Origin of the sequence: Streptomyces sp. NPDC007025 (genome assembly GCF_042869455.1) — a bacterium.
Lineage (GTDB): Bacteria > Actinomycetota > Actinomycetes > Streptomycetales > Streptomycetaceae > Streptomyces.
In genome coordinates, this window is record NZ_JBIAFT010000018.1 from 1 (window position 1) to 55,613 (window position 55,613).

Sequence of the window (55,613 nt, forward strand, 5' to 3'; positions counted from 1 at the left end):
ACCTACGACCCGGACTCGTCCCTCCCGCCGGACCGGTCCTGCCGCCCCCACCCCCACCCCGAAACCGGCATACCGGACATACGAGGGTGGTTCGTGCGTGACGCGGACCCTATGGGCGGCCTCACACCACCCACCCCCGCCGGCCCCCCGCCCCCGCACCCCAGTGAGCACCCCCACGCACACCGCCACCGGCCGGGAAGCCGGGACGGCTGGCGTCACTCGCGGCGGACGGTCCGCACCCGTCAGCAGAACGGGCGGTCGCGACGGCGGTCGGCCGGGAGGACGCCGGTCGCCGCCCGGGTGTCGCGTACCGAGACAGCGATACGGGCGAACCGGGTCTGTCCCCGCGTCTCGACGACCACGACCGGCTTCCACGGGTGGACCGCGACGAAATCCTGCCCGTCCGGATGCCGCCAGATCCCGAGATGCCCGAGCCCGGGCAGATGGCTGGTCCGCTTCGCCCGGCCCCGCAGCGGCCGCCACCAAGCCGAGGCACCGCCGACCCGCGCCACCGCGGACAGCGGCACCCGTATCTCCCGGTGTCCTGTGGCGACCCTCTGCCACCAGGTCGGCCGGACGACCAGGTCGTCCCTGTCGATCAGCAGCCGTGCCATGGCCTCGGCTCCGTCCGTCCGCTCCCATCGACCTGCCGGTCGGCTCGAGAGCCCACCCGCCTGTCGACCGCTGCCGGTGCGCGGGACCGGCCCGGCCGTTGTGGCGGCCGGCCGGCTGCGCGTCCTTTCCGCTTCCTCCAGGCTGGGCTCCGCGCTCCGCTTCCGCACGGCAGGGAGGCCCGCGGACCGATCCGGTGCTCTCCGGCGCTGCGCGGGCGCCGCTTCCGGTTGCGGCGTTGCACCCGCCTCGCCACCGAAGCCGACCGCGGGGAAGCGGGGAGAACTGCCGGAATCGAAGCTGTGATCGGTCTACCCGCCGGTAGTGGTGCGGCATACGCTGTCCGGCCATGGTGGACACACGGATGCGGCACGGCAGGGCCGCGCTCGCCTTCAGCTTCTTCGCACAGGGCGTCGCGTTCGCACTGCTGGTGACGCGCATCCCCGCTGTGCAGGACCGATACGGCATATCGAACGCGCTGCTCCCGGCGTTCCTCGCGGCTGTACCCGTGCTCGCCGGAGCGGGGAGCGTGGGTGCGGAGCAACTCGTCAAGCGCGTACGGCCCGGTCTGGTGCTCCGGTGGTCGCAGCCGGTGGTGCTGCTGGCGCTGCTGGGCGTCGCGGCCGGCGATGCCGTGCTGCACCTGGCGGTGGCGCTCGCGGTCTTCGGGATCGGGGTCGGGGCGCTGGACGCCTCGATGAACATGCTCGGGGTGAGTCTCCAGCACCGCTACGGTCGCAGCATCATGCTGGGCTTCCACGCCGCGTACAGCCTGGGCGGGATCGTGGGTGCGACGCTGGCCTGGGTGGGTGCGCACGGGCAGTTGCCGCTCCTCGGCTCGTATCTGCCGGTGGCCGCCGTGCTGCTGCCCGCCGCCCTGCTGGGCAGCCGGTGGTACCCGGACGCCGGTCGCGGTCCGGAGCCGGAGGAGGGTCCCGGCGCTGCCGGGCCGGGGCAGCAGGTGGCCGCCTTCCGGCTGCTGCTGCCGCTGTGCCTGGTCATGACCTTCGCCTACATAGGGGACTCCACCGTCTCCAACTGGAGCGCGAAGTACCTCCAGGATGTGCTGGGCAGCTCGGAGCAACTCGCCACCGTCCCCTACAACGTCTACATGGCGACGACGCTCATCGGCCGCTCTCTCGGTGATCTGGGCGTACGGCGATTCGGCGCCGCGGCCGTCGTCCGCGCGGGAGCGCTGCTTGCGGCGCTCGGGTTCGGCACGGTGGCGGCGGCCCCGGGTCCGGGAACGGGCATGCTCGGCTTCACCCTGCTCGGGCTCGGGCTGTGTGTGCTCGTGCCGCAGACCTTCGCGGCTGCGGGACGGCTCTTCCCGGGGGCATCGGACTCCGCCGTCGCCCGCCTCAACATCTTCAACTACGTCGGATTCCTCATCGGTTCGCCTCTGGTGGGGGCGCTCGGCGACGTCTGGAGCTACCGCGCGGCCATGCTGGTGCCGATGGCGCTGGTACTGGTCACCGTCGCATATGCCGCCTCCTTCACCCCGCGGCGGACCGCCACCGCCTGAGCGCCGGCCCGGTACGGCGTGCGTGGTGCGGACTGTGCGGGGTGTCCCGTGTGCGCGCGGCCTCGCGGAGTGAGTCGTGCCGCGTCTTCCGCATGTCTCAGAGATTCGATCTGATTCGATCAGAAACAGGGCTCAAATGGCCCTCGTACTGCGGAAATTTGGTCAACTTCCGGGCGGTCTTGGCATGTTCCCCGGGAAAATGCCGGAACACGCGCTGCTCTGCCGTGCACATGCGTAGTGTGAGCCTCACTGTCCGTGGCCGGGCGGTTTCGGTAGTGATGCGGTGTGCCGGGGAGGGGAGTGCAGCGTGCCCGGAATCGACGAGTGCCTTCTGGAGGCGATGCGATTGCCCGGCGCCCGCTGCGCCGCCGTGGTGGACTGGATCAGCGGACTGGCGCTCGGTGTCGCGGGGGAGCCGCCCGGCGGTGACCACGAGGCCGCCGCCTGCGAGACGGCCGAACTGGCCAGGATGGTGGCCGAGTACCGCTCCCTCGGCCCGCTCTCCGCGCTCGGCACCCCGGGCGACCCCGCGACGGCGCCCCCCGGTGCTGCTCCGCAGGCTCCTCAGACCGGCCCTCCCGGCGGTGGCACCGGCCCGGGACCCGGCGGCCCGGACGCCCCCTCCGGACATCCGTCCCCTCCCGGCACCCCGGACGTCTCCGATTCGGCGCCGCACCCAGGCGGAACGGCCCCGGCCGTCGAGGACATCATCGCGACGAACAGCGACAGTTACCATCTGCTGCGGTTCGTGACCGGCGCCCTGGACGGCACGCTCTTCCTCCACCTGTGGCTCGCCCGGGACGAGGGCAATCTCGCGCTGGCCCGGATACGGCTGGCGGAGATCGCAGGCCGGATGGTGCTCTGATGGGAGCGGTCCCCACGCCGGAGTCCCGGTCGCGCTCCGGTCCCGAACCGGCCGGCAGCGCGGGGGAGTGCCGGGAGCATCCGCCGGAGGACCTGCCGCGCCCGTTACCGGCCCCTGCGGCGCCGCGCGACCCGGCCGGGCGCCCGCCCGCGACGCGTGGCGCCCCGGTACCGCACGGCACCGCGTGTCCGGGTGCCGCGTACGCGGGCACCGTGCCGGTCCGCAACGCCTCGACACTCACCCCCTCCACCCTGCACCGGCTCGCAGCCGAGCGCGCCACCGGTGCCTTCACCCGCGCAGGGGGCACCCTCTTCCTCGTCGACGGCCACATCGTGCACGCGGAGAGCTCGGCGGCCACGGGGCTGGAGATCCTGCTGAACCGGGGCTGCGCTCTCTCCCGGGCGTGCTGGGAGGCCGCGATGACCCGGGCGGGGCAGGACGGCGGCGGGACGCGGCACCTGGTCGCCTCCGGCAGCGTCACCGCCGGGGTACTGGAACTGTGCCGGGGCGTCGCGCTGTACGACGCGGCCTTCTTCGTGCTCGCGCCCGGTGGCGGGCCCGGCAGATTCCGGCACGGCGTCCAGCACTGGCTCGGAGCCCGCGGGGGCGTCGTGCCGCTGGTGGTGGAGCGCGAGACGGTGCGTCGGCTGGCCTTCCTGGACCGCATCTGGCCCGACCCGCGCCTGGATGTCCTGCCGCCCGTGCCGACCGGCGCCGCCGCCCCGTCTGGGCACCCGGCCGATCCGGTGGTGCGGACCGGTGCGGCGTCGCAGGGCGCCCAACCGCACCCCACCGGGCGGCAGGAGCGGTCCGCTGCGGCGCCCGGACAGCGCAGCCGGCTGCGGGCCGTACCGGACCGGCAGCTTCGGATCCTGGAACTGGCCGACGGCAACCGCACGCCGACGGACATCGCCCGCGCACTCGGGCGGCCCGCCTTCCACACCCTCGTGGAACTGCGCCGGTTGGCCGCGGCCGGCCTGGTGACCCCGGGGCCGCAGGACCGCCCGGCGGCGGGTGTGCCGGACCGGTGTCCGCATCCCGGAGGCGGACACCCGGGCGCGGACCCCGGGGCCGCCGCAGGTGGGGCGCCTCCTGCCGGACCGCCAGGGCCGGTGTTCGCGGAGCCGGACATCGCTCTGCTGCGCCGGCTCCGGGACGCGCTGGAGGCATTGTGATCAAGGGATTCCGGCAGCGGGCCGAGAGGAGAGTGCTCATGGCGGCGGAACAGGGCGTGGGCGAGGAACTGCGCGGGCTGCGGGCCAGGGTTCCGCAGGTCGCCGGTGTGTTGGCGGCGACCGTGGACGGCTTCGTCCTGGCCGAGGACATGGCGCCGGCCCGGACGGGGGAGCGCCCGGAGGCCGAGCCGCTCGCCGCGCTCACCGCCGCCGCGCTCGGCCTGGCCTTCCGGATGAACGAGGCCACGGCACGCGGCGCCTTCCGCGAGCTGCTGATCCACGGGGAACTCGGATATGTCGCCACGTACGCGGCCGGGTCGTCCGCGGTGCTGACGCTGCTCGCGGACGACCGGATCAATGTCGGCCGACTGCATCTGGAGGGGCGCCGTACGGCCGCTCGGATCGGCGAACTCGTGACCGCCGTGCAGAGCCCGGCGGCTCCGCATCCGGTCGGCGACCGACCGCCGCCCGAGCACCGGCCTCCACTGGAACGCCGTCGTCTGCCGCTGGAGCGCCGCCGCCGGAACGCACCGGCTCCGGAGTGACGCCCACCGCACGCCACACACCGCACCGTCCCACCGGACCGCCCGCATGCCACGCACCGGACGACCCACCGGACATCCGCACGGCGCACACCGTACGAAGCACACCGGGTCGATCAACGTACCGACGAAAGGACAGCAGGACACCATGTCGAACACCGATGCTTCCCTCAAGGAAGCGATGAGCAGCATCGACGGCACGATCGGGGTGGCCCTGGTCGACTACACCAGCGGTATGGCCCTGGGCACCATCGGCGGGGGCAAGGAGTTCGACCTCGAGGTCGCCGCCGCCGGGAACACGGATGTCGTGCGGTCCAAACTGCGCACGATGGAGCACCTGGGCATCAAGGACGAGATCGAGGACATCCTGATCACCCTCAGCAAGCAGTACCACCTGATCCGGCTGCTGCGGGCCAAGAGCGGCAACGGCCTCTTCCTGTACATCGCACTGGACTCCGGCAAGGCCAACCTCGCCATGGCACGGCACCAGTTGCGGCGGATCGAGGCGAATCTGGAGGTCTGACCCGCCCGGCTCGGGTGTCCGGGCCTGGGCGCGCCCGTTGATCCGCCGGACTGCCCGGGACGCCCCGGTCCGGACGATGCGCAGCGGAGCCGGCAGACGGTGTGCCCGCCTGCCGGCTCCCGCACCCGGGGGCCCGGGTATACCGGGCGCGCCCGCTGCCCCGCTGTCCCTGACGCGCCCGGAGTCCGGGCCCGTGCTCAGCCGTTGGGGTCGAAGGGGATGCCGTCCGGCTTGGCCTCGGCCAGGTGGCCGGCGAAAGTGTCGTCCCGGATGCCGAGTGTGGCGCTGCCGAAGTCGGCTGCGGTCAAGGCCTCCCGCAGCCCCTCGGGATAGCCGTCCCAGCCGACCAGGGTGGGGTACTGCCAGGCTCCCCCGTGGTTCTCGGGTGGCTCGTCGCCACCGTCGTCCTTGGCCGCGCGGAAGCAGTGGGTGCTGATGCCGTCCTTGTGGTAGACGACCTTGGGGTGACTGCCCTCGAAGGGCAGCGCGTCCCGGTCGTGGACGGTGAATCCGCCGTGGTTGGAGGTCGAGACATACTCGGCCCGGTCGTCGTGCACCCAGACCACGACGTGTTCCCAGTCGTGCCGGTGCCCGGCACTGCCGCCGCCCAGAGCTGTCTGGTCCTTCTCGAAGTAGGACGCGTAGACCACCGCGCACCAGCCGTTGTTGCACTTGGACCTGGAGTATCCGTTGGTGTTCTCCAGGTCCGACGCGTCACGGCAGTTCCCGTTCACGTCGCCGCCTATCCTCAGGCCGGGCGCAAGGGTGCCGTCCGGGCCGATCGCGGGAGTCGCGTAGCAGCCGTCGGTGTCGTAGTCGTAAGCGGGCTGGAACGTCTTCTCCAGCGCGGTCGCGTTCAGCGGCAGCGCCTGCGGCGGATCGGCCAGCGCCGTACCCGGCAGCCCGACGACCAGCGCGAAAGCCCCGGTCACGACGCCCGCGGCGCTGCGCTTTGCTCCCAGGGCCCGGCGTTGCCGGGCGGCGGGGACGGGGGGAGCTCCGTTCGTCGTCTTCATGCGCGCACTCCGAAGTGGGGGGTGAGTCGGCGGGGTTCACGCTGCCGTGCGGCGCCGCGCCTGCCAAGAGGGCAGGCGTGCACTCCCCGGGTCCGCACTCCGGGCCGAACCGCCGCGGCACGGGGCGCGCAGCGCAACCCGCCGCGGTCGGTTCCCGGCCCGCGCCGGATCTGCCGAAAGTGCAGGCCCGGCACCGGCTTTCCGCGGTGCCGGGCATGGTGGGCGGGTTCCTACGCTCTCGAACATGATCCGTACACACCGCGCGGCGGCCGCGCTGCTGGCAGCCGCTCTGCTCGCCCCCGCGACCACCGCCTGCGCCTCCGCCGTGGGAGCCCCGGCGAGTGGCCCGTACCCCGGCCGGACATCCGCCGCCGCGGCCTCGAATCACGCCGGCCGGCTCTCCGTCCCGCACCCCACGGGCCGTTGGGCGGTCGGACGCGACACGCTCCAGCTCACCGACGAGAAGCGCCGCGACCCCTGGGTGCCGTCCGCGGGCTCCCGCCGGCTGATGGCCTCGGTCTTCTATCCGGCCCGGCGCGGCGGACGCGGTGACACTGCTCGCTACCTGTCGGTGGCGGAGGCGGAGCTACTGCTGAAAGGGCTGAGGCTCGATGCGTCCTTCCCCGCGGCCGGGCTCGCCTCGGTGCGCACGAACGCCCGCACCGGGGCCCGACCGGCCCCGGGGAAGCATCCACTGGTCGTGCTCTCGCCGGGGTTCTCGCTGCACCGCGCGACGCTCACCACGCTCGCGGAGGAACTCGCCTCCCACGGCTATGTCGTCGCCCTTCTCGACCACGCCTACGAATCCTTCGGCACGGTCTTCACCGGCCCGGCCGGCCGGCGCACGCTCACCTGTGTCGCCTGCGGGATCGTCGAGGACGCGCCGACCGACGCGGGCGAGAAGAAGCGGCTGGCCCGGGCCGCCCGCGACCGGGCAGCCGACATCTCGTCCACCGTCGACAGGCTGACCGGCGCCGGAAAGGGCGCGAAGAGCGGTACGGGGCACGGTTCCGCCCGCTGGGCGGCGCTGATCGACCCCCGCCGCATCGGCGCCGCCGGTCACTCGCTGGGCGGCAACGCGGCAGCGGTGGCAGCGGGCACCGACCGCCGGATCCGGGCCGCCGCGAACCTGGACGGCACCTTCTTCGCCCCCGTGCCGCGGACCGGACTGGGCCGGCCGACGCTGATGCTCGGTACCTGCAAGGACCACACCCCGCACGCGGCCGACACGACATGGCCGCGGACCTGGCAGCGCCTGCACGGCTGGAAACGCTGGCTGACGGTGACCGGTTCGGGGCACTTCACCTTCATCGACCTGCCGATTCTCGGCGGGCAGGCCGGGGTCACCGACCCCGAGGCGCCGCTGTCCGGAAGGCGCTCCGGGGAGATCACCACCCGCTATGTGACGGCCTTCTTCGACCGTCAGCTGCGGGGGTTTGCGCGGCCCCTGCTGGACGGTCCCTCGCGGGAGAACCCGGAGGTGGCCTTCCACACGCCGTAGCCCGGTGGACGACCGCCGGCGGTCGCGTGCGACCCGGCCGGTTCTACGGGAGGGCCGCCCGGCTCAGGCGGCTTCCCGGCCGCCCGCGCCCGCTCCTCCGGTCCGGTGCGCGGCCGGTCCGGCCGGGAGCGCCGCCGGCTGTGCGAACCTGCGGCGCAGACCGCGGGTGGGGCGTACCCGGTCCACCCGCAGTGTCAGCGGATCGCAGGCCACCGGTTTGGCGTACCGGGGCATGAGGCTCCGGCGCCAGCGTGCCGCGCCGGCCGGCAGGACAGGCTGCCGCAGCGGCCGGGTGTGCCGCCAGTTGGCCGCGGCTATCCGCAGCGCCGCCGCCCACCGCCCCGAGGACAGCACGTCCAGGGGCAGTTCCACCGAGAACCGGCCGTCCTCCTCGATCACCAGGGGGAAGTCGGCGGCGCCGCTGCGGGAGGCCAGCTGCACGAGGACGCTGCCCGCCGGAGGGGCGACGAGGTTGGTGGTGCCGTGCAGGCGCAGGACCGGACCGCACCAGACCGGTGCCTCCACATCGAGGCGCAGTTCCCTGCCCAGCCGTGCCGCCGGGACGTGCTCCAGGCGCAGGGTGAGGTTGCCGTGGGCGGTGGCGTACAGCCGGGCGGTCCGGATGCCGCCCGCTCCGTCGTCGGCCAGGTATGTGAACGGGCAGCGTCCGGCGTCCTGATCGCGGCGGCTGCCCAGCCGGACAGTCCGGACCAGCCCGTTCACGGTCAGGCTCAGATACAGGTCCCAGCAGCCGTCGGCCGGCGGCACGTCGTCCTCCGGCCCGCCGAGGAGATCCAGGTCGGCCTCGAAGAACTCGCCCGCCAGACGGGTCCGCGCGTAGCGTCGCCACGGCTCGTCCCGGTGCTGCAGGAAGACCTCGACCGCCTGCCGGCCGGCGGGCCCGGCCTGCTCCAGGCGTGCGCGTCCGGTCAGCCGCAACCGGGTGCCGGTGCAGGAGAAGTGGGAGATGTGGTGGCTGAGCGTGAGGCGGTCCGTCACGTCGAAGCTCGCGGTCGGGCCTCCGGCGCGGTGTTCCCCGCGCGGCGGGTAGTGGGCCAGCGCCGTCCCCCGGGAGATGTGGACGCTGAACGGCATGTGCGCGTCGGCGGAGAGGGTGTGGGTGAGCAGTTCCCCGAGTTGCCCGTGCCGGGCCAGATGGCAGCGCAGGCGCTGGACGGGAGCCAGCCGGTGCCAGAAGGAGTCGTCCTCGTGCCGGGCGAGAAGCTGCTGCACACGGGCGAACTCGCGCTGCCGGACGGCCGGATCCGCCTCCCGGCCGAGGAAGCGGAAGACGTCGCGGAGTTCGACGGCGAAGTGCCGCTCCAGCAGGGCGTCGCGCCGTTGCCCGGGCGGAAGTTCGGCGCGCAGCAGTTCGCAGACGTGGTGCAGCGCATCGAGGACCGGCTCGGTGCTGCCCGTCGCGGTCAGATGCCGGCCGTCCGGGCGTCGGACCAGGTAGTAGCAGTCGTAGTCGGCGACCACCGAGATACGGCGGGCCCGCAAGTAGGCGAGCGCGGTGAAGGGTTGGTCCTCGCCGATCCGCAGGCCGGTGTCGAAGCGCAACTGCAGCCGGTCGAGCAGTTCTTTGCGGAAGAGTTTCTGCGCGGAAAGCGACCAGTAGACACGGGAGGTGAACAGGTCGGCATCGGCCTGGTTCGCGCGGAACATGGAGCGCGGCACCCGGCGTCCTTCCGATGCCATTCGGCCGAGTACGACATCGGATGCGTTCACCTCGGCCGCTGCCGTAAGCCGTCGGAGCGCTTCGGGAGCCAGATAGTCGTCGGCATCGAGAAAGAAGACGTAGCGTCCGCTCGCAAGATCCAGACCGAGATTGCGCGGACCCGAGGGGCTCCCGGAGTTCTCCTGGTGGATCACCCGCAGAAGGGTCGGATGCTGTGCGGCCAGCCGGTCCACAAGGTCCGAGGTGCCGTCGGTCGAACCGTCGTCCACGACAATCATCTCGGTGGCGCCGGGTGCGAAGGACTGCTGTGCGACCGATTCGACGCAGCGCTCTATACAGGGCAGCGCATTGTAAGCGGGTGTTATCACGCTCACCATATTTTTGATCTCGCTCATGGCTCGACGGTGGCCATTCGGGCGTATCCGCGCCAGAGGGAAGCGGCGTTCGGGTGAATGCGGCCCGCGCCGTGGCGGGGGCGGGACGGAGGGTGCGTGTTGTGGTGCGCACGGCGACCGGGGCGGGGGGAGGGTGCTCAGCGGTGCCCGCCGGGCGGTGCCGCGAGACGGCGACTGCCCGCCACCGCGAGGGTGGCGGGCAGTCGCCGCGTGCGTGCTCCGGCTCAGTACGGGCCGTTCACGTTGTCGATCGAACCGTAGGTCTTGGCCGCGTAGTTGCAGGCCGCGACGATGTTGGCGACCGGGTCCCGCTGGTCGTAGGCGGTGCCCTCGACGTGGAAGGCGTCGAAGGTCGGCTTGATCACCTGGAGCAGGCCGATGGAGGGCGTGCCGTTCTGGGCGTTGATGTCCCAGTTGTTGATGGCGTTGGGGTCGCCACCGGACTCCCGGATGATGTTGCGGTGGATGCCGTCGTAGGTGCCGGGGATGCCGTGCTGCTTCATGATGGCCAGCGCCTCGTTGATCCAGCCGTCCAGGTTGGTGGACTGGGTCTTGTGCACGCCGCCGGTGCGCTCGGCCGAGCTGCGGTCGGCGCGCTCGGGCGTGGCGTCGCTGGTCTCGGCGGGCTTCGAGGCGGTGTCCAGCGTCAGCTTCTGGCCGGGCAGGATCAGGTCCGGGTCGCCGCCGACGGTCTTCTTGTTGGCCTCGTAGAGGGTGTTCCAGCCGCCCTCGATGTCGTGGTCCAGGGCGATCCGGTACAGGGTGTCGCCGCTGGCGACGGTGTAGGAGCTGGGCTCCTGCTCGGTCTTCACCTGCGAGGCGGCGCCGGACCGCGCGGACTGCGCCTGCTCCTGCACCTGCGCCGGGGCGGCGTGCGCGCTGCCCGCGGCCAGCAGGGGAGCGGCGATGCCCGCACCGCCGGCGGCGAGGGCGAGCGAGAGCCGGAGGCGGCGGGTGCTGAACGGATTACGGGCGTGAAGGCCACGAGACATGGGGGTGTCCTCTCCTAGCGCCTGCGAGGTGAGCTGTCGGATTCGGGCTGGAGTTGCCCGGCCATATCCGCTGTGCCGGGGCACAGCGGCCATGACTTCACCCCTAGCCGGGCCGCGGAGTGCGGCACGGCACGTAAGTGGGTCCCCCGCTCCTGCCGCGCGGTACTGGTGCGAATTTCCTAGCCGGGCGGCAGGATTCGGCGCCCCGGCAGCGGAACTCCGGCCGTTCGTGGAGGCCGGAGCGAGGACACAGAAACACAATGGATTGCCCGGATCAAGGCGCGCGATTCACATGCGGGGCGGCTCGCCGAAAATGATCTAGCAATTCCTCAACGCTATGCTGTGGATCATTTTCTGTGCGTAAAAAACCAATCTGCCGGTGTTTCGAAGGACTTTTATGGAAAGGCTTCCTGATGGCGCGCCAGAAGATCTTGCTGATTTCTCGGTCCGGTCGGTGTGTTTCGCGACACAGCGTACGACCGGGAAGGGCAAGTCCTGTATATCCGGACAATGCCGGTGAATACCGCAGAATGCGGCCGGTTGTCGGATCCTGCGCGGGGGCGGAGGTGCCGCACGGAAGGATTCTACTAAGCGCGATCGTACATTGTCGCGGTGCGAGGGTGCGGCCGTGGTCCGGAACGGCCGGGTGTGCGGCCGGGCGGTGGGGCCGGGTCGCGCACACCGGGGCTTCCGCGGCGTCGCGGCGGCGGCGTCAGTCCCGGCCGTCGAGCGGGACCCCGAACCAGCGGACGGCGATGGGCCGGGTGCCCGGTCCGGCTTCGGTGCGCTCGCGCCGGAAGCGTTGCAGCAGCTCCAGGTAGGCGTCGTGGAACTCCCGCAGTTCCTCCTGTGTGAGGTGGAGGGTGCTGCGGGAGCCGGAGACCCACTCGTCCTCCTCGGCCGGACGGTCCGCGTGGTGCCGGACCAGTTCGAGGTCCTCCCGCAGGTGCGCCCGGTCCAGCTCCTCGACCACTGCGCGCTCCGCGCCCGGCAGGTCCGCCCGGGAGGGGCGCCGCACGTCCGCGCCGCGTACGCCGCGCCACCAGCGTTCGCGTCCGTTCGTGTCGTGGTCGGGGTCGTCCTCGACGAGGCCGGCCCGGGCCAGCTGGCGCAGGTGGTAGCTGAGCGTCCCGGTGTTCTGGCCGAGAGCCGAGGCGAGTGCGGTGGCGGTCGCCGGGCCCGCGGCGGCCAGCCTGCGCAGGATCTTCAGGCGCAGTGGATGCGCCAGCGCTTTCAGCGTCGCGGGGTCGCTGACGGTGTGCTGTCCCTGGTGGGAAGCGGTGTGGTCCTGGTGCGACGACTCGGTCATGCCCCGAGCCTACCGCAGAGAAAACTATGCAGAGCTTCCTTTGCAGAGGTTTCTCTGCAATGCTCTCGGCGGGCCCCGGAGCACCAGCACCGGCCTCGCCGCCCGGCGTGACCGGCGCGCACCCGCGCGCCGCTTCCGCGCCGACCACTTCGAACACGTCAGGACAGACACATGGCCGATGAAGCCGTCCGCATGCGGCACGTCACCCGCCGCTACGGCACCGGTGCCGGAGCCGTCACCGCACTCGACGACGTCACCCTCGACTTCGGCCACGGCACGTTCACCGCCGTCATGGGACCCTCGGGATCCGGGAAGTCGACTCTGCTGCAGTGCGCCTCCGGGCTGGACCGCCCCACCTCGGGATCGGTCGCGGTGGGCGGGACCGAGCTGACCGGGCTCGACGAGACCCGGCTGACGCTGCTGCGCCGCGACCGCATCGGATTCGTCTTCCAGGCGTTCAATCTGCTGCCGTCCCTGACGGCCGAACAGAACGTCGGCCTGCCGCTGCGCCTGGCGGGCCGCCGACCCCCGTCCGCCCGTGTCGCGGAGGCGCTGGGGCAGGTCGGACTCGGATCACGAGCCCGGCACCGGCCCGCGGAGCTGTCCGGCGGCCAGCAGCAGCGGGTCGCCCTGGCCCGCGCGCTGATCACCCGGCCCCAGGTGCTCTTCGGCGACGAACCCACCGGCGCGCTGGATTCGGTGACCAGCCGCGAGGTCCTCACCCTGCTGCGCGACATGGTCCACCAGGAGGGGCGGACGACCGTCATGGTCACCCACGACCCGGTCGCCGCCGGTTATGCGGACCGCGTGGTCTTCCTCGTCGACGGGCGCCTCGACGGGGAACTGCACGGCGCGCCCTCGCCGCAGATCGCCGCGCACATGGCGAAGCTGGAGGCCCTCCCGTGCTGAGGATCGCCCTGGCCACCCTGCGCACCCGCTGGACCGGCTTCGTCGGCAGCTTCGTCGCGCTCGCCCTCGGGGCGGGACTGCTGGCCGTCATGGGACTCGCGCTGGCCTCGTCGCTGCAGGCGCCGGAGCGGAAGCCCGAACGGTTCGCCGCGGCACCCGTCCTCGTCAAGGGCGCGGACACCCTCCGCGTCGCCACCCCGGCCGGTGACCGGGTGCGGAGGCTGGCCCGCCCCCGCGCCGTGCCGGACGAGACGAAGGCCCGGCTGGGGAAGCTGGGGAGGGTCGTGGAGGACCGTGCCTTCGGCGTCCGGGTCCGCGGCGGCCCCCCGGACCTGGTCGGCCACCCCTGGTCCACGGCCGCGTTCGCTCCCTACCGCCTCATGGAGGGCCGCGCGCCCCGCGCAGGCGACGAGGTGGCCGTCAGCGACGGCTGGCCGACGGACGGCCGGCCGGTGGAGCCGGGGGAGCGCCTGCGCACCGCGCGCGGGACCGTGCGTGTCGTCGGAGTCGTCGGCGGGCGGGGGTTCGAGAACGCCGTCTTCTACACCGACCGGCGCGCCGCGCAGCTCTCGCCGGACAGCCGTCAACTGGTGGTGGACACCGACGACGCGGCAGCCGTGCGGGCGGTGGTGCGCGACGGCGGCGCCGGCGCGCACGTCCTGACCGGCGACGCCCGCAGACTCGCGGACGCCGACCCCGACCGGGACCGCGAGGCCCTGACCGCGATGAACGCCATGTTCGGCACCGCCGGCGGCGTCTCCGCCTTCGTGTCGGTGTTCGTCGTCGCCGCCACCTTCGCGTTCGCGGTGGCCCAGCGGCGCCGCGAGTTCGGACTGCTGCGGATGGCCGGCGCCACCCCTGCCCAGGTGCGCCGCACCGTTCTGTCCGAGGCGCTCGTCGTCGGTGCCCTCGCCTCCGCGACCGGCTGCCTGCTGGGCGCGCAGGGGGCGCCGGAGCTGGCCGCGTGGGCGGTCGACCAGGAACTGGCGCCGCGCTGGTTCCGGATCGGCGACCATATCTGGCCGTACCACCTGGCTTTCTGGACCGGGCTGCTGGTCGCCCTGGCCGGGGCGGTGGCGGCCTCCTGGCAGGCCGGGCGCACCGCTCCCGCCGAGGCACTGCGGGAATCCGCCGCGGACAGCCGCGCCCTGCCGCTGCTCCGCCGCCTGTGCGCCGGCGCCCTGCTGCTCGCGGCGGCGATCACCCTGGTCGTGTCACTGGCGACCGATCCGAGTGACCTGCTGCACCGCAAGACGTACGTCACCCGCCCGATGCTGCTGATCACCGGGGTGGCGCTGCTGGCCCCGCTGCTGGTCGGCCCGCTGGTGCGGCTGCTCGCCTGGCTTCCGGCCAGGCTTCCGGGCGCGGTGGGGATGCTGCTGCGGCAGAACGCCCTCGCCGGGCGCAGCCGCACCGCGGCGGTCGCCGCACCCGTGCTGATCACCGTGGCCCTGACCGGTTCCCTCCTGGGCGCCACCGCGACGCTGAACGGCGCCGAGGCCACCGAGCTGCGCACCGGCACCGCCGCCGACCTCGTCCTCACGTCCACCGGGCCGGAGGGTTTCGAGGAGGCGACGCTGCGGCGGCTGCGGCAGCTCCCCGGCACCGAGGTCTCCGCGACCTCCTCCAGCGCCGTCTACACGCTGGAGGACGGAGTCGCGCTGATCGAGTCGCCCGCCCGGGCCGCGGATCCCGCCCGGCTCCGGGCCACCGCCCGCCCGCCGCTCGTCGCCGGAAGTCTGGCCGACCTCGACGACGACTCGATCGTGGTCAACGAGGAGTGGGAGCAGCACACCGTGGGCCGGCACGTGGAGGTCTGGCTCGGGGACGGCACCAGGAAGTCGCTGCGGATCGCCGCGGTCATGGCGGTGGGGACCGGCGGCAACGGCGTCTACGTCACCCCGCGCAACGCACCCCGGGCGCCCGTCGACCGGGTGGAGGTGCGGTTGCGGGAGGGAGCCGACGCCGCCGCGGTGTCCGCCGCGCTGCGGGAGGCCGTGCCCGCTTCGGACGGCCGGGTCCGCACCAAGGAGGAGTGGATACGCGACCAACGGCCCGAGACCGCACGCACGACGCGCGCGGGTCTGTTCCTCGTCCTGGGTATCGCGCTGCTGTACACGGCGATCGCGCTGGCCAACATCATGGTCATGTCGACCGCGGACCGGGTGCGCGAACTGGCCCTGCTGCGGTTGACCGGCGCCACGCGGCGGCAGGTGCTGCGTACCGTCACCGCCGAGGCCCTGCTGGTGGTCGCGGTCGGCGGTCTGCTGGGCACCGCCGTCGCCGGACTCCACCTGACCGGTATGTGGTGCGCCCTGGGCCTGCTCTCGGTGTGGACGCCCCTCCAGCTCCCCTGGGCGGCGGTCGGCGTGGTCCTGGCCGCCTGCGCCCTCATCGCGGTGCTCTGCGCCACGCTCCCCGCCGCGCTGTCACTGCGCCGCCGGGCTGTCGAACTCGCGGGTGTCCGCGAGTAGCGCCGGTGTCCGGCCGGGCGGGAGCAGCACCACCCGCCCGCGCCCGGCCGCCGCGGCTCACCGGGTTCCCGGCGGTCGGGCGCGGGATGCGCCGGTTCACCGGGCGCGCCCGCACCGGCTGACGGCACGCCGGTACGGGCGCCCGCAGCGGACGGTCCCGCCCGCGGGTCAGCCGGTGCCGGTCCGCTGCGCGGTGACGGCCAGGGTGGCGTAGTGCATCGTGAAGCTGCCTCCTGCCGCGTCGATCACGGCGCCGACACCGGCCAGCACCTCCTCCAACGCCGCCCGCGGGGTCCGGGTGAAGGCGCCCTGGGTGGGGAGCTGGTCCAGCCACTCGTCCCGGGTGTAGACCCGTTCCCAGTCGAACCGCCACTGTTCGGCCTCGGTGAACCCGGCCACTTCCCGGATCCCGTCGGCCGCCTTGGTGCACAGGGCCGTGTACCCGGCCACGGCCGACTCCGTCGACGGACGGGCGGCGAGCGAGCCCGGCAGCACCCGCTGGTGGACCTCGGCGAACGCCTCCGCCACTTCGGGTGCCGGCCGGCCGGCGTTCCAGAAGAGGGCCAGCAGCCCGCGGGGACGCAGGACCTGTGCGGCCTTGGCGGCTCCTGCGACCGGGTCCACCCAGTGCCAGGCCTGCCCGGAGACGAGGGCGTCGAATGTGCGGCCCGCCGGCTCCCAGTCCTCGAACGCCGCCACCTCGGTGTCGAGTCCGTACCGTCCCGCCAGGGCGGCCATCCGGTCGTCGGCGTCGACGCCCAGCACCCGGCATCCGGCCGCTTCGAACTGCCGGGCCGCGATGCCGGTGCCGCAGCCGACGTCCAGGATCTCGCGTCCGGGGGCCGCGGCGACGATCCGCTCCACCAGGGCCCGGGGGTAGCCGGGACGGGCCCGGTCGTAGCGTTCCGCGTCCGTGCCGAACGACTCGGCCAGTTCCCGGACTTCATGTGGGGCGGGTGTGGAGCGGGCAGTGCGCTCCGGCGGTAGAGTGGGCATGTGCCCACTCTGTATGGGCGTACGCCCACTCGTCAATCCCGGCGGGTCGGCGGACCGGGATGACGAGGAGAAGCGCGGTGCCCACCGGAGTCGCCTTCCGCGACGTACGCGGCCAGCTGCTCGACGCCGCCGAGCGTGTCCTGCTCCGGGACGGACCGAGTGCGCTCACCAGCCGCGCGGTCACCACCGAGGCGGACTGCGCCAAGGGCGTCCTGCACCGGCACTTCGCCGATTTCGACGCTTTCCTCGCCGAACTCGTACTGGAGCGCGTCGCCCGGGTCGAGGACCGGGCCGCCTCCCTGCGCGCATCCGCCGGAACCGGCACCGTCGCCCAGAACCTCACCCGGGAGCTGCTGGAGGTCCTCGACCCGGTCGCGGTGGCCGTCGTCGGCCTCGTCACCTCGCGGGACGGTCTGCGCGCCCGACTGCGCGAGGCCAGACCGACGGGCCTGCCGATCCTGACGGACGCGGCCACCGCGCTGACCGGCTACCTCGACGCCGAGCGCGAAATCGGCCGCCTCCGCGCGGACGCCGACATCGCCGCTCTGGCTCCCACCCTCGTCGGAGCCGCCCACATGCTGTGCGCCGACCGGCAGGGAACCCCGCCGCAGCCCGAGGACGTCCGCAGGGCCGTCACCGCGGTCGTCGCCGGTGCCGAGCAGGGACCGCCGCGCTGAACACCCGCGGCAGGCGCCATCCGACAGCGCGGCCACCCCGGGCACCGCAGAACCAAGCCGACCCGCCCGACTCCCGGAACGGAGCACCCGGAATCATGAGTACGCCCTACGTGGCCTCGCTGTCGTACTTCCCCGTCAAGGGCGCCGCGGGTACGCATCCCGACGAGGCCGTACTGACCCCGGCCGGGCTCGCACACGACCGCAGCTTCATGGTGACCAGCACGGACGGCGTCTTCCGCACCCAGCGCCGCCACCCCCGGCTGGCCCTCGTACGACCCGCCGTCAGTCCCGATGGCGAACTGCTCACCCTCCGGACCGACGGCCTGCCGCCCCTCGGCATCCCCGTCGACACCACCGGCCCTCGCCGGCCGGTGGACCTGTTCGGGCAGCCCTTCCACGGCGTCGACCAGGGAGAGGACGCCGCCCAGTGGCTGTCCGAGGCCCTGCGCGCCCCGAGCCGGCTGGTCCGGGTACCACCCGAGCACGCCAGGGTCACCGACGGCCGCACCCCCGGCACCTCCGGATACGCCGACAGCTGCGCGCTGCACGTCCTGTCCCGCGCCACGCTCGAGCTCCTCGGCAGGAAGCTCGCCGAGAACGGCGCCCCCGCCGTGCCGGAGGACCGCTTCCGGGCCAATCTGATCATCGACGGCTGGGACGAGCCGCACGCCGAGGACCGCGCCCACCGCCTCGCCATCGCCGAAGCGGAACTCGGCTATGCCAAGCCCGCGACCCGCTGCGCCGTCGTCATGGTCCACCAGCACAGCGGCCGGCGGGACGGCCCGGAGCCGCTGCGCACCCTCGCCGGCTACCGGCGGGCCGGCGGGGGGCCGGTGGCGTTCGGGGTGAAGTACGCGGTGCTGCGCCCCGGCCGGATACGGGTCGGAGACGAGGTGGACGTCACGGCCTGGGGGCCGCGCGAAGTCTGAACCGGCGGCCGCCTGCCCCGGTGCCGTACGCGCTGCCGTCCGGCCGCGTGAGTCCGGGACCCGGGCGGCCGGGAACCCTCCCGCAGGCCTCTCCGCGCGCCGCCTGCCGGGAGTCAGCCGCGGGTCAGCTCGACGAGCGCCGTCACGGTGTTCCAGTTGCGGGACGTCGCGTCGATACCGCCGAGCACCGCGGGGCGGTGCAGTGCGGGGGAGAGGCGGGAGGTGCCGAGACCGCCCGGCGTGTGCAGATACAGCGCCCGGTCCCCCGCACGTACCTCCTCGGGCAGGAAGGCCGCGGCGTCGAGCGAGGCAATCCGTTCGGCAGGAACGGCACGGGAGCAGAAGACGACATGCAGCTCCTTTCCCCCGACACCGTCGGTGGGGAAGGGGCACGCGTCGCGTACGTCCCGCAGATACTCCGCACCGCGCACCATGCAGGCGACGTGGAAGCCGAAGTGCTGTTCGAGCGCGTCCTCCAGCTCGGCCGCGAGCGTGTCCTCGTCGGACCCGTCACTGCTGAAGACCGCGTTGCCGCTGTTGAGGTGGGTCCGTACAGCATCGTGGCCCAAGCCGCCGAGCAGCTTTCGCAGTTCGGCCATCGGGACCTTCCGGTTGCCGCCCACGTTGATCCCTCGCAGGAGAGCGGCGTACATCGTTCGCACAGTTCCAGCCTAGAGCCTCTGCCGGGTCTTGCGGCCGCTGCCGACCCGGCCCGCTCCGAGCCCGGCGCGTCAGCCCTTGCGGCGGCGCTTCCAGGGCCAGCGGCGATGCCCGCGCCGCCGTCCACCGTCGCTGCGCCGGGACCGGCTCCAGAACCAGCCCGCGGGCGGCTCGTCGGAGCGCCACGGCTCCCGCTCCGGGTAGCCCTCCCGGTCCCAGCGGGCCGCCAGCTCCCGGGTCCGTGCCGCGGGCTCGGTCACGTCCGCTGCCCGGATGAAGGCCTCGCCCAATTCCACCGACTCCGCCTCCTCGCTCGAGAGCTCGATGCTGCCGACCGCCTCGGACGACCCGGATTCCCCGGGCTCCGGCTCCTCGTGCCGCTCGCGCTCCCCGGACGGCTCGGGCTCCTCGGGAGGATGTGCGGCATCGGCGCGGGGATCAGCTTCGCCCCCTCCGACCCCGTTCCGGGGGTCGGGCCCGTCGCCGTGGTCGCCGCCCGGTTCCCCGGCCCGGCTGCCGCCGTTGCTCATGGCCTATGCGCCTCCTCGTCTTCCCAGGCTACGAGGGATGCACCCGGTGGCCTTCCGTCCCCGGTGAGAAACCGGTGAGAATGCGCGGGCCGGACTCCGGGCGGCCCTCGGTTCCGGTTGCCCGGCTGCCCTCAGGTCCGGTTGCCGGGGTGCCTGCGCCGGTGCCCGGCGTGCGCGGTCTCCTCGGACCTTCCGCCCGCACGCGCCGACTCGGCCGTGGGCAACCCGGTCACCTGCAGTTCCGGCAGGACCATGGCCGGGTCCCTGAGGGGTGCCGCGGGGTCCGGTGGCAGCGCGCCGGTGAACGGGGCGCCGGTCTCCGCCTCGTCCTCGACCGAGGAGCGGGCCGCCCGGGCCGCGGACCGGAACGTCGGGGCGACGTCACCGTCCGTCCGGCTCCGCGCCGCTCCCGCGGTCGCACTCCGCGCCGGGCCGCCACCCGCCGACACCGGCTTCTCGTCCGCGGCGGACGGAGCCGGCTGGTCGGACTCCGGTTGCGCGCGCTCCAGGAAGCGCAGCAGCTCGACGGGGAAGGGCAGCACGAGCGTGGAGTTCTTCTCGGCGGCGACCGCCGTGATGGTCTGGAGCAGCCGCAGTTGCAGGGCCGAGGGCTGCCCGGACATCTGCTGTGCGGCTTCCGCCAGCCGCTTGGACGCCTGGAGCTCCGCGTCCGCGTTGATGATGCGCGCCCGCCGCTCCCGGTGGGCCTCGGCCTGGCGCGCCATCGACCGCTTCATGGTGTCGGGCAGGGACACGTCCTTGATCTCCACCCGGTCGATCTGCACACCCCAGTCGACCGCGGGGCTGTCGATCATCAGCTCCAGGCCCTGGTTGAGTTTCTCCCGGTTGGAGAGCAGGTCGTCCAGATCGCTCTTCCCGATGATCGACCGCAGCGAGGTCTGGGCCATCTGGGAGACGGCGAACTGGTAGTCCTCGACCCGGATCACCGCGTCCGCCGGCTTCACGACCTTGAAGTAGACGACCGCGTCCACCCGCACGGTCACGTTGTCGCGGGTGATGCCCTCCTGCGCCGGGACCGGCATGGTGATGATCTGCATGCTCACCTTGCGCAGCCGGTCGACGACGGGAATGATCAAGGTCAGTCCGGGGCCGCGGATGTCCTTGTGCAGGCGGCCGAGACGCAGCACGACGCCGCGTTCGTACTGTTTGATGATGCGGACCGCTGACAGCAGACCCATCGCTGCCAGCAGTGCCACGACGACGATGACAGTTGTCACTGTTTCCGACATATCCGCACCTACGTCCAGAACGGCTGATACCAGCGTAGATCCGGTCGGGGTCCACAGGCGAGCCCTGCGGAACGGGCCCGTGCGCAGGGAAGATCCCGCCGGACCGGGGTGCGTCCGGCCGACGGGACACGGTGTGACAATGCGGTGACCGCGCGCACCCGGGGGTGGATCACGGCCTCGCGGCGCCGGCCCGCGGTGCCCAGCCCGCGGCGCCCGGTGCGCGGGCGCCGGTCAGCGGCGCGGTGCGTCTTCCTGCGCGGCGCGTTCGGCCTTCTTCGCCTTGAGTCGAGCCGCTTCCTTGCGGACCTCGGCCTGGGTGGCGCGCTCCTGCTGCAGCCACTCGGGGTTCTCCGCCTTGAGCGCCTCGATCCGTTCGGTGGTGAGGGCCTCGGTGACGCCTCCGCGCGCGAGACCGGAGATGGAGACCCCCAGCTTCGCCGCGACCACGGGCCGCGGGTGCGGGCCGTCGCGTCGCAGGTCCAGGAGCCACTGGGGAGGCTCGGCCTGCAGGGCGTTCAACTCGTCGCGCGAGACCACGCCCTCCTGGAACTCGGCGGGGGTGGCTTCGAGGTACACACCCAACTTCTTCGCCGCGGTCGCGGGCTTCATGGTCTGGGTGGTCTTGTGCGACGTCATGCCGTCCAGGGTATCGATCACCTGCGGCGCACTCGACCGCGCCCGGTAGCCTGGCGACGTGACAGGCTCGGAGACCCCACCGTCGTTCCGCCTCGCGTACGTCCCCGGCGTGACACCCGCGAAATGGGTGCGTGTCTGGGGAGAGCGACTGCCGGACATCCCGCTGCACCTGGTCTCGGTGACCGCCGCAGACGCCCCCGGCGTACTGGCGGACGGCGCCGCGGACGCGGGTTTCGTCCGGCTGCCCGTCGACCGCTCCCGCTTCAGCGCGATCCCGCTGTACACCGAGACGACGGTGGTCCTCGTCCCCAAGGGCCACCTGGTGACCGCGGCGGACGAGGTGACCCTCGCCGAACTGGCCGACGAGATCGTCCTGCACCCCTTGGACGAGGTCCTGGACTGGGAGCAGCGGCCCGGGCGGCCCGCCCTGGAGCGGCCGGCCACCACCGCCGACGCCGTCGAACTGGTGGCCGCCGGAGTGGGGCTCCTGATCGTCCCCCAGTCCCTCGCCCGGCTGCACCACCGCCGGGACCTCACCTACCGGCCCGTCACGGACGCGCCCGTCTCGCAGGTCGCCCTCTCCTGGCCGGAGGAGCGCACCACCGACATGGTCGAGGACTTCATCGGCATCGTGCGCGGCCGCACCCCCAACAGCACCCGGGGCCGCAAGGCGCCCGAGCCGCAGCCCCGGCAGCCGCGCGCCGAGCAGTCCGCCCGCCGCAAGCCCGCCTCCGGCAAGCAGACCGGCAGGAACCCGCGGAGCGGCGCCGGCGGGGCCAGGGGCAGCAGGCGCGGCAGGCCCCGCCGCCGCTCCTGACCCGCTCGCCGTACAGGGCGGCGATTCTCCTCCGGCGGCAGGCCGCCACCGGGCTCCACCGGTGACCCGTCACCGTCCCGGACCCCGCACGCCCGCGGATCCCGCGGCGGGGGATTCACCGGGCCGGCCCCGGGGGAGTGGCCGAGCGGCCGCACCGCGGGGCCGGAGCAGACCCGCCCGGCCCCGGACGTTGCGGGGACTCCCGGCCGCGCCCCGCGTTGTGGCCGCTCGGCCGGCCGTAGGAGAGTGGCGGCGGACCTGGAAGAACGTACGTATCGGCGGGGAGAAGAACCCTATGGTGACCAAGCAGCAGTTCGAGGGCCTGCCCGAGGACGCCGACCTGCGGCGTGCCGACTCCCTGGCGCGGGAGATCTTCTCCGACATCGCCAACAAGTGGGCGCTCCTGATCGTCGAGGCCCTCGGCGAGCGCACCCTGCGCTTCAACGAGCTGCGCAAGGAGGTCGAGGGAGTGAGCCACAAGATGCTCACCCAGAACCTGCGCAGACTGGAGCGGGACGGCCTGGTCGACCGCACGGTCCATCCGACCGTGCCGCCGCGGGTCGAGTACACCCTGACCGAACCGGGCCGGGCCCTGCGCGGCACGGTCGACGCCATGTGCGACTGGACCCGGCGCCACCTGGCGCACATCGAGGAGGCGCGCCGCCGCTTCGACACCTGAGAGCCCCGTCCGCCGGCTCCGCCCCTACCCGGGGGCGCGTCCCGGAGCGGGAATCCAAGCCGTCAGGAATCGAGAAGCACCCGTCGCGGGGTTCCTCCTAGCGTGATGTTCATGGCAACCACCGCTTCCACCGCTGCCGGCGTCTCCCTCACCTCCGTCACCCTCGAGGTGGCCGACCCCGAGTCCGCCGGCCTCTTCCACACCGCCTTCGGGGTGGAATCACGCATCCGTCTGCGGCACTTCGCGCCGCACTCCACCGGATTCCGCGGCTTCACCCTGGCGCTCACGGTCTCCCGTCCGGCCACCGTCGACAGCTTCCTCGGCGCCGCCGTGGACGCCGGCGCCACCGTGCTCAAGCCCGCGGCGAAGTCGCTGTGGGGCTACGGCGGCGTCGTCCGGGCTCCCGACGGGACGATCTGGAAGGTCGCGACCCCCGCGAAGAAGGACACCGGCCCGGCCACCCGCGAGATCGACGAGATGGTCCTCCTCCTGGGCGTCCGGGACGTGAAGGCCACCAGGCAGTTCTACGCGGACCGCGGACTGACCGTGGCCAAGAGCTTCGGCGGCAAGTACGCCGAGTTCGCGTCCGGCGAATCCAGCCCCGTCAAGCTGGCGCTGTACAAGCGCGCCGGCCTGGCCAAGGACCTCGGCGTTCCCGACGACGGCACCGGCTCGCACCGCATCGTCCTCGGCGGCACCGCCGACTCCTTCACCGACCCGGACGGATTCGCCTGGGAGGCCGCCGGGCCGGCCGCCTCCGAGGCGTCCTGACCCACGGACCGGCCGGCACCCGGCGGACTCCGCTCCGCTGCGGGACGCCGGGCCCGCCGGATCACCTCCGGGCTGCACGGAGCGCGTATCCCGCCCCGGAGCGCGCTGCCTCCCGGGCCGTGTACGCCCCGCCGAGCAGGCTGCCGCGGGCCCGGTGCAGCGTGCCCGACCGGCGGTTCACCAGCGAGGTCAGCAGATCCTCGTACCGGGCGGCCAGGTGCGCCGGGTCGAACCGGGCCGACGCGGCCAGTGCGGCCCGTCCCATGCGTGCGCGCAGCCCCTCATCGTTGATCAGTCGCAACAGCGCACCGGAGATCGCGCCCACATCACCCGTGGGCACCAGGAGCCCGTCCTCGCCGTGCCGGATGATCTCCCCGGGCCCGTGCGGGCAGTCGGTGGCCACGACCGGAAGCCCGCACCGCATCGCCTCGACGATGGTCATCCCGAACGATTCGAGGCTCGACGTGACGGCGCAGATCGCGCCTTTCACCCACTCGGCCTCGATGGGGTTGGCCGAGCCCATCAGGAAGACGTGGTTGTAGAGGCCGAGTTCGTCGATGAGCCGGCGCAGCTTGTCGTGCTCCCGGCCGTGGCCGTAGATGCGCAGACCCCAGTCCGGGCGTTCCCGGACGACCTCGGCGAAGGCGCGTATGAGCACGTCGTAGCGCTTGGCCGGGGCGAGCCGCCCCGCGGCCACCACCCACTTGCCGCTGCCGTCCGTCGGACCGATCTGCGGCTCGGGAACGCTGTTGGGGAGCCCTTCGACGCGCACGCCGGGCAGGCGCAGCGTGCTGCGGTAGTCGCGGGCGTCGGCCTCGGTCACCGTGGTGACCGCGTCCAGCCGGGGATAGGTGCGGCGCAGCAGGCGCTTGAGCCGTACGGAGTGCGTGGCGAGGGTGAGGTGCTCCTGCCCCAGCCGCACCGGGCCGCGCCGCGTCTGCCGGGCCACGTGCACGTTGAGTCCTGGCCGGGTCCCGATCACGACGTCCGCCTCGGTGTTCCTGAGATACGCGCCGATCCGGCGGTCCGTCAGCACGCTGTGCCGCGAGTACTGGCCGTCGGCCGCGGGGAAGACCCGGGCCGGCCGGGCGTGTTCGGGATCGTCGCCCTCACAGGTCGGCCGGTTCCGCCGCATGTCGACCAGCGAGCTCAGCCGTACGCGCTCTCCCGGCTCGAAGAACAGCCTGTCCCGGTACCGGAAGACGGACACGACCTCCACGTCGTGCTGCTCGGAGAGCGCGTCCGCCAGGTTGAAGGTGGTGCGGACCGTCCCGCCCATCCCGTACGCGCTGAAGATCAGAAACGAGATGTGCATGAGTCCTCATATCCGGTGCTGTGGGTCGGGACGGCGGGCCGCGCGGAGCGGAAGGTGCCGGGCGGAGCGGGTGGCGATGCGGGAGCGGAGCGCATCCGTCCCTCTGCTGCGGTGTTCTGCACATGGGGTTCGATGCCGGCTCAGCACGGAAAGTTCACGGTGGGCACCGGGTTTCCGACCGCGGCCACCGTCCCGGGGGCCGCGGCGTCCGGCCGGCGGTCGGAACGCGGCGGGCCGGGGAGGGGACGCACCCCCGGCCCGCTCCGGCTGCCGCCGGCGCTCAGTCCGTACCGTCGCCCGGCGCGCCCGGCCGGTCCGGGGCAGTGTGCACGGTCAGCAGCGTGAGCCCGCTCAGCAGCACGACGCGGGTGGCGGCATCCAGCCCGTTCCACTTCTCCGACTGCCACATGGCGAACCACTCCCCGCCGAGCGCGATGAACCCCGCCCCGAACAGGACGAGGAGCATCAGCAGGCCCGCGGTGGACAGCGAGCGGGCGCGGTGCCGGTCCCCGCGGCGCAGCCACAGCCCGGTCGCCGCGATCAGCACCAGCGCCGCGGCCGACTCCCACACGATGATCGCGACATAGGCCGCGTCCTGCCACGCGCGGGAAGTGACCGCCCGCCACATCACATCCCCGTCCCGGAACGTGGTGTCCATCGCCAGCACGTGCCTGACGAACTCCCGGTTCGTGTCGAAGTCGGTGACGTTCCCGAACGCGACCAGGGCGATGTACAGGGCCACGACGCCGGTCAGGACGGCGGCCGCCGCCCCGCGTACGTCATGGAAGCGGCGGGTCGCGGCTCCCGCCGGGCCGGTGCGCGGGGCGTGGTGCTGATCCGAAGAGGCATTCATGGTCCGACTATGGGCCGCGGAACCCCGGGTGCTGAAGACCGCCTGTCCCGTACGGAACGTCCGCGGGCTGCCCGGGCAGTTGCTCCGCGGCGACCGGGCCCCCGGACGGCGGGCTCCCGGCACACCGTCGGTCGTCCCCGGGCCACCGGTGCCTACCGGTGCCCGGCTGCCCCTGCCCCGGGCACCCGGTCACGGACGCTGTACGCCGCCGAACCAGGCGGCCGTCCCGGCACACACCACCGCCGCCACCGCGAACGCCCAGGGAGCCGAGCCGATGCCCGCCGCAAGGGGCGCGCCCATGGCGGCGATGCCGAGGCTCGCACCCGTCTGCCGTGCCGCGTTGAGCATGCCCCCCACGGCACCGCCCGCGCCCGGCGGGGCCGCCCCGGCCACGGCGGTGACCAGCGCGGGCAGGGCGAACGAGACGCCGAGACCGGTCAGCAGCAGCCCCGCGGCCAGCCAGCCGTACGGTGCCCTCGCCCACGCGGCGGCTGCGAGCACGGTGCCCCCGGCGGCGAGCAGCACGAGTCCGCCGAGCACCGGCGGCCGAGGCCCCCTCCTGGCCACGATCCGGCCGGTCAGCGGCGGGTTCACGGCGAACGGGATCGTCAGCGGCAGAAAGGCGAGCCCCGTCTCCAGCGCCGACATGCCGCGGTCGGTCAGGAGCAGAGGCAGCACGAAGAGGCTGCCGGCCAGGGCGAAATTGACCGCGGCTCCCGCGGCCAGACCGGCCCGTGCGGCTCCGGCACCCAGCAGTGCCCGGTTCAGCACCGGTGCCGTGCTGCGCCGCTCCAGCCGCGCGAAGGCCGCGCCGGTGACCACAGCGCCGCCCAGCGCCGCGGCGGTGTGCGGCCATGCTGCCGCGCCGGCGGCGATGAGCCCGTCCGTGACCAGTGCCAGACAGGCGCACGCCGCCAACTGGGCGGGCCAGTCCACCTTTCGGTCCCCCCGCGGGCAGTGCAGGCTCCGGGTGGCCGTCAGCACCAGCACCGCCGCGCCGAGCGGGACGTTGATCAGGAAGACGGCCCGCCAGCCGGCGGGGCCGACCAGCGCACCGCCCGCCAGCGGTCCGGTGGCCACCGCGGCGCCGCTGATCGCCGCCCAGGTCGCGACGGCCCGTGCATGTTGACCCCGGTCCGGGTAGAGGCGGCCGATCAGCGCCAGCGACGAGGGCACGCAGGCGGCGGCCGCGGCACCCAGCAGCGCGCGCATCCCGATCAGGGCACCGACGGTGGGGGCGAGCGCGCACAGCGCCGACCCCACCGCGAACAGGGCCGCACCGGCACGGAAGACCCGGTGCGCGCCGAGCCGGTCGGCGAGCGCCCCGGCCGACAGCAGCAGCGCCGCGAAGACCACCGTGTAGCTGTTGGCCGCCCATTGGAGACCGGCCACCGACGTGTGCAGGGAGGCCGCCAGGTCCGGCTCGGCGACCGACAGCACGGTGGTGTCGAGCAGGACCATGAAGTAGCCGAGCGAGATTCCCGCCAGTACGGTTCCCCGGTGCCGGAGCGGGGAGCGCGGACGAATGGCCGTACCCGGCGGCGGAAGGTGTTTGTCGAGCGTCATACCGGGCACTGTGCGCCCGCCGCGCTCCGCCCTCCACCGGCGCAGCCGTACACTCCGTTCGGGACATCCGCACGGCCACGCATCCGCACGGCCACGGGGGAGAGGCGGGGGCATGGAGCTGCGACAACTCCGCACCTTCGAGGCGGTGGTGAAGCATGGCACGGTAACCGAGGCCGCCCACGCGCTCGGTCTCGCCCCCTCGTCGGTCTCGGCGCACATCCGCGCGCTGGAGGAGGCGATGGGGGTCGCCCTGTTCGCGCGTACGGCGCACGGCATGCGCACGACCGCCGCGGGCGACCGGTTGGTGGACTGGGCGGCACGGCTGCTGCGCCAGTCCGAGCAGGCGGTCGGTGAGGTGCGGGGCGCGGTCCGGCCGCTGCGGCTCGGCGCGCTGGAGACCATCGCGGCCACCTGCGTACCCGCGGTGCTGCGCCGGTTCACCAGCCGGCGGCCCCTCCTCGGAGTCGAGGTGCGGGTCGCCACCGGGCGCGGCGTGCTGCTCGACGAGGTCGCCGCGGGGAGCCTGACCGCCGCGCTGCTCCTGGACCGGGGCGAGAGCCTGGGCGGACTGGGCTTTCCCCTCCCGGCGGCGCCGCTCTCGAGCCTGGACGTGGGCGCCGTCCCGCTGGACCTGGTGGCCGCTCCCGGGCATCCGCTGGCCGGCCGCCCGCTGGAGTCGGCCGGACTGGCGGGCGAGCGGCTGCTGGTCAACGTGGCGCAGTGCTCCTTCCGCATGGTCGCCGACCACCTGCTGGGTCCCGAGGTCGAGCGGGTGGAAGCCGGTGGGGTGCCGGTGATGCGGGCCTGGGCGGAACAGGGCCTGGGCATCGCGCTGCTGCCCCGGTTCGCGGTCGAGGACGGGCTGGAACAGGGCCGTCTGGTCCGGCTCGGGCTGCCCGCCCCCGACCTGGCGCTGCGGCTGGTGTGGAGCACCGCCGACGAGGCGCTCCCCGAGGTGCGCGAACTGCTGTACGCGGCGAGCGGCAGCTGAGGCGCCGCCTGAGAGTGCCGTGCCAGACCGGCACGGCGCCCACCGCCCCGGCGGCGGGACCGGGGGAGCGTGGCGAGGACAGACCGGGACCCGGTGCGGCGGCCGGTCAGCGGCGGATGAACCCGAGCTCCGTGGCGGCGGCCACGGCCGCGGTGCGGGAGTCGACGTCGAGCTTGGCGTAGATGCGCGCCAGATGGGACTTGACCGTGCCCTCGGTCAGGTGGAGACGCCGGCCGACGTCCTTGTTGGACAGCCCCTCGGCGACCAGGGTCAGCACCTCGGTCTCCCGCTGGGTCAGGGCGGTCCCCGGGGCGCGCAGCCGCCGCATGATGCGGTCGGCGACCGCGGGGGCGAGGGTGGTGCGGCCCGCGGCCGCGGTGCGTACGGCCTCGGCCAGTTCGTCCGGCGGCGCGTCCTTGAGGAGGTAGCCGGTGGCGCCCGCCTCGATGGCCGGCATCGTGTCGGCGTCGGTGCCGTAGGTGGTGACGATCAGGACCCGCGGCGCGCCGGGGCGTGCCGTGATGGCGGCAGTGGCCTCCGAACCGGTCATACCTGCACCGAACTGCAGATCCATCAGCACCACGTCGATCCCGCCCTTGGCGGCACGGGCGACGGCTTCCTCGGCGGTGGCGGCTTCGGCCACGACGGCGACCCCCGGTTCGGTCTCCAGGACGGCGCGCAGCCCGGCGCGCACCACGGGGTGATCGTCGGCCAGCAGCAGCCGGATGGCATCGCCGGTCACCGGCGAGCCTCCTCGTCGGGCCGGTGCGCAGCCGGTGCCGGAAGCTGGGCCGCCAGCGCGGTGCCGCTGCCCGGCGCCGACTCGACGATGAGGCTGCCGCCCAGCCCGGCCACCCGGGCCCGCATGGCCGGCAGGCCGAAGCCGCCGGTACCCGGGTCGCGGGCGGGCAGCCCGCCCGGATCGAAGCCCGTCCCGTCGTCCACGACGTCCACGGCCACCTGCTCCCCGAGGTAGCTGAGCGTGACCTCCGCGCGGGTGGCACCGGCGTGGGACGCCGTGTTCGACAGCGCGGACTGGACGACGCGCAGCAGGGCGGCCTCGTGCGGGGCGGGCAGCAGCACCGGGCGGCCCGTGAGATGGAAGCCGACGGACAGCGGATGGCGCGCCGAGACGGTCGCGCACAGCCGCTCCAGCGCGCCGGCCAGGGTGCCGCCCTCCAGCGCGGGCGGAGCGAGCGCGGCGACGAACCGGCGGGCTTCGGCGAGATTGTCCACGGCGGCCTTCCGGGCCTGGTCGACGTACGCGCCGGCGGCCTGCGGACGGCCGGGCAGCGCCCGCTCGGCCGCCCGCAGCAGCAACTGGATGCTGGAGAGGCCCTGGGCGAGTGTGTCGTGGATCTCCCGGGCGAGGCGTTCGCGCTCCTCGAGCACCCCCGCCGCGTGCTGGGCGGTGGCCAGGTCGGCGCGGGTCGCGGTCAGCTCCTCGATCAGCCGGCGGCGCTGCTCGCTCTCCCGGTACAGCGCCTGGTAGCCCCGGACGACGGCCACCGCGACCGCCGCGCCCAGGGCCGGCCCCAGCGCTGTCGCCACCGTGAAGGCACCCTGGTGCGCCGCGAAGGCGCCGATCGCGGCGGTGGTGGTGGCGGCCACCGCGACGAGCCCGCCGCGCCGCGGCAGCAGGTGGAGCTGGAGGAAGTACAGCGGGAAGGCCACCCACACCCCGTCCGACGACAGGGTCAGCAGCCCCAGCCAGATCACCCCCAGGCCGGCCAGCCATCCGGCGGCGGCTCGCCGGGAGCGCCCGACGGCGGGCAGCAGCGGCCCCGCCGCGTAGGCCGCGGCGAGCAGCAGGGCGACGGCGACGACGGCCCCCGCCTCCGGCCGGTGGTCGGCCACGGCACGGCCGGCGGCCAGGGCCAGGAGCCCGGCGACGAGCAGATGCAGGCACCAGGCCAGGGCCCGGGTGGTGGGAGTCAGCGTATTCACGGCCACTCCAGCGTACGAGCAGCCGCCCCTCGGCTGCCTCTGTCGAAAGATGGAACCCGGCCGCCGTCCTTCGGCCCGCGGAGTGCCCTCCCGCGAGCGATGCCGCGGGGACGGGGGAGCGGCGACGCTGGGGGCTCAGCCGTTCCGTCGCATGAAAGCAGGCCGCAGCAGTGTTCGTCGCCTGGAGGGACCTCAAGTTCGCCAAGGGGCGGTTCATCCTCATGGGAACCGTCATCGTGCTTCTCACCCTGCTGGTCGGGCTGCTCTCCGGCCTGACCGCGGGCCTCGGCCGGCAGAACACCTCCGCGATCACCGGGCTCGCCGCCGACCGGATCGCCTTCGACGCGCGCGGCGCCGGGGAGGATCCCTCCTACGCCGACTCCACCGTCACCCGCCGCCAGTGGCGCACCTGGGCCGACGCGCCCGGGGTCACCCGCGCGGAACCCCTCGGCATCCGCACCGCCAGAGCCGCCTTCGGGACCCGGAGCGCCGGGGTCTCGGCGTTCGGGGTGCGCCCCGGCTCCGAGCTCGCCCCGGACGGCCACCGCATCGAGGGGAACTCCGCGGTGCTCTCGCGGGGCGCTGCCGACGCCCTCGGCGCCCGCGTCGGCGACAGCTTCTCCCTGGCCGGACACCGGCTGACCGCGGCCGCCGTCACCGGTGACGCCTCCTTCAGCCACACCCCGGTGATCTTCACCAGCCTCAGTGCCTGGCAGCGGGTCGCGCTGCCCGCCGGGGCCGGAGCCGACGGCCCCGCGGCAACCGTCGTCGCCCTGCGCACCGCGGCGGGGGCGGACATCTCCGCCACCGACCGTGCGGCGGGCACCCGGACCCTGGCCAAGGACGACTCGCTGTCCGCGATCGGCTCCTACACCTCCGAGAACGGCTCCCTGCAGTTGATGCGCGGCTTCCTGTACGCCATCTCGGCGCTGGTCATCGGCGCCTTCTTCACGGTGTGGACCATCCAGCGCAGCGGCGACATCGCCATCCTCAAGGCGCTGGGGGCCTCCACCGCGCGCCTGCTGCGGGACGCCCTCGGCCAAGCCCTGCTCCTGCTGGCCGGTGGCACCGCGCTGGGCACCGCCCTCGCCGCCGGTGCCGGTGCGGCGCTGTCCGGCTCCGCGGTGCCGTTCCTTCTCACCCCCGCCACCGTCCTGGTCCCCGCCGCCGTCACCGTCCTGCTCGGTGCGCTGGGGGCCGCCCTCTCCGTCCGCCGGATCACCTCCGTGGACCCGCTGACCGCACTGGGGAGTGCCCGATGAGCCTCGAGTTGACCGACATCACCCTCACCTACCCCGACGGCGACGGCGTGCTGACCGCGCTGGACCGCGTCAGCCTCCGGGTGCCCGCGGGGAGCGTCACCGCCGTCGTCGGCCCCTCCGGCTCCGGCAAGTCGAGTCTGCTCGCCGTTGCCGCCACTCTCATCACGCCCGACTCCGGCACGGTGACCGTCGACGGCACCGACACCACCGCCATGAGCCGCCGGGAGCTGACCACGCTGCGCCGGGAGCGCATCGGCATCGTCTTCCAGCAGCCCAACCTGCCGGCCTCGCTCACCGCCGCCGAGCAGCTCCAGGTCATGGCACAGCTCGGCGGCCGCTCCGCCGCCCGGGCGCGCCCCCGCGCCCTGGAGCTGCTGGCGGCCGTCGGCCTGACCGGGCAGGCCGACCGGCGCCCCCATCAGCTCTCCGGCGGGCAGCGCCAGCGCGTCAACATCGCCCGCGCCCTGATGAACGACCCCACCGTGCTGCTGGTCGACGAACCCACCAGCGCCCTCGACCACGAGCGGGGAGCCGCGGTCCTCGACCTGCTCGTGCAGCTCACCCACCGGCAGGGCGCTGCCACCGTCCTGGTCACCCACGACCGGGCCCACCTGGCCGCCGTCGACCGGCTCGCCGAGGTGCACGACGGACGCCTCGCCGCCGGCCCGGGTCACAGCAGCGCCTCGACGGTGACCGGCAGCTGACGCACCCGGCGCCCGGTCGCGTGGTGGACGGCGTTGGCGACGGCCGCCGCCGCACCCACCTGGCCGATCTCGCCCACGCCCTTCACCCCGAGCGGATTGACGGCGGTGTCCTCGACCTCCACCAGCTCGACCTCGACCTCGGGCGCGTCGGCATTGACGGCGAGCAGATACGAGCCCAGGCTCGCGTGGGTCCAGCGGCCGGTGCCGGGCCGCATACGGTTGGACTCCAGCAGCGCCTGGCCCAGCCCCCACAGCATGCCGCTCATCAGCCGGCCCCGCGCCGTGCGGGGGTTGAGCACCCGGCCGGGGGCGAAGGCGCCCGTCATCCGGCGCACCGCACCAGGCCCAGCTCCGGGTCGACGGCGACTTCGGCGAACTGGGCGCCGAAGGTCATCATCGCGTACGGCGACCCGCTGTCCGGCTGCCACGACCCCGTGGCCTCCGCGTCCGGCAGGGCGGTGCGGCGCAGCAGACCTGCGTACGACTCGGCGGCGCTCCCGGCCCGCATGGCGCCGTCCCGTACGGCGACCTCCGCCGGCTCCCGGCCGTGCAGCGGGGAACCGGGATCGGCGACCGCGCGGGTGACGAGCTGCTCCCGCAGCGCTGTTCCGGCGCTGTGTACCGCGGCGCTGATCATGCCGGCGCACGAGGAGCCGACCGCGGCGGCGATGTCGGGCAGCGCGGTGTCCCCGCCCTCGAACCGGCAGAGCTCCACCGGCAGGCCGAGGGCGTCGGCGGCGACCTGCGTCATGGCCGTGACCACACCTGTGCCGAACTCGGGCGTGGCGGCCTGTACGACAGCGGTGCCGTCGTCGGCCGCCAGCGCGGCCAGTGCCGGATGGGCGTGGATCATCGCCTTGGAGCCGAAGCTGCCGCCCACGTAGTGGCCGAGCACGCGGATCCTCGAGCGGGGGATGCCCAGCAGCCGGGCGACGGTGATCTGGCTGGCGTTCACCCCTGGGTCGAGTCGTGGAGGAGGAGTTCGTCCCCTCACCACCAGGCGGTGGTGCACGCCGGCTCCAGGGGGTTGTGGTGGTTGGCCGCGAACGTGAAGGCGGCGTCCACCCGCAGCTCGGCCCCGGCCAGTCCGGCATCGGCGTCGCCGCGGGGGATCCGTCCGGGCAGCCGGCCGCCGAAGATCCGCTCGGGCACATAGGCCTGGTCGCGGCCCTGTGCGAAGGTGGTCGTCGCCGGAGTCTCCGCGTAGGAGATCCGCAGCAGATGCGCCGCGTGCTGTGCCCGCTCCCAGGTGTCGGCGACGACCAGGGCGATGTGCTGGCCCGCGTAGTGGACGGTGTCGTCCTGCATCGGGAGGAACGTCTGGCCGGGGGCCGCGGTGCCGGCGGGAGAGGGGACGAGAGGCGGCTGTTCGGCGATTCCGGGCAGGTTCTCATGCGTGAGGACGGCCAGCACCCCCTCCTCGGCGCGGGCGGCCTCCGCATCGACGGCCAGCACCCGGCCCGCGGCGATCCGGGAGCCCACCAGGATGGCGTGGGCCGCGCCCGGGGCCGGCACCTCGGTGGAGTAGCGGGCCCTGCCGGTGACCTTGGGCCGGCCCTCCAGGCGTGCCAGGTCCTGCCCGACGGCCGTCGCCCTGCTCGCGGTCGCGGTCATGCGTGGCTCCCCTCGCCGGGGCCGGTGCCCTCGGCGAGCGTGCCGAGTGCGCGTACGAGCGCCCGCTGGGCGAGTTCGACCTTTGACCCGCGGTTCGATCTCGACCGCGTGTTCGGTGCCGTTGACCGGAAGCGCGACCCTGACCGGCCCCGGTCCGCGCTCCTCCAGTACGGCCCCGCGCCGGGCGAGGGCCTGCTCATCCGCAGACATACCGCGCCTCCACAGCACGCATCTGGAGAAGAAAAAACCTATATAAATGGGACGGAAATGTAGCATTCATGAATGAGTCAGATGGTGTCAGACACCCGCGGGCCTCCGTCGGCACCCTCGATTCCGTCCCCGCCGCGGACGACGTCCCCGGGAACGCGCCCGGCACCCGGGCACGCTCGCGCCGCCGGGGGCCGGACCCGGCGCGGGGCACCGGGGCACGACTCGTGGACCGAGACCAGGAGACCCGCCAGGAGAGGCGGCCATGGCTTCCGAGAGAGACCTTCCGACCGAGCCGCTCCGACCGCGCGAAGCGGTCGACCCCGCCATGGCGGTGATCGACACCCACGGCACCGTGACCGGATGGACCCCGGCGGCCGAAGCCCTGCTCGGCCGTCCGGCGGTCGACGTGGTGGGCCGCTCCGCCACGGCCCTGCTGACCTCCTCCGAGGACATCGCCCGAGCCGCGGAAGCGGTCGAGCACAGCCGCACCCGGGGCAGTTGGACCGGCCTGACCACGCTGCAGCACCGCAGCGGCCGCCCGGTGGAGGTGGGACTGCGGGTCTGCCCGCTGTCCGGCGCGGAGGGCCGGAAGTCCTGGCTGGTCGCGGTCGTCGACCTGGGCAGGGCGCCCTCGTGGGTGCTGGGCGGCCCGGTGCTGGAGGCGTTCCTGACCCGCTCGCCGCTGAGCATGGCCGTCCTCAGCCCCGATCTGCGGTACGTGTGGATCAACGACGAGCTGGAGCGCCTGGGCGGGGTGCCGCGGGAGGAGCGCCTGGGCCGCCGCCTGGGCGACACTCTCCCGGGCCTGGACACCCGCGCGCTGGAGGCCCAGATGCGGCGGGTGCTGGCGACCGGCGCGCCCGTGATCGACTACGAGTACCGGGGATGGACCCCCGCCCAGCCGCACCGGGAGCACGCCTACTCCACGTCCTTCTTCCGGCTCGACGACGCGGACGGCGACGCGATCGGCCTGTGCTACATGGTCATGGACGTCACCGAGAGATGGCGGGCGCGCGAGCGCCTCACCCTGATCAACGAGGCGGGCACCCGCATCGGCAGCACGCTCGACGTGGAGCACACGGCACAGGAACTGGCGGACTTCGCCGTTCCGCGCTTCGCCGACTTCGTCGCCGTCGACCTGGTGGAATCGGTGCTGCGAGGTGAGGAGCCCGCGCCGGACCCCCGCGAGAGCCTGCCCGCGTTCCGGCGGGCCGGGCTGCGGTCGATCAGCGCCGGGACCCCCGAGTCCGTGTCCGAGCGCGGCGGCCGGACCACCGTGGACCCCGCGTCGCCGTTCGCCCGTGCCTTCCGGTCCGGCGAGGCCCTGATCGACCGGGATCTGGACGGCAACGGCGGCGGCTGGCTGAACCGCGACCCCGACCGGGTCGAGAAGATCCGCCGGTTCGGCATGCACTCGCTGATCGCCGTCCCGGTGCGGGCGCGCGGCACCATCATGGGGGTCGCGACGTTCGTCCGCTCGCGGTACCCGGCCCCCTTCGAGGAGGACGACCTGCTCCTCGCCGAGGACCTGGTCTCCAGGGCCGCGCTGTGCGTGGACAACGCCCGCCGCTACACCCGCGAGCACACCGCGGCGCTCACCCTCCAGCGCAGCCTGCTGCCGCACGCGCTGCGGGGCGGCACCGCCGTCGAGGTGGCCTCCCGCTACCTTCCCTCCGGCGCGCACGACGGAGTGGGCGGCGACTGGTTCGACGTGATCCCGCTGTCGGGGGCCAGGGTGGCCCTCGTCGTCGGCGACGTCGTGGGCCACGGCATCAACGCGGCGGCCACCATGGGCCGGCTGCGGACGGCCGTGCACACCCTCGCCGACATGGAACTGCCCCCGGACGAACTGCTCGCCCGCCTCGACGACCTGGTCATGCGCCTCACGGAGGAGGAGGCCCGCTCGGAGCCGAGCGCGGTCACCGTGCTGGGCGCCACCTGCCTGTACGCCGTCTACGACCCGGTGACCCGGCGCTGCACGATGGCGCGGGCCGGCCACCCGCCGCCCGCCCTGGTCTTCCCGGACGGCACCGTCACCTTCGCCGACCTCCCGGCGGGCCCGCCCCTGGGCCTGGGCGGGCTGCCCTTCGAGTCAGCCGAGCTGGAACTCCCCGCGGGCAGCCTCGTCGCCCTCTACACCGACGGGCTCGTCGGCGAGTGCGGCCCGGACATCGACGCCGGACTGAGTCGGCTCGAGGAGGTGCTCGCGCATCCGGAGCTGCCGCTGGAGAGCCTGGGCTCGGCCGTGATCGACACTCTGCTGTCCGCACCGCCGGCCGACGACGCGGCCCTGCTCCTCGCCCGCACCCATGTGCTGACCGCCGACCACGTCGTCTCCTGGGAGCTGCCCTCCGAACCCGCCGTCGTCGCACGGGCCCGCTCCCTGGTCGCCGGCCAACTGCGGGCCTGGGGTCTGGACGGGCTGATCCTGACCACGGAGCTGATGGCCAGTGAACTGGTGACCAACGCCATCCGGCACGGCGCCGGACCGATCCGGTTGCGGTTGATCCGGCACACCGTCCTCGTCTGCGAGGTCACCGACAGCAGCAGCACCTCCCCGCGGCTGCGCCACCCCCGGACCACCGACGAGGGCGGGCGCGGCCTCTTCCTCGTCGCCCAGCTCAGCCGCCGGTGGGGTACTCGCTACACCGAGACAGGCAAGCTCATCTGGGCCGAACAGGACATCCCCACCGCGGCGGAAGCCTCCCCGGATCTGCCGGCGCCTCCGCGCGAGGGCCTGCCGGAGGTGCCGGCCGGCCCGCCCCCGGCTGCGCCTCGCGGATGAGGCGGCGCGTCGAACCACACCGCGGGGCCCCGGGCCCGGCTCAGCCGCCGAAGACGGCGAGCGAGACCCACAGGGCCAGCGTGGCGGCCAGCAGGGCGGACGGCACCGTGAGCAGGCCGAGGCGGGTGAAGACCGACAGCTCGACGCGGTGTTCGTACTGGTGGGCGATCCGCCGCCACAGCAGCGTCGCGAGCGAGCCCGCATAGGTCAGGTTCGGGCCGATGTTGACGCCCAGCAGGACGGCCAGCACCGCACCGGGACCGGAGGGCGCCGCCAGCGGGACGAGGACGAGCGCGGCGGGCAGATTGTTGATCAGGTTGGCGAGCACCGCCGCGACGGCAGCGGTGCCGAGCAGCGCGGGCAGTGTCGTACCTGCGGGCAGCACCCTGTCGAGCGCGTCGCCGAGACCGTTGTCGACCACGGCCCGTACGACCACACCCAGCGCGAGCACGAAGGCGAGGAACGGCACGGCTGCCGCACCTGCGATCTCCGCCGGGGTGGTGCGGCGGCGGGCCAGCGCCCGGACGGCCAGCACGGCCGCGCCGGCCGTCGCGGCCCACACCGGATCGACTCCGAGCGCGGAGGCTGCTCCGAATCCGGTCAGCGTCGCGGCCACCGTCACCAGCGCGAACAGCGGCAGTTCCGGTGCCTCGGCGCTCTCGGCCGGTCCCGGGGGAGCATCGAGGTCCGTGGCGAAGAAGCGGCGGAAGACGGCGTACTCGACGGTGACGGCGGCCAGCCACGGCAGCAGCATCAGCAGGGCGAAGCGGGTGAAGCCCAGGCCCGTCGCGGTGAACGCGAGCAGGTTCGTCAGATTGGACACCGGCAGCAGCAGCGAGGCGGTGTTCGACAGATGGGCGCTCGCGTACAGGTGCGGTCGTGGCCTGGCCCCCATGCGGGCCGCGGTGGCGAACACCACCGGCGTCAGCAACACCACGGTGGCGTCCAGACTGAGGGCTGCGGTCACCACCGAGGCCAGCGCGAAAACCGACCCCAGCAGCCGGCGCGGCCGTCCCCGTGCCCAGCGGGCCATCCAGGTGCCGCAGGCGTGGAAGAGCCCCTCGTCGTCGCAGAGTTTCGCGAGGACGAGCACCGCGGCCAGGAAGCCGATCACCGGTCCGAGCCGGGCGGCTTCCTCGGCCACGTCCGCGAGCGGAATCGCGCCGACGGCGATCACCAGCACGGCCGCGGGCGCCGCGAACGTCACCTCCGACCGGCCGTAGGGGCGGCCGACGGCGCACACCAGCACCACGGCCAGGGCGGCGACGGACAGCAACTCGAGCAGCATGGTCCCGATCATCCTTGCCGCACCCCGGTTCCGGTCCGGCCCCCCGCGGGGAGCATGTCCGGACCGCCGACAGCGGCCGGAGCGCGCGACGAGACTCTCCGCGCCCGCACCGCCCCAGGAGGGGACGCAGGCACCGCTCGGGCGGTGGAGCGAATTCCGTGCCCACGGGCCCTGCTGACCGGGTGATCCGGCGAAGCGACGCGTTTGCCGGGCTCGAAAAGGGCCACCCAGTCAATTGACATGACTTCGGTACGGCACGGCGCACGGAATCCCTCGGGCACCACCACGGCCCGGCCGCGGCACGGTCGGCCACCGGGCGACCGCGGGCGGCCCGGCGGAGCACCGGCACCGTCCGCACCCGGCGGCAGGCGAGGCGCCGTCCGGGTGCCGGACTCGCCCCGGAGCGGTGCCGCACCGGCCGAAGCGCATCCTCCCGCTCCACGGTGGAGACGGGGACCTGCCGGGCCGACGGACCGGCCCGGCAGCCGGTCCGCCGCAAGCGGGGTTCCGGGGCGCGGCGACACCGTCCACCGGCGCGCCGCTGCCGGAGCCGGTGCCCTCGCTACGTTCCAGTGGTGAAACCAGCGCCCGCGCGACGGCGGGCGCCCGCGACGAGAAGGAGTCAGAAGCGATGGCGGAAGCGGACCGCATGCCGACGACGACGGATGCCGGCATCCCTGTCGAAAGCGACGAGCATTCCCTCACCGTCGGGCCCGGGGGGCCGGTCCTGCTCCAGGACGCCTACCTGATCGAGCAGATGGCGCAGTTCAACCGCGAACGGATCCCCGAGCGCCAGCCGCACGCCAAGGGCAGCGGCGCGTTCGGGCACTTCGAGGTGACGGGAGACGTCACCGCCTACACCAAGGCGGCCCTCTTCCAGCCCGGTGCCAGGACCGAACTGGTGACGCGGTTCTCGACCGTGGCCGGCGAACGGGGCAGCCCCGACACCTGGCGGGACCCGCGGGGCTTCGCGGTGAAGTTCTACACCAGCGAAGGCAACTACGACATGGTCGGCAACAACACGCCGGTCTTCTTCGTCAAGGACCCGATGAAGTTCCAGCACTTCATCCGGTCGCAGAAGCGCCGCGCCGACAACAATCTGCGCGACCACGACATGCAGTGGGACTTCTGGACCCTCTCTCCCGAATCCGCCCACCAGGTCACCTGGCTGATGGGGGACCGGGGGATCCCCCGCAGCTGGCGCCACATGAACGGCTACACCTCGCACACCTACATGTGGATCAACGCCTCGGGGGAGCGGTTCTGGGTCAAGTACCAGTTCAAGACCGACCAGGGCATCGAGTTCTTCACTCAGCACGAGGGAGACCAGATGGCCGCGGCCGACACCGACTACCACACCCGCGACCTGTTCGAACACATCCGCGACGGCCAGTACCCGAGCTGGACCATGTACGTGCAGGTGATGCCCTACCAGGAGGCAGCGGACTACCGGTTCAACCCCTTCGACCTGACCAAGGTGTGGCCGCACGGCGACTACCCGCTGATCGAGGTCGGCAGGATGACGCTGGACCGCAACCCGACCGACAACCACGCCCAGATCGAGCAGGCCGCCTTCCAGCCCAACAACCTGGTGCCCGGCATCGGACCGAGCCCGGACCGCATGCTGCTGGCCCGGCTGTTCTCCTACGCGGACGCGCACCGCCACCGCATCGGCGGCAACTACCAGCAGCTTCCCGTCAACGCCCCGGTCGTCCCCGCGCACACCTACTCCAAGGACGGGGCGATGGCCTACCGGCTGACCACCGACCCGGTGTACGCGCCCAACTCCAAGGGAGGGCCGGCGGCCGACACCGACCGGTACGGCACACCCCCCAGCTGGTACGCGGACGGTGAGATCACCCGGGCGGCGTATGTCTCGCATCCCGAGGACGACGACTGGGGCCAGGCGGGCACCCTGGTGCGCGAGGTCATGGACGACGCCGCCCGGGACCGCCTCGTGGACAACGTGGTGGGACACCTGCTCAACGGCGTCAGCGAGCCCGTGCTGCGGCGGGCGTTCCAGTACTGGCGCAACATCGACGCCGGGGTCGGCGCCCGCATCGAGGAGGGGGTGCACGCCAAGCGGCACGAGAAGGACCCGAAGGCCGCGCAGCAGGGCAACCCCGCCCGGGAGAGCATGCAGGTCAAGGCGTGACGACGCGCTGAGAGACCCGGGTCCCCGCCGCCGCGGGGACCCGGGTGGCGACGGTCGGGCGCGGGCCTGGGCCGCACCGCCCGGCGGGGGCGGTGCGCCGGTCGGCGGCCTCAGCCGGTCCGCGCCGCGCCGGAGCCGCGGCGCGGAGAGCCGTGCGCGGGAGAGCCCACCGGGCGCCCGCCGGTCTCCAGGAAGCGGGTCAGCGGCAGGGTCGCCGCCCCCACCGTGACGGCGTCCGGCCCCAGCCTGCCCAGCTCGATCGCCGTGCGCCCCGCGGGGTGCGCCAGGGCGCGCGCCCGCGCCGCCTCGCGCACCGCGGGCAGCAGCCGGGCGCCCAGCAGGAGGCCCGCCCAGCCGGCCAGCACGATGCGTTCCGGGCTGAAGAGATTGACGAGGTTGGCGATCCCCGCGCCCAGATGCTCGGCGGTCTCGGCCAGCACCGCCTCGGCCGCGCTGTCACCCGCCGCCAGCAGTTGCGCCAGCCCCGCCTCCTGGTCGCCTTGCGGGCTGCCCCCGGCCTCGCGCCAGCGCTCCAGCACGGCGGCCGCTCCCACATACGCCTCCAGGCATCCAGCCGCTCCGCAGCGGCAGACGCGGCCGTTCGCGCGCAGCGTGGTGTGTCCCCATTCGGCGGCTCCGCGGAAGCCGGGGCCATAGGCGCCGCCCTCGGTGATGACGCCCGCGCCCACGCCCGAGCCGAGGAGGGCCACGACCGCGTCCCGCGCCCCCCGCCCGGCGCCGAACCACATCTCGGCCTGGCCGAGGGTCTTGGCGCCGTTCGACACCAGCAGCGGGATCTCGTCGGGCAGTTCCGCCTCGGTGCGCAGCAGCTCCTCCAGCGGAACCGCGTCCCAGCCCACGGTCTGCCCGTGCACCACGGCGCCGCCCGCCGCGCCGCGGTCGACGATGCCGGGCACACCGACACCCACGCCGAGCGTCGGTCCCAGCGGCTGCGGCGGCATCGAGCCCGCGGCGCTCTCCCGTACTGCGGCGAGACCGGCCGCGATCAGCCGCACCACGTGCGCGGCCTGGTGGCCGCCGTCCTGCAAGGGGTATTCGGCACGGGCGCGTTCGTCCAGCGCGAGGTTGAAGAGTTCAACGCGTACCCGGGTCTCTCCCACATCCACGCCGATCAGCGTCCCGGCCCCGGGCGCCACCCGCAGCAGGGTGCGCGGCCGGCCGCCCTCGGACTCGGCGGAACCCGCCTCCTCCAGCAGGCCCTCGCCGAGCAGTTCGGCGGTGACGTTGCTGACCGACGCGGAGCTCAGGCCCGTGAACGGCACCAACTCCTGGCGGCTCAGGGGCCCTTCGAAGTACAGATGGCGCAGCGTTCTGGAGCGGTTGGTGCGGCGCAGATCACGCACCGTCCGCCGGTTCTCCTGGCGCATGTGACTCCCTTCCCCGCGCAATCTACCCGTGCGCGACGTCTTGACGACCCCTTCTTCCACTACTTAACTCACGATCCAAGAAAAGTGCGAGCCGCCTTCAGGCGTTCAACGCCCGCCTCCTCACCTCCCGGAGGGCTCTCCGCCATGCGCAGATTCCGTACCGCGGCAGCAGCCGCGCTCGTCACCGCCCTGACCGCGGCCGCCTCCGGCTGCGGAGGCGGTACGGCCACCAACAGCGGGGGCAGCAACGACAACCCCGGCGAACTCACCTACTGGGCCACCAACCAGGGTTCGAGCATCGAAGCCGACAAGAAGGTCCTGGCCCCGGAGCTGAAGAAGTTCGAGAAGCGGACCGGCATCAAGGTCAAACTGGAGGTCGTGCCCTGGTCCAACCTCCTTGACCGGATCCTGGCCGCCGCCTCCTCCGGGCAGGGCCCGGACGTCCTCAACATCGGCAACACCTGGTCCTCCTCGCTGCAGAAGAGCAAGGCGCTGCTCCCGTTCGACGACGCGCGGATGGCCGACGTCGGCGGTGCCGACCGGTTCAGCAAGGCGGCACTGGCCGCGACGGGCGCCGAGGGCAAGCCCCCGGCCGCGGTGCCGCTGTACTCGCTGACCTACGCGCTCTACTGGAACAAGAAGATGTTCCGCCAGGCGGGGATCGACGGCCCGCCGGTCACCTGGGACGAACTCGTCGCCGACGGGAAAAAGCTCACCCGCGACGGCCGCCACGGACTCGCCGTCGAGGGCGGCAACCCGGTGGAGAACGCCCACCACGCCTTCGTCTTCGGCAAGCAGCACGGTGCCGACTTCTTCGACGAGAGCGGCCGCCCCACCTTCGACAAGCCCGGCAACGTCGAAGCCGTCAAGCAGTACGTGGACTTCCTGGCCGAGGACGGCATCGCGGCCAAGGGCAACGCGGAGTACGCGCAGAACCAGTCGGTGAAGGACTTCGCCACCGGCAAGGCCGGAATGCTGCTGTGGCAGGCGGCCCGCACCTCGCTGCTGGCGCACGGGATGAAGCCGGACGAGTACGGCATCGCACCGGTTCCCTTCCAAAGCCGGCAGGACGCCAGGGCCTCCGGCGGCAGGACCAAGGTCAACTCCATGGTCGCGGGGATCAACATCGGCGTCTTCAACCACACCGACAATCTCGACGGCGCCATGAAGTTCGTGTCCTTCATGACCTCCACGAAGGAGCAGCGCATCCTCACCGACGCCTACGGCTCGGTCTCACCGGTGCTCAAGGCCCAGCAGGCGAAGCCGCGGGACAAGGACGAGGCCGTGCTGCGCTCCGTGCTCTCCTCCAGCGCCGCGCCGCTGCCCCAGGTACCGGACGAGTCGAAGTTCGAGACCCTGGTGGGCACGGCGGTCAAGCGGCTCTTCGCGGACGCCGCCGCGGGCCGGCCGGTCACCGAGAAGACGGTGCGCCAGGCCCTCACCAAGGCCCAGCAGCAGATGGGGAAGTGACCCGGCCGTGACTGCGGACCCCGCCCCCCGCACCCCGGCGCCGCCCGCGGGCGACACCGCCCGGGGCCTCACCCGGGCGACCGCGGACCGGGCCCCGGCACGAGCTCCCGGGCACCCGCCGGCCGAGCCCGGACACCCGGCCCCGGCACCGCGTCCGGCGGCCGGCTCCCCGCTGCGCGACCGGGTCCGCAGCGCGGGACTGCCCTATCTGCTGCTGCTCCCGGCGCTGGCGCTCGAACTGCTCATCCACCTGGTGCCGATGGCCACCGGCATCGTGATGGCCTTCAAGGACCTGACCCAGGAGTACATCAGCGACTGGAGCGCCGCGCCCTGGGCCGGGCTGGACAACTTCCGGGTCGCCATGGACTTCGACGCGCCGGTCGGCGAGGCGCTGCTGCGCTCGTTCGCCGTCACGTGCGGCTTCACCGTCCTGGCCGTCGGCCTCTCCTGGCTGCTGGGCGTCACCGCCGCCATCCTGATGCAGGACACCTTCCGGGGCCGGGGCCTGCTGCGCGCACTCTTCCTCACCCCGTACGCGCTCCCCGTGTACGCGGCCGTCATCACCTGGTCCTTCCTGCTCCAGCACGACAACGGACTGCTCAACCACGTCCTGCACGACCAGCTCGGACTCACCGACGGCAAGCCGTTCTGGCTGGTCGGCGACAACAGCTTCGTCGCGCTGCTGCTCGTGGCGGTCTGGCGCACCTGGCCGTTCGCCTTCCTGCTGCTCACGGCGGCGCTGCAGAACGTCTCCGCCGACCTGTACGAGGCCTCCGCCCTCGACGGCGCAGGGATGTGGCGGCAGATCCGGCACATCACCCTGCCCGCGCTGCGGCCCGTCAACCAGGTGCTGGTGCTGGTGCTGTTCCTGTGGACGTTCAACGACTTCAACGTGCCGTTCGTGCTGTTCGGCAAGTCCGCTCCGCAGTCCGCCGACCTGGTCTCGCTGCACATCTACCAGTCGTCCTTCGTCACCTGGGACTTCGGTGCCGGCTCGGCGATGTCCGTGCTGCTCCTGCTGTTCCTGCTGCTGGTGACGGCCGGCTACCTGCTGCTGACCAACCGGGGGAGGGGATCCGCCGATGTCTGACACGGCCACCACGCACCGGGCGCCCGGCGCCGCTGCCCGGCGCCGCAGCCCGACGGCCCTGCCGAGGTCCTTCGTGTGGACCCGCCGCATCGTGCTGACCCTGCTGGCGGTCTTCACCGCGACCCCGCTGTACGTCATGGTCAGCAGCTCGCTCAAGCCCCTCGAAGAGGTCTCCGGCGCCTTCCGCTGGATTCCGTCCGAGCTGACGCTGGAACCGTACCGGGACATCTGGGGCACCGTGCCGCTGGCCCGCTACTTCCTCAACTCGCTGATCGTCTCCGCCGCCGCGACGGCCTGTTCCGTGGTGGTCGCGGTCTTCGCCGCCTACGCCGTCAGCCGCTACCGGTTCCGCGGCCGGCAGGTCTTCACCGTCACGGTGCTCTCCACCCAGATGTTCCCCGGCATCCTGTTCCTGCTCCCGCTCTTCCTGCTGTTCGTGAACGTCGGCAACGCCACCGGGCTGGCCCTGTACGGCTCCCGGGGCGCGCTGATCCTCACCTACATGACCTTCACACTGCCGCTGTCCATCTGGATGCTGGCCGGCTACTTCGCCTCCATCCCCCGGGACCTGGACGAGGCCGCCCTGGTGGACGGCTGCGGGCCGCTGGGAGCGCTCTTCCGCGTCCTCATCCCAGCTGCCGTGCCCGGCATCATCGCCGTCACCGTCTACTCGTTCATGACCGCCTGGGGAGAGGTGCTGTTCGCCTCCGTGATGACCAACGACGCGACCCGCACCCTCTCCATCGGACTGCAGGGATACGCCACCCAGACCGAGGTCTACTGGAACCAGGTCATGGCCGCCTCGCTGGTCGTCAGCGTGCCCGTCGTCGCCGGATTCCTCCTCCTGCAGCGCTACCTCGTCGCCGGACTGACCGCCGGCGCCGTCAAGTGACCGACCACACCGCCCGGCCCCGGCACCCCGGCCCGGCGCACCCCTGAAAGGACCTCCGTGCCCGAGACGCATCCCGCAGCGCACCTCGACGCCCTCCCCGACGACTTCCTGTGGGGCGCCGCCACCGCCGCCTATCAGGTGGAGGGCGCCGTCGACGAGGACGGCCGCAAACCCTCCATCTGGGACACCTTCAGCCACACCCCGGGCAGGGTCGACGGCGGCGACACCGGGGACGTGGCCTGCGACCACTACCACCGCTGGCGCGAGGACCTCGGCCTGCTGGGCGAACTGGGCCTGGACGCCTACCGGTTCTCCATCGCCTGGCCCCGCGTCCTGCCGGACGGCGGCGGCACCCTCAACGAGCCGGGCCTGGCCTTCTACGACCGGCTCACCGACGCCCTGCTGGAGGCGGGCATCACGCCCTTCCCCACGCTCTACCACTGGGATCTGCCCCAGGCGCTCCAGGACCGGGGCGGCTGGCCGGTCCGGGAGACCGCCGAACGGTTCGCCGAGTACACGGCCGTCGTCGCCGACCGGCTCGGAGACCGCATCCAGCACTGGTGCACCCTCAACGAGCCACTGTGCTCGGCCTGGATCGGCCACTACGAAGGCCGGATGGCGCCCGGCCGCACCGACATCGCCGACGCCGTGCGGGCCTCCTTCCACCTCCACCTCGGACACGGACTCGCCGTCCAGGCGCTGCGCGCGGCGGTCCCCGGCGCGCGAGTGGGCATCGTCAACAACCTCACCCACTGCGAACCCGCCTCCGGCAGCGCGGCGGACGCCGAGGCCGCACGGCGCGCCGACGGGCACGTCAACCGCTGGTGGATGGACCCGCTGCACGGCCGCGGCTACCCGCAGGACATGGTCGAGCTGTACGGGACCGAGCCGCCGCAGCGCCCCGGCGACGCGGAGACCGTCGCCGAGCCGCTGGACTGGCTCGGACTCAACTACTACTTCCGCAACGTGCTCCGCGACGACCCCACCGGTCCCTTCCCCCGGGCCCGGTCCGCCGAACTGCCCGCCGGGGCCCGGGTGACCGGCATGGGCTGGGAGGTGCACGCCGAGGGACTGACGAACACCCTGCGCCGGATGACCGACGACTACGGGGCACGCTGCCTCTACGTCACCGAGAACGGCGCCGCCTATCCGGACACCGTCGGCCCCGACGGACAGGTCCACGACCCCGAGCGCGCCCGCTACCTGGAAGAGCACTTGGCCGCGTGCGCCCGCGCCGTACGCCAAGGGGTGCCGCTGCGGGGGTACTTCGCCTGGTCGCTGCTGGACAACTTCGAATGGGCCTACGGGTACGCGCAGCGCTTCGGCCTCGTCCACGTCGACTACGCCACCCAGCGGCGGACCGTCAAGACCAGCGGCCGCCGCTACGCCGACCTCGTCCGCAGCCACCGCGCCCGCCGGAACCGCGCCGCATAGCCCGCTCCCCGGCGGCCGCCGGAACCGCCGGAGGGCGGCTGCCGTCACAGCGGTGCCGGGAACCCGCCGCCGCCATGGGGCGGTCCGACCCATCGGCATCTGCGGGAGGTCATATGCGGGTCCGCTCGCCGCGCTCTGCCGGTCTGCTCGCCGCGATGCTGCTGAGCACCGCCGCGCTGGGCGCGGGCGCCGGCTGCGGCCGGCAACAGGCCGGGGACGGCCCCGGCGACGGCGGCAGCCGGGCGCGCGCCGAGCGCGCCCGGCAGGTCGCCGCGGCCTGGGACGGCTCCCGCGCCGCCGCCGCGTGGCGCGCCGGGTACCACCCGATGGGCGAGGTGGTCCGCACGCCGCGCGGCGGCCTGCACGCCAGCGCCGACGAAGAGGCGTACCGCGGCGGCAGCTTCGTCCTCCGGGGAGAACTGCCGGAGGCCGAGCGGACGAAGGGCCGGGTGGTGCGGGACGGCGGCCGGTCGCTCACCCGGCCGCTGATCTCCGCGCACCAGGCGTTCGAGGCGCTGAAGCGCAGCAGCACCGAGCCGCATCTGACGGTGACCGGGGCGAAGCGGGGAGAGCTGAGCGTGGCCACCGTCCGGGGCCGGGCGACCGTCCCCGCCTGGCTGTTCACCCTGAAGGGGTACGACGCTCCGTTGGTGCGGGCCGCCGCCGTTCCCTCGGCGCTGCCGCGCTCGCCGGTCGCGCACACCTCCGGCTCCCGCGGCTCCCTCGAGTATCTGGTGCGGATCTCCCCCGACGGGCGGTCGGTCACCGTGGCCGCCCTGCACGGCGTCTGCGACGACGGTGCGCGAGTGGAGGTGCGCGAGTCGTCCGGCAGCGTGGTGCTGACCGCCTCCGTCAAGGAGCGCGAGGACCGGGATCCGGGTGCCCTGTGCACCAAGCAGGCCGTCCGCCAGCAGGTGAAGGTGACCCTGCGGCGGCGCCTGGGCGACCGCATCCTGCTCGACGCGGACTCCGGCCGGCCGGTTCCCTTCCGCTCGCGGCTCGGGCCGACGCCGAGCTGGAGCTGACCCCGGGCACGCTGTCGCGGACCGGCCCCGCGGCCGCGGTCGGCCCAGACGGGTCCGGCGGGCGTCAGCCGGCCGGTGGCTGACCGCCCGTCACCCGACGCCAGGCGAGGGCGAAGAGGTCCGGCAGCGTGCGCTCGGGCAGCGGAACGTCCTGCACCGTATCGCCGTCGGCGGACAGGCGCGCTCCCAGCAGCGGCGCCTTCCACCGCTCCATCGGGGGCAGCGGAGCCGCCGCGCGCGCCCAGGGGCCGGGCAGGAACACCGTCCGGCCCGCGCGGGGCCGCTTGTCCTCGACGAGCAGGCCGCGTTCGACCAGCACCGCGCCCGCGGCGCGCAGTTCCTGCCGGCTCCAGCCCATCCAGCGGCACACCCGGCGGTCGGTGGGGGCATCCAGTGCCAGCACCTGGAGGTAGTAGGCGGCCGGTGCCTCCTGTACGCCGAGGTGCCGCGCCACCCGCCCGACCAGGTCGGGGACGCATGCGCGCGGGTCGGATTCATACCTTCCCTCCGCAAGCGCCTCGTCGGCGATCCGTTCCATGACACGCGCGCAGCCGCCGCCGCGCAGCCACTCCGCCTGGTGCGCGGAGAGGCCGTGCCGCCACAGGACATCCGCCGGTATCCGCCCGGACGCGTCCCGCAGCGGCTCCAGGATCCCGCGCAGCAGCCGCCCGGCCTCCGGAGCTCCGGCCCGGACCGGGTCGCCTGCCGGCAGGTCGGCGTAGGCCCAGGGCAGGGCCTGGACGAGGGCGCGCCACGCTCCCCGGCCGGTGTGGTTCTCTCCGCGCACGGCGTCCTCGTACGCCGAGCGGAGCGGCAGCGGAACGCTGCGATGGGAAGCGGCGCGCTCATCGGCCCGGACCGGGAAGACCCGGGCGTCCGGTTCGAGGAAGAGCCCGCACAGCCGGGTCGCCGAGAGCCCCGTCCGCAGCCCCAGCGCGGCCTCCCAGGTGGCGCGCGGAGCGGACGCACCGGCCGGCCGGTGGGCCGTCCACTCCCGCGCGATCCGGTCCGCCACCCCGCGCAGCCCGCCCGGCTCCCACAGCTCGGACACCTCCTCGGGCGGCGCGGCGGACAGCAGTTGGAGCCGGTCCAGGGCGTCCAGCGAGTCCAGTTCCCGCCGCGCGTCCTCGGCCTCGGCCGAGGTGAGTCCCAGCACCCGGCGTTCTTGGGCGTCGAGGAACGGCACGGAGTGGCTGCCCGCGCCGGGGTTGCCCGCCAGCGCCAGGGCGGCCGCACCCGTGCTCATGCCGGTGGCCTGGGCGAGCTGCTCCACCGCGCCCCGGTCCCACGGCACGGGTCCGCGCTGCCGGACGAGTTCGATCAGACGGTACAGCTGTGCGCGGGTCCCCCAGCCCTGCGGCACGTCCAGCGGTGCACCGATCGTGCCCGCCACGGGTGGCTCGGCACCCTCGCGGCGTGCTTCGAGGAAGGGGCCGGTGCCGTGCTGCGGCCAGTAGGTCGCCAGCACGGCACCGCCCGCTCCGCGGACGCCCCATCCCGCGGCGCCGGTGACCTGGCCGGTACGGAAGCGGTACGCCGGATCCGGGAACGGGCTCCGCGCCCAGACCTCCAGCAGGTTCAGCAGTACATCGCGCCGCTCGGGACGGGTCGAGGGGGCCGCGGCCCGCAGCGCGACCGCGGCGATCCGCCCGATGAACCGCGTCCAGGAACCGTCCCCCGCGGGCGGCGGCGCTTCCACGTCGTCCGTGTCGCTGCCGCCGGCGAGGTACCGCCCGGCCCGCTCGATGCCGACCAGCGCGTCGCTCCGCCACATCCCGGTGCCGCTGATCAGGCCTTGGAGTGCCTGGGTGATCTCGTGCCCGGGCCGGCGCGCCGCTGTCGGCACAACCTCGCCGTCGGAAGTCTCGAAGGGATCCGTCATGAAGTGATCATCACATCGGCTCCGGCGGTGTCCGCAGGGGCCGGTCTCCGCTCGCCCCGGCGGCCGCCCTTCCGCCTGGCACCGCAGTGCTGCGTCGTCCTCGGGTCCGCGCCTCTGGTACCGGCCGGGGATTCACGGTCCGCGGAACGCCGCGGTGTCCGGAGCCGCACGGGTCAGTGTCCCGCCACCACGTCGCGGACGAGGCCGACCAGCGCGGGGATCGCCGGGTGGGCCGGTACGTCGCGGTGCCAGGCCAGCACCAGCGGGACCGGCGGCGCGTCGGTCAGCGGGCGGTAGGCGAGCGCCGGCTGGGAGTGCAGTCCGGGGGTCGCCGAGGTCGTGATGCCCACGGCCCGGCCCGCGGCGATCACGGTCAGCCACTCGTCCGTGTTGGCCACCTCCAGCGTCCGCGCGGGCCGGGCGCCTGCGGGCCACAGATCCAGGGTGGTGGTACCCGCGACGGTGTTCAGCGCGACCGGCCAGGCCGTGAGGTCCGCCAGGGTCAGCGTGTCGCGCTCCGCGAGGCCGCTGCCCTCGGGGACCACCGCCACGCGCTCCTCCTCCAGCAGGAGCTCCGTGACCATGCCGGGCAGCGGGACTTGGCCCCGCAGCAGTGCGGCATCGACCCTGCCCCGGGTGAGTCCCGCGGTGCGGTCGTCGATCCGGCGCAGCTCCAGCGGCACCTCGGGGTGCTCCTGGTCCCAGCGGCGCAGCAGCGGGACGGTCCAGCTGCCGAGCGCGGCCCACGGATGTCCGAGGCGCAGCGGCCGGGCCGCGGACAGCGAACGGGGGTCGAAGGCCGCGTCTGCGGCGGCCAGCGCGGTGGCGGCGCGGTCGCGGAAGGTGCGGCCCGCCGTGGTGAGGTCGAGGTGGTGGGTCGAGCGGTCGACCAGGCGTACGCCGAGATGGTCCTCCAGCCGGCGCAGCGTCCGGGAGAGCGCGGGCTGGCCGGTGTGCAGCCTGGCGGCGGCACGCGTGATGCTGCCTTCCTCGGCGATGGCGAGGAAGACCCGCAGATGGCGCAGCTCCATAGTCATGCCTGTGAAGCATAACCGCAGAGCATTCTGCATTTCACGGCGTCGGGGTCGGCGCGTAGCGTGAGCCGCATGACACATACGGGTTCCGGGGTGGAGACCGCGGGCGACGGATCCGCGACAGCGCCCGGCACGGCTGCGGCGGGCGGGGCGGGATCCGTCCGCGTGCCTGCACGAGTCGGCAGCCTCGGCGGCATCGGGCTGGTGCTGGCCGGTGCGTTCTCGGTGCAGTTCGGTTCGGCCGTCGCCGCCCTGCTCTTCCCGCGTGCCGGTGCCCTGGGGGTGGTGGCACTGCGGGTGACGCTCGCGGCCGTACTGCTGCTGGTGGTCTGCCGCCCCCGGCTGCGCGGGCACAGCCGCGCCGACTGGGCCGTGGTGGTCGCCTTCGGGCTGGCGCTCGCCGGTATGAACACCCTGTTCTACCAGGCGGTCGACCGGATTCCGCTGGGTCCGGCGGTGACCTTGGAGGTACTCGGCCCGCTCGCGCTGTCCGTGGTCACCGCGCGCAGGGCGGTGAGCCTGGTGTGGGCGGGGCTGGCACTCGTGGGCGTCATCCTGCTCGGCCGGAGCGGTTTCGATGCGCTGAACCCGGCCGGCATCGCTTTCGCGCTGGGTGCCGGTGCCATGTGGGCGGCCTACATCGTCTTCAACTCCCGGACCGGGGCCCGCTTCCCGCGGCTGGACGGACTGGCGGTGGCGATGGCGGTGGCCGCGCTCGTCAGCCTGCCGCTGGGGATCGGGTCGGCGGGCGGGGTGCTGCTGGAGCCGGAGGTGCTGGGGCTCGGGCTGGCGGTGGCGCTGCTGTCCTCGGGAGTGCCCTACACCCTGGAGTTGCTGGCGCTGCGTCGGCTGCCTGCGGCGACCTTCGCGGTGCTGATGAGCCTGGCTCCCGGGATCGCGGCACTGGCGGGATTCCTGGTGCTGGGCCAGGAACTCACGGCCGTGCAGTGTCTGGCCGTCGCGCTGGTGATCGGCGCCAGCGCGGGCGCGGTGCGCACCGGGAGAGCGGACCGGAAGTGATGCGGGGCCGCTACGGCGTCCGCGGCGGGCCGCCCGTGCGGCCCCACCGGCGGTGCCGGGGCCCGGCGCAGTGTGCCGGCCCCCGGCGGCGGTTCGGCTACCCGGCCGCGAAGTCGCCGTACATGTCGAAGCGGCCGTCGAGATAGTGCGTGTACTCGTGGTTGAGGTTCCAGATCCGGAAGTCCGGCCGCAGCCACTCGGCCTCGTAGGCGATGAAGCGGGGCAGGTTGCCGGCCGCCGACGGGTCGCCCTCCAGGTACATGCCACCGTTGTCGGTGTCGATGCCGTAGAGGGCGCCCGCGTAGATCCGGTAGTCGCGGCTGGAGTCGAAGACGACGACCTCGATGCTGCTGTTCCGGTCGTCCGCGACCGGCCCGCTGTCCCGGGCGACCCGGTGGAAGTACGCGTCCTGCCCGGTGAGGCTGTCGCAGGCGGCTGCGAAGTCCTCGGCGCTCATGTCCTGGGCGACCATCGCGATGCTGCCGCTGCAGGACTTCCTGTCCTTGAGCACGGCCTCCGTCAGCTTGTCCTTGAGTTCGCAGACGCCGTAGCACGCGCACCTGTCCTTGGTCGTACGCGTCGGCCGTCTCCGCGACACCCACCCACAGTGCGGCGGTCTCGCCGGTGATGTCACCGGCCTCCAGCACGTCCTTCGCCAGCGGGCGGACCGTGCCGCGCAGCGACGCGTGCTGGAGGAACCGCCCCAATTCGCGTCCCGCGTTGTAGGTGAGGAAGTAGCGTTCCCCGCCCAGCAGGCCGAGGTGGTCGCGGGCGAAGGCGTGCAGGGTCCACAGGATGCTCGGATCCCGCTGAACGGCCCGGACGAAGTCGGGCTGCCGATGGCCCCGCCACAGCACCCCGTAGGCGTTGTTGACCGCGTTGACCATCCAGTACTTGTCGTTGTAGGAGCTGTCGTAGCCGGTCAGCATCCGCTTGACGATGTCGAGGTAGTGCGCGTTCTCCTCCGCGCTGTCGATGAGGGTGACCGCCTCGGACAGGGTCTCGCCGTTGGCGTCCGTGACGTCGTGGGAGTGCGCCGAGCCGAAGAAGGCGTCCAGTCCGCCCCGTAGCGCCGATCTCAGCTCCGGTCCGTACGTGCCGACGTCCGCTCAGTACAATCACACATCACATGTCATGGAGGAAGGACCGTGCGGCGACCGGATTCCCGGAGCCGGACCGGCGGCGCTCGCCCTACACTCGGCACGATCACCGGCGCGATCACGCTCGTCCCCGCACGCCGAGGAGCAGCGCACCCATGACCGCAGACCGCCCGCTGAAGCTGCCCACCGTGCCGGACGGCTCAGCATCCGCGACCACGTCGCGCAGGCCCTGCGTGCCGCGCTGATCGCCGGCCGGCTGCGCCCCGGCACGGTGTACTCCGCACCCCAGCTCGCCGCGCAGTTCGGCGTCTCGGCCACCCGTGCGCGAGGCCATGCTCGACCTCACGCGGGAGGGCATGGTGGAGCCCGTGCGCAACAAGGGCTTCCGGGTGACCGAGCTGTCGCGCCGCGATCTGGCCGAGTACGTCGGGATCCGCGAGCTGATCGAGGCGTCCACCGTCGGAGAGGTGGCGCGCGCAGCCGACTCCGCCCGGCTGGAGGAGCTGCGCCCTGTCGCGCAGGAGATAGTGGCGGCGGCCCGGGCCGGCGACCTCGTCGGCTTCCTGGAGGCCGACCGCAGGTTCCACCTGGCCCTGCTCGAACTCGCCGGGAACCGGCGCCTGGTGGAGACCGTGGCCCCACTGCGCAGCCACTCACGCCTCTACGGCCTCGCCGGGCTCGCCGAGAGCGGCCAGCTCATCGAATCCGCCGAGGAGCACGAGGTGCTGCTCGACCTGGTACTGGCCCGCGACGCGACGGGTGCGCAGGCGTGCATGCGTGCCCATCTGGGCCGGCTGCGCACCCAGTGGGAGCGCGGCGGCCCGTCGGCGGAATAGCCGACCGTCCGCCCGCGGTTCGCCGTTTCCCCGCTCGCGGCTCTCGCCGGTCCCGGTCGCCCCGCACCGGCGGTGACGCGTTCCACCAGGGCCGGCGCCACGGCGCGTTCCGGGGCGGGTCCCGGTGTCTGAGAATTACGTTCCGGCGGAGCGCGGGCTCCGTCCGGCTGCGGGCGCGAGGACGGGCGCCAAGGATCGGCAAGGTGCCGGATACGGGCACGCTGTGGTAGTGAGTGATCGGTCAGCTCTCCCTGCGGCCCGCACCGGTGACCTCCCGGGCGGCCGCCCCCGCATCGGCTGGAGCCCGCAGATGTCACCGTCCGGTGGTACACCGCGTCGGAGGAACCCCGCACGCCGTACGGTGCTCGCACTCGCGGGCGCGTCCCTGGCGTCGGTCCCCCTGGCGGGCGCCCGCTCCCTCCCGGCCGCCTCGGCCGGTGTGCCGCAGACGGGACTCGACGACCCCGCCAGGAAGGAGATCGCCATGCAACTGGTCTCGAGCGCGGAGAACTCCTCGCTCGACTGGCAGGCCCAGTACGGGTACATCGAGGACATCGGCGACGGCCGGGGATACACGGCCGGGATCATCGGGTTCTGCTCCGGCACGGGGGACCTGCTCGGCCTCGTCGAGCGGTACACGGACGGCGCGCCGGGCAACCTTCTGGCCCGCTACCTGCCCGCGCTGCGAGCGGTGGACGGCTCCGACTCGCACGACGGGCTCGACCCGCGCTTTCCCGGCGACTGGCGCACCGCCGCCCGCGACCACCTGTTCCGGCAGGCCCAGAACGACGAACGCGACCGCGGCTACTTCGATCCGGCGGTCGCCCAGGGCAGGGATGACGGGCTGCGGGCACTGGGGCAGTTCGCCTACTACGACGCCTTCGTCATGCACGGCGGCGGGAGTGGCGCCACCGGCTTCGGCAGCATCCGCGAGCGCGCCCTGGGCCGGGCGCGGCCCCCGGCCGCGGGCGGCGACGAGACCGCGTACCTCCACGCCTTCCTCGACGCGCGGGTCAGGGCGATGAAGCAGGAGGAAGCACACCGCGACACCAGCCGGATCGAGACCGCGCAGCGCGTCTTCCTGCGCGAGGGCAACCTCGACCTCGAGCCGCCACTGGAGTGGATGGTCTACGGGGACGGCTACCGCATCGGCTGAGCCCCCGCCTCCGGTACTGTGCCAGCCCCGGGCCCACGAAACCCGGGGCTGCCCGGTGAGCCCGCCGTCACACCAGGACAGGCAGTGCGGACAGGCCGCGGACCAGCCGGGTCGGGCGCCACTCCAGCTCCGCCGGGTCCACGGCCGGCCGGATGTCCGGGAACCGGGTCAGCACCATCCGCAGCGCGATCTCCCCCTCCAGCCGGGCGAGCGGCGCTCCCAGGCATCGGTGGATGCCGTGACCGAAGGCGAGATGCCCGGAGGCGTCCCGGGCGAGGTCCAGCCGGTCGGGCGAGGGGTAGCGGCCGGGGTCCCGGTTGGCGGATCCGATCGCCACCTGCACCGGGCATCCCGGCGGCAGGTCGGTGCCGCCGAGTGTGCTGGGCCGCGTCGTGAACCGGAAGGTGGCCGTGCTCACGGGGGAGCTGTGCCGCAGCAGTTCGTCGAGCACGTCACGTACCCGGTGGGGGGCACGGCGCAGCAGTTCGAGTTCGGCGGGGTGCTGCAGCAGGGCGAGGAGCGAACTGCCGATGAAGTGGGTGGTCGTCTCGTGCCCGGCGACGAGCAGCAGCACGCCGAGGGACACCAGCTCCTCCTCGCTCAGCCGGTCCGCGCCGTCCCGGACCGCGATCAGCTGGTCCAGTAGTCCGTCCCCGCCCCGGATCCGCTTCTCGGCGACGAGCCCGGCCATGTAGTCGGCCAGCGCGTGCGAGGCCGCGTCGATCACCTCGGGCCGGCCCGCCGCGAACAGATCGGCGGACCAGCGCCGCACGTCCGCCCGGTCGCTCGCGGGCACCCCCAGCAGCTCGCAGATGACCGCGACGGGCAGCGGCATGGCCAGCTCCTCCACCGCGTCGACCAGCCCGGGGGAGTGCCATCGCATCAGCAGCGCCGTGGTGACCTGTTCGACGAACGGGCGCAGCGCGGCGACGGCGCCGGTGGTGAAGGCTCTGGTGACCAGCTTCCGCAGCCGGCTGTGCCGCGGGGGATCGCTGGCCAGCATGCTCCGGGCCACTGCGGGGTGCAGGCGGCGCCGCGAGGGCGCGTTCGAGAAGAAGGCGGCGGTGTCCTTCGACAGCCGCGGGTCGCCGAGCGCCTGCCGGGCCTCGGCGTACCCGGTGACGAGACAGGA

General features: G+C 73.6%; 48 protein-coding genes, 2 pseudogenes and 1 riboswitch (1 of these 51 running past the window's edge). Of the genes and pseudogenes, 26 read left to right on the forward strand and 24 right to left on the reverse strand.

Translation table 11 applies throughout. The features are described 5' to 3' along the window. Positions 1 to 242: 242 nt before the first annotated feature. Complete coding sequence (locus ACFYMO_RS28655; protein ID WP_366771366.1) at positions 243 to 614, reverse strand: hypothetical protein; 372 nt, start codon at positions 612 to 614, stop codon at positions 243 to 245. A 347-nt stretch (positions 615 to 961) separates the two neighbouring features. On the opposite strand from ACFYMO_RS28655, the gene ACFYMO_RS28660 reads away from it, so the two are divergent. The 5 genes from ACFYMO_RS28660 (at position 962) to ACFYMO_RS28680 (ending at position 5,242) form a co-directional block, all read left to right on the forward strand. After that, entirely contained in the window at positions 962 to 2,137 is a 1,176-nt protein-coding gene (locus ACFYMO_RS28660) for an MFS transporter (protein WP_366771365.1), read from the forward strand. 307 nt (positions 2,138 to 2,444) lie between these two features. Continuing rightward, positions 2,445 to 3,002, forward strand: a complete 558-nt coding sequence (locus ACFYMO_RS28665) for a hypothetical protein (protein WP_388550030.1) — start codon at positions 2,445 to 2,447, stop codon at positions 3,000 to 3,002. Between the two features lie 212 nt (positions 3,003 to 3,214). Further along, on the forward strand, positions 3,215 to 4,177 hold the full coding sequence (locus ACFYMO_RS28670; protein WP_366771363.1) for a transcriptional regulator: 963 nt from the start codon (positions 3,215 to 3,217) through the stop codon (positions 4,175 to 4,177). A gap of 38 nt (positions 4,178 to 4,215) precedes the next feature. Next, the gene (locus ACFYMO_RS28675; protein WP_366771362.1) at positions 4,216 to 4,722 is read left to right on the forward strand and encodes a roadblock/LC7 domain-containing protein; all 507 of its coding nucleotides are present in this window, start codon (positions 4,216 to 4,218) and stop codon (positions 4,720 to 4,722) included. A gap of 145 nt (positions 4,723 to 4,867) precedes the next feature. Further along, positions 4,868 to 5,242, forward strand: a complete 375-nt coding sequence (locus ACFYMO_RS28680) for a hypothetical protein (protein WP_019359250.1) — start codon at positions 4,868 to 4,870, stop codon at positions 5,240 to 5,242. Positions 5,243 to 5,439: 197 nt separating this feature from the next. On the opposite strand, the gene ACFYMO_RS28685 is transcribed toward ACFYMO_RS28680, so the two are convergent. Beyond that, complete coding sequence (locus ACFYMO_RS28685; protein WP_366771360.1) at positions 5,440 to 6,258, reverse strand: NPP1 family protein; 819 nt, start codon at positions 6,256 to 6,258, stop codon at positions 5,440 to 5,442. A gap of 244 nt (positions 6,259 to 6,502) precedes the next feature. On the opposite strand from ACFYMO_RS28685, the gene ACFYMO_RS28690 reads away from it, so the two are divergent. Next, positions 6,503 to 7,759, forward strand: a complete 1,257-nt coding sequence (locus ACFYMO_RS28690) for an alpha/beta hydrolase (protein ID WP_366771359.1) — start codon at positions 6,503 to 6,505, stop codon at positions 7,757 to 7,759. A gap of 63 nt (positions 7,760 to 7,822) precedes the next feature. Here the strand turns inward: ACFYMO_RS28690 and ACFYMO_RS28695 are convergent, their stop codons facing one another. The 3 genes from ACFYMO_RS28695 to ACFYMO_RS28705 all read right to left on the reverse strand — a co-directional run bounded on the left by ACFYMO_RS28695 (position 7,823) and on the right by ACFYMO_RS28705 (position 12,136). Next, a complete protein-coding gene (locus ACFYMO_RS28695; protein WP_366771358.1) occupies positions 7,823 to 9,835 on the reverse strand; it encodes a glycosyltransferase family A protein in 2,013 nt (670 codons plus the stop codon). Between the two features lie 224 nt (positions 9,836 to 10,059). After that, positions 10,060 to 10,827 carry a LysM peptidoglycan-binding domain-containing protein gene (locus tag ACFYMO_RS28700; RefSeq protein WP_366771357.1) on the reverse strand — a complete coding sequence of 256 codons (768 nt, stop codon included), beginning with the start codon at positions 10,825 to 10,827 and terminating at the stop codon, positions 10,060 to 10,062. A gap of 4 nt (positions 10,828 to 10,831) precedes the next feature. Then, a riboswitch (cyclic di-AMP (ydaO/yuaA leader) is annotated at positions 10,832 to 11,008 on the reverse strand. A 531-nt stretch (positions 11,009 to 11,539) separates the two neighbouring features. Next, positions 11,540 to 12,136 carry a helix-turn-helix domain-containing protein gene (locus tag ACFYMO_RS28705; RefSeq protein WP_366771356.1) on the reverse strand — a complete coding sequence of 199 codons (597 nt, stop codon included), beginning with the start codon at positions 12,134 to 12,136 and terminating at the stop codon, positions 11,540 to 11,542. Positions 12,137 to 12,307: 171 nt separating this feature from the next. Here ACFYMO_RS28705 and ACFYMO_RS28710 point away from each other — a divergent pair, with 171 nt between their 5' ends. Next, the gene (locus ACFYMO_RS28710) at positions 12,308 to 13,045 is read left to right on the forward strand and encodes an ABC transporter ATP-binding protein (RefSeq protein WP_366771355.1); all 738 of its coding nucleotides are present in this window, start codon (positions 12,308 to 12,310) and stop codon (positions 13,043 to 13,045) included. Beyond that, a complete protein-coding gene (locus tag ACFYMO_RS28715) occupies positions 13,039 to 15,519 on the forward strand; it encodes an FtsX-like permease family protein (protein ID WP_388550037.1) in 2,481 nt (826 codons plus the stop codon). Before ACFYMO_RS28710 ends, ACFYMO_RS28715 begins: the two co-directional genes overlap by 7 nt. 168 nt (positions 15,520 to 15,687) lie before the next feature. On the opposite strand, the gene ACFYMO_RS28720 is transcribed toward ACFYMO_RS28715, so the two are convergent. Continuing rightward, positions 15,688 to 16,515 (reverse strand): class I SAM-dependent methyltransferase, encoded by an 828-nt coding sequence (locus tag ACFYMO_RS28720; RefSeq protein ID WP_366771353.1) that lies wholly within the window; start codon positions 16,513 to 16,515, stop codon positions 15,688 to 15,690. A 77-nt stretch (positions 16,516 to 16,592) separates the two neighbouring features. Here ACFYMO_RS28720 and ACFYMO_RS28725 point away from each other — a divergent pair, with 77 nt between their 5' ends. Together ACFYMO_RS28725 and ACFYMO_RS28730 are read left to right on the forward strand one after the other, a co-directional pair. After that, positions 16,593 to 17,192 (forward strand): TetR family transcriptional regulator, encoded by a 600-nt coding sequence (locus ACFYMO_RS28725; protein WP_366771352.1) that lies wholly within the window; start codon positions 16,593 to 16,595, stop codon positions 17,190 to 17,192. Positions 17,193 to 17,287: 95 nt separating this feature from the next. Continuing rightward, positions 17,288 to 18,121, forward strand: coding sequence for an MOSC N-terminal beta barrel domain-containing protein (locus ACFYMO_RS28730; RefSeq protein WP_366771351.1), 834 nt, complete (start codon positions 17,288 to 17,290; stop codon positions 18,119 to 18,121). Positions 18,122 to 18,234: 113 nt separating this feature from the next. On the opposite strand, the gene ACFYMO_RS28735 is transcribed toward ACFYMO_RS28730, so the two are convergent. The 4 genes from ACFYMO_RS28735 to ACFYMO_RS28750 all read right to left on the reverse strand — a co-directional run bounded on the left by ACFYMO_RS28735 (position 18,235) and on the right by ACFYMO_RS28750 (position 21,197). Then, positions 18,235 to 18,774 (reverse strand): DUF1697 domain-containing protein, encoded by a 540-nt coding sequence (locus ACFYMO_RS28735; RefSeq protein WP_366771378.1) that lies wholly within the window; start codon positions 18,772 to 18,774, stop codon positions 18,235 to 18,237. Between the two features lie 78 nt (positions 18,775 to 18,852). Continuing rightward, complete coding sequence (locus ACFYMO_RS28740) at positions 18,853 to 19,311, reverse strand: hypothetical protein (protein ID WP_366771350.1); 459 nt, start codon at positions 19,309 to 19,311, stop codon at positions 18,853 to 18,855. A gap of 131 nt (positions 19,312 to 19,442) precedes the next feature. Next, positions 19,443 to 20,561 carry a slipin family protein gene (locus ACFYMO_RS28745; RefSeq protein ID WP_388550043.1) on the reverse strand — a complete coding sequence of 373 codons (1,119 nt, stop codon included), beginning with the start codon at positions 20,559 to 20,561 and terminating at the stop codon, positions 19,443 to 19,445. Positions 20,562 to 20,792: 231 nt separating this feature from the next. Beyond that, positions 20,793 to 21,197 carry a DUF5997 family protein gene (locus ACFYMO_RS28750; protein WP_175488492.1) on the reverse strand — a complete coding sequence of 135 codons (405 nt, stop codon included), beginning with the start codon at positions 21,195 to 21,197 and terminating at the stop codon, positions 20,793 to 20,795. 58 nt (positions 21,198 to 21,255) lie between these two features. Here ACFYMO_RS28750 and ACFYMO_RS28755 point away from each other — a divergent pair, with 58 nt between their 5' ends. From ACFYMO_RS28755 to ACFYMO_RS28765, 3 genes are all read left to right on the forward strand, one after another. Beyond that, positions 21,256 to 22,014, forward strand: coding sequence for a LysR family substrate-binding domain-containing protein (locus tag ACFYMO_RS28755; RefSeq protein ID WP_366771348.1), 759 nt, complete (start codon positions 21,256 to 21,258; stop codon positions 22,012 to 22,014). Between the two features lie 295 nt (positions 22,015 to 22,309). After that, complete coding sequence (locus tag ACFYMO_RS28760) at positions 22,310 to 22,693, forward strand: helix-turn-helix domain-containing protein (RefSeq protein ID WP_366771347.1); 384 nt, start codon at positions 22,310 to 22,312, stop codon at positions 22,691 to 22,693. Between the two features lie 105 nt (positions 22,694 to 22,798). Further along, a complete protein-coding gene (locus tag ACFYMO_RS28765) occupies positions 22,799 to 23,464 on the forward strand; it encodes a glyoxalase (RefSeq protein WP_388550048.1) in 666 nt (221 codons plus the stop codon). A 61-nt stretch (positions 23,465 to 23,525) separates the two neighbouring features. Here ACFYMO_RS28765 and ACFYMO_RS28770 read toward each other — a convergent pair whose 3' ends face one another. The 3 genes from ACFYMO_RS28770 to ACFYMO_RS28780 form a co-directional block, all read right to left on the reverse strand. Continuing rightward, positions 23,526 to 24,779: a glycosyltransferase family 4 protein gene (locus ACFYMO_RS28770; RefSeq protein ID WP_366771345.1), complete on the reverse strand. Its 1,254-nt coding sequence runs from the start codon at positions 24,777 to 24,779 to the stop codon at positions 23,526 to 23,528. A 280-nt stretch (positions 24,780 to 25,059) separates the two neighbouring features. Beyond that, entirely contained in the window at positions 25,060 to 25,632 is a 573-nt protein-coding gene (locus ACFYMO_RS28775; protein WP_366771344.1) for a DUF2165 domain-containing protein, read from the reverse strand. 189 nt (positions 25,633 to 25,821) lie between these two features. Further along, positions 25,822 to 27,198 (reverse strand): MFS transporter, encoded by a 1,377-nt coding sequence (locus tag ACFYMO_RS28780; RefSeq protein ID WP_388550052.1) that lies wholly within the window; start codon positions 27,196 to 27,198, stop codon positions 25,822 to 25,824. Between the two features lie 112 nt (positions 27,199 to 27,310). Between ACFYMO_RS28780 and ACFYMO_RS28785 the strand changes: the two genes are divergently transcribed. Next, positions 27,311 to 28,189, forward strand: coding sequence for a LysR family transcriptional regulator (locus ACFYMO_RS28785; protein ID WP_366771342.1), 879 nt, complete (start codon positions 27,311 to 27,313; stop codon positions 28,187 to 28,189). A 106-nt stretch (positions 28,190 to 28,295) separates the two neighbouring features. Here ACFYMO_RS28785 and ACFYMO_RS28790 read toward each other — a convergent pair whose 3' ends face one another. Both ACFYMO_RS28790 and ACFYMO_RS28795 read right to left on the reverse strand, forming a co-directional pair. Continuing rightward, positions 28,296 to 28,931, reverse strand: coding sequence for a response regulator transcription factor (locus tag ACFYMO_RS28790; RefSeq protein ID WP_366771341.1), 636 nt, complete (start codon positions 28,929 to 28,931; stop codon positions 28,296 to 28,298). Beyond that, on the reverse strand, positions 28,928 to 30,136 hold the full coding sequence (locus tag ACFYMO_RS28795; protein ID WP_388550059.1) for a sensor histidine kinase: 1,209 nt from the start codon (positions 30,134 to 30,136) through the stop codon (positions 28,928 to 28,930). Before ACFYMO_RS28795 ends, ACFYMO_RS28790 begins: the two co-directional genes overlap by 4 nt. A 170-nt stretch (positions 30,137 to 30,306) precedes the next feature. Here ACFYMO_RS28795 and ACFYMO_RS28800 point away from each other — a divergent pair, with 170 nt between their 5' ends. Then, positions 30,307 to 31,398, forward strand: a complete 1,092-nt coding sequence (locus ACFYMO_RS28800) for an FtsX-like permease family protein (protein ID WP_366771339.1) — start codon at positions 30,307 to 30,309, stop codon at positions 31,396 to 31,398. Then, a complete protein-coding gene (locus ACFYMO_RS28805) occupies positions 31,395 to 32,102 on the forward strand; it encodes an ABC transporter ATP-binding protein (protein ID WP_366771338.1) in 708 nt (235 codons plus the stop codon). The genes ACFYMO_RS28800 and ACFYMO_RS28805 overlap by 4 nt, the downstream gene beginning before the upstream one ends. Here ACFYMO_RS28805 and ACFYMO_RS28810 read toward each other — a convergent pair. Together ACFYMO_RS28810 and ACFYMO_RS28815 are read right to left on the reverse strand one after the other, a co-directional pair. Beyond that, positions 32,069 to 33,114: pseudogene (locus tag ACFYMO_RS28810) on the reverse strand (molybdopterin cofactor-binding domain-containing protein). The gene ACFYMO_RS28805 and the pseudogene ACFYMO_RS28810 overlap by 34 nt on opposite strands. After that, on the reverse strand, positions 33,093 to 33,716 hold the full coding sequence (locus ACFYMO_RS28815; protein WP_366771337.1) for a hypothetical protein: 624 nt from the start codon (positions 33,714 to 33,716) through the stop codon (positions 33,093 to 33,095). Before ACFYMO_RS28815 ends, ACFYMO_RS28810 begins: the two are co-directional and overlap by 22 nt. Positions 33,717 to 34,188: 472 nt before the next feature. On the opposite strand from ACFYMO_RS28815, the gene ACFYMO_RS28820 reads away from it, so the two are divergent. Then, entirely contained in the window at positions 34,189 to 36,711 is a 2,523-nt protein-coding gene (locus tag ACFYMO_RS28820) for a SpoIIE family protein phosphatase (protein WP_366771336.1), read from the forward strand. Positions 36,712 to 36,751: 40 nt separating this feature from the next. Here the strand turns inward: ACFYMO_RS28820 and ACFYMO_RS28825 are convergent, their stop codons facing one another. Further along, entirely contained in the window at positions 36,752 to 37,999 is a 1,248-nt protein-coding gene (locus ACFYMO_RS28825) for an SLC13 family permease (RefSeq protein ID WP_366771335.1), read from the reverse strand. 631 nt (positions 38,000 to 38,630) lie between these two features. On the opposite strand from ACFYMO_RS28825, the gene ACFYMO_RS28830 reads away from it, so the two are divergent. After that, entirely contained in the window at positions 38,631 to 40,154 is a 1,524-nt protein-coding gene (locus ACFYMO_RS28830; RefSeq protein WP_366771334.1) for a catalase, read from the forward strand. A gap of 110 nt (positions 40,155 to 40,264) precedes the next feature. Here ACFYMO_RS28830 and ACFYMO_RS28835 read toward each other — a convergent pair whose 3' ends face one another. Continuing rightward, complete coding sequence (locus tag ACFYMO_RS28835; protein ID WP_366771333.1) at positions 40,265 to 41,542, reverse strand: ROK family protein; 1,278 nt, start codon at positions 41,540 to 41,542, stop codon at positions 40,265 to 40,267. A gap of 144 nt (positions 41,543 to 41,686) precedes the next feature. Here ACFYMO_RS28835 and ACFYMO_RS28840 point away from each other — a divergent pair, with 144 nt between their 5' ends. From ACFYMO_RS28840 to ACFYMO_RS28860, 5 genes are all read left to right on the forward strand, one after another. Then, positions 41,687 to 43,012, forward strand: coding sequence for a sugar ABC transporter substrate-binding protein (locus tag ACFYMO_RS28840; RefSeq protein WP_366771332.1), 1,326 nt, complete (start codon positions 41,687 to 41,689; stop codon positions 43,010 to 43,012). Between the two features lie 7 nt (positions 43,013 to 43,019). Beyond that, entirely contained in the window at positions 43,020 to 44,102 is a 1,083-nt protein-coding gene (locus ACFYMO_RS28845; protein ID WP_366771331.1) for a sugar ABC transporter permease, read from the forward strand. Next, complete coding sequence (locus ACFYMO_RS28850) at positions 44,095 to 44,994, forward strand: carbohydrate ABC transporter permease (protein ID WP_366771330.1); 900 nt, start codon at positions 44,095 to 44,097, stop codon at positions 44,992 to 44,994. Before ACFYMO_RS28845 ends, ACFYMO_RS28850 begins: the two co-directional genes overlap by 8 nt. 57 nt (positions 44,995 to 45,051) lie before the next feature. After that, the gene (locus ACFYMO_RS28855) at positions 45,052 to 46,428 is read left to right on the forward strand and encodes a GH1 family beta-glucosidase (protein ID WP_388550067.1); all 1,377 of its coding nucleotides are present in this window, start codon (positions 45,052 to 45,054) and stop codon (positions 46,426 to 46,428) included. Positions 46,429 to 46,541: 113 nt separating this feature from the next. After that, positions 46,542 to 47,453: a hypothetical protein gene (locus ACFYMO_RS28860; RefSeq protein ID WP_388550070.1), complete on the forward strand. Its 912-nt coding sequence runs from the start codon at positions 46,542 to 46,544 to the stop codon at positions 47,451 to 47,453. Positions 47,454 to 47,517: 64 nt separating this feature from the next. Here the strand turns inward: ACFYMO_RS28860 and ACFYMO_RS28865 are convergent, their stop codons facing one another. Next, on the reverse strand, positions 47,518 to 49,335 hold the full coding sequence (locus ACFYMO_RS28865) for a hypothetical protein (RefSeq protein ID WP_388550073.1): 1,818 nt from the start codon (positions 49,333 to 49,335) through the stop codon (positions 47,518 to 47,520). 173 nt (positions 49,336 to 49,508) lie between these two features. After that, a complete protein-coding gene (locus ACFYMO_RS28870; RefSeq protein WP_366771326.1) occupies positions 49,509 to 50,372 on the reverse strand; it encodes a LysR family transcriptional regulator in 864 nt (287 codons plus the stop codon). A 69-nt stretch (positions 50,373 to 50,441) separates the two neighbouring features. On the opposite strand from ACFYMO_RS28870, the gene ACFYMO_RS28875 reads away from it, so the two are divergent. Then, entirely contained in the window at positions 50,442 to 51,389 is a 948-nt protein-coding gene (locus tag ACFYMO_RS28875; protein ID WP_366771325.1) for an EamA family transporter, read from the forward strand. Positions 51,390 to 51,492: 103 nt separating this feature from the next. Here the strand turns inward: ACFYMO_RS28875 and ACFYMO_RS28880 are convergent. Continuing rightward, positions 51,493 to 52,492 (reverse strand): annotated as a pseudogene (locus ACFYMO_RS28880) (collagenase); the annotation flags it as partial. Between the two features lie 115 nt (positions 52,493 to 52,607). Beyond that, the gene (locus tag ACFYMO_RS28885; RefSeq protein WP_388550077.1) at positions 52,608 to 52,823 is read right to left on the reverse strand and encodes a hypothetical protein; all 216 of its coding nucleotides are present in this window, start codon (positions 52,821 to 52,823) and stop codon (positions 52,608 to 52,610) included. On the opposite strand from ACFYMO_RS28885, the gene ACFYMO_RS28890 reads away from it, so the two are divergent. Together ACFYMO_RS28890 and ACFYMO_RS28895 are read left to right on the forward strand one after the other, a co-directional pair. Then, positions 52,822 to 53,325, forward strand: coding sequence for a GntR family transcriptional regulator (locus ACFYMO_RS28890; RefSeq protein WP_388550080.1), 504 nt, complete (start codon positions 52,822 to 52,824; stop codon positions 53,323 to 53,325). The genes ACFYMO_RS28885 and ACFYMO_RS28890 overlap by 2 nt on opposite strands. 310 nt (positions 53,326 to 53,635) lie before the next feature. Then, positions 53,636 to 54,481 carry a chitosanase gene (locus ACFYMO_RS28895; protein ID WP_388550083.1) on the forward strand — a complete coding sequence of 282 codons (846 nt, stop codon included), beginning with the start codon at positions 53,636 to 53,638 and terminating at the stop codon, positions 54,479 to 54,481. A gap of 67 nt (positions 54,482 to 54,548) precedes the next feature. Here the strand turns inward: ACFYMO_RS28895 and ACFYMO_RS28900 are convergent, their stop codons facing one another. Beyond that, a protein-coding gene (locus tag ACFYMO_RS28900; protein WP_366771324.1) for a cytochrome P450 crosses the window boundary here: on the reverse strand, positions 54,549 to 55,613 show its 3' portion. The gene runs 132 nt beyond the window's last position; 1,065 of the gene's 1,197 nt are visible here — the last part of the coding sequence; its start codon lies beyond the right edge, outside the window; it ends in the stop codon at positions 54,549 to 54,551.

What these genes read in the sequence shown, in the direction of transcription:
- ACFYMO_RS28785 (WP_366771342.1), top strand. Translation starts at nt 27,311, where the DNA reads ATGGAGCTGCGACAACTCCGCACCTTCGAGGCGGTGGTGAAGCATGGC.
- ACFYMO_RS28775 (WP_366771344.1), bottom strand. Translation starts at nt 25,632, where the DNA reads ATGAATGCCTCTTCGGATCAGCACCACGCCCCGCGCACCGGCCCGGCG.
- ACFYMO_RS28680 (WP_019359250.1), top strand. Translation starts at nt 4,868, where the DNA reads ATGTCGAACACCGATGCTTCCCTCAAGGAAGCGATGAGCAGCATCGAC.
- ACFYMO_RS28895 (WP_388550083.1), top strand. Translation starts at nt 53,636, where the DNA reads ATGTCACCGTCCGGTGGTACACCGCGTCGGAGGAACCCCGCACGCCGT.
- ACFYMO_RS28860 (WP_388550070.1), top strand. Translation starts at nt 46,542, where the DNA reads ATGCGGGTCCGCTCGCCGCGCTCTGCCGGTCTGCTCGCCGCGATGCTG.
- ACFYMO_RS28720 (WP_366771353.1), bottom strand. Translation starts at nt 16,515, where the DNA reads ATGCCCACTCTACCGCCGGAGCGCACTGCCCGCTCCACACCCGCCCCA.
- ACFYMO_RS28830 (WP_366771334.1), top strand. Translation starts at nt 38,631, where the DNA reads ATGGCGGAAGCGGACCGCATGCCGACGACGACGGATGCCGGCATCCCT.
- ACFYMO_RS28690 (WP_366771359.1), top strand. Translation starts at nt 6,503, where the DNA reads ATGATCCGTACACACCGCGCGGCGGCCGCGCTGCTGGCAGCCGCTCTG.
- ACFYMO_RS28760 (WP_366771347.1), top strand. Translation starts at nt 22,310, where the DNA reads ATGGTGACCAAGCAGCAGTTCGAGGGCCTGCCCGAGGACGCCGACCTG.
- ACFYMO_RS28710 (WP_366771355.1), top strand. Translation starts at nt 12,308, where the DNA reads ATGGCCGATGAAGCCGTCCGCATGCGGCACGTCACCCGCCGCTACGGC.
- ACFYMO_RS28730 (WP_366771351.1), top strand. Translation starts at nt 17,288, where the DNA reads ATGAGTACGCCCTACGTGGCCTCGCTGTCGTACTTCCCCGTCAAGGGC.
- ACFYMO_RS28770 (WP_366771345.1), bottom strand. Translation starts at nt 24,779, where the DNA reads ATGCACATCTCGTTTCTGATCTTCAGCGCGTACGGGATGGGCGGGACG.
- ACFYMO_RS28835 (WP_366771333.1), bottom strand. Translation starts at nt 41,542, where the DNA reads ATGCGCCAGGAGAACCGGCGGACGGTGCGTGATCTGCGCCGCACCAAC.
- ACFYMO_RS28870 (WP_366771326.1), bottom strand. Translation starts at nt 50,372, where the DNA reads ATGACTATGGAGCTGCGCCATCTGCGGGTCTTCCTCGCCATCGCCGAG.
- ACFYMO_RS28815 (WP_366771337.1), bottom strand. Translation starts at nt 33,716, where the DNA reads ATGACCGCGACCGCGAGCAGGGCGACGGCCGTCGGGCAGGACCTGGCA.
- ACFYMO_RS28840 (WP_366771332.1), top strand. Translation starts at nt 41,687, where the DNA reads ATGCGCAGATTCCGTACCGCGGCAGCAGCCGCGCTCGTCACCGCCCTG.
- ACFYMO_RS28885 (WP_388550077.1), bottom strand. Translation starts at nt 52,823, where the DNA reads ATGGCCTCGCGCACGGGTGGCCGAGACGCCGAACTGCGCGGCGAGCTG.
- ACFYMO_RS28820 (WP_366771336.1), top strand. Translation starts at nt 34,189, where the DNA reads ATGGCTTCCGAGAGAGACCTTCCGACCGAGCCGCTCCGACCGCGCGAA.
- ACFYMO_RS28850 (WP_366771330.1), top strand. Translation starts at nt 44,095, where the DNA reads ATGTCTGACACGGCCACCACGCACCGGGCGCCCGGCGCCGCTGCCCGG.
- ACFYMO_RS28765 (WP_388550048.1), top strand. Translation starts at nt 22,799, where the DNA reads ATGTTCATGGCAACCACCGCTTCCACCGCTGCCGGCGTCTCCCTCACC.
- ACFYMO_RS28825 (WP_366771335.1), bottom strand. Translation starts at nt 37,999, where the DNA reads ATGCTGCTCGAGTTGCTGTCCGTCGCCGCCCTGGCCGTGGTGCTGGTG.
- ACFYMO_RS28750 (WP_175488492.1), bottom strand. Translation starts at nt 21,197, where the DNA reads ATGACGTCGCACAAGACCACCCAGACCATGAAGCCCGCGACCGCGGCG.
- ACFYMO_RS28890 (WP_388550080.1), top strand. Translation starts at nt 52,822, where the DNA reads ATGCTCGACCTCACGCGGGAGGGCATGGTGGAGCCCGTGCGCAACAAG.
- ACFYMO_RS28735 (WP_366771378.1), bottom strand. Translation starts at nt 18,774, where the DNA reads ATGTACGCCGCTCTCCTGCGAGGGATCAACGTGGGCGGCAACCGGAAG.
- ACFYMO_RS28675 (WP_366771362.1), top strand. Translation starts at nt 4,216, where the DNA reads ATGGCGGCGGAACAGGGCGTGGGCGAGGAACTGCGCGGGCTGCGGGCC.
- ACFYMO_RS28705 (WP_366771356.1), bottom strand. Translation starts at nt 12,136, where the DNA reads ATGACCGAGTCGTCGCACCAGGACCACACCGCTTCCCACCAGGGACAG.
- ACFYMO_RS28780 (WP_388550052.1), bottom strand. Translation starts at nt 27,198, where the DNA reads ATGACGCTCGACAAACACCTTCCGCCGCCGGGTACGGCCATTCGTCCG.
- ACFYMO_RS28655 (WP_366771366.1), bottom strand. Translation starts at nt 614, where the DNA reads ATGGCACGGCTGCTGATCGACAGGGACGACCTGGTCGTCCGGCCGACC.
- ACFYMO_RS28660 (WP_366771365.1), top strand. Translation starts at nt 962, where the DNA reads ATGGTGGACACACGGATGCGGCACGGCAGGGCCGCGCTCGCCTTCAGC.
- ACFYMO_RS28740 (WP_366771350.1), bottom strand. Translation starts at nt 19,311, where the DNA reads ATGAGCAACGGCGGCAGCCGGGCCGGGGAACCGGGCGGCGACCACGGC.
- ACFYMO_RS28865 (WP_388550073.1), bottom strand. Translation starts at nt 49,335, where the DNA reads ATGACGGATCCCTTCGAGACTTCCGACGGCGAGGTTGTGCCGACAGCG.
- ACFYMO_RS28875 (WP_366771325.1), top strand. Translation starts at nt 50,442, where the DNA reads ATGACACATACGGGTTCCGGGGTGGAGACCGCGGGCGACGGATCCGCG.
- ACFYMO_RS28695 (WP_366771358.1), bottom strand. Translation starts at nt 9,835, where the DNA reads ATGAGCGAGATCAAAAATATGGTGAGCGTGATAACACCCGCTTACAAT.
- ACFYMO_RS28805 (WP_366771338.1), top strand. Translation starts at nt 31,395, where the DNA reads ATGAGCCTCGAGTTGACCGACATCACCCTCACCTACCCCGACGGCGAC.
- ACFYMO_RS28745 (WP_388550043.1), bottom strand. Translation starts at nt 20,561, where the DNA reads ATGTCGGAAACAGTGACAACTGTCATCGTCGTCGTGGCACTGCTGGCA.
- ACFYMO_RS28685 (WP_366771360.1), bottom strand. Translation starts at nt 6,258, where the DNA reads ATGAAGACGACGAACGGAGCTCCCCCCGTCCCCGCCGCCCGGCAACGC.
- ACFYMO_RS28700 (WP_366771357.1), bottom strand. Translation starts at nt 10,827, where the DNA reads ATGTCTCGTGGCCTTCACGCCCGTAATCCGTTCAGCACCCGCCGCCTC.